This window comes from Actinomycetota bacterium (assembly GCA_005888325.1).
Taxonomy (GTDB): Bacteria; Actinomycetota; Acidimicrobiia; order Acidimicrobiales; family AC-14; genus AC-14.
In genome coordinates this window covers 1-50884 of the sequence record VAWU01000026.1, presented here as the reverse complement: position 1 = coordinate 50884, position 50884 = coordinate 1, and the positions used below count along the sequence as shown (strand labels likewise).

The window sequence follows — 50884 nt, the reverse complement described above, 5'->3', positions numbered from 1 at the left end:
GCCCGACCACGAGCTGCCCGACCACGACGAGCCGCTCCACGAGCTGCCGGACCACGAGCTGCCCGTCCACGAGCTGCCGGACCACGAGGAGCCGGACCACGAGGAGCCGGACCATGAGGAGCCGTTCCAGGTGCCCCCGCTCCAGCTGGAGCCGTTCAGCGCGGCGGGCGCCCAGGTGGCGGGGTTCCAGACCTGGCCGAAGATGTCGCGTTCGCCGGTCAGAGCCTGGCCGGTGGCGGGATCGACCACGTGTACCGCGCCGCGCGCCGTCTCGAGCGAGCCCTGGCCGCTCGAGTAGGGATAGCTCTGGGTCGAGGGCCCCGCCACCGTGGTCATGGCCCGACCCACATCGATGATGCCGGAGCCCTGCAACACGTTGCTGGCCTTGACCTTGAGCGCACTGGCCATGAGCACGGCCTTGACCTGATCGGGGGTGAGGGTGGGCCGCTGCTGGAGCAGCAGAGCCGCCGCGCCCGATGTCACCGCGGCCGCCTGCGAGGTACCGCTGCCCCGGAAGAACCGGGTGCCCACCCGCGCACTCGGGAAGTTCATGTCGACCACGGAGTTGGGGTCGCGCAGGGAGATGAGCGACTTGCCCGGAGCCAGGACGTCGACGTGGCGGTTGCCGTTGCCCCGGGAGGAGAACGAGGCGGGCGCGTCGTCGGCCGGCCCGACGGTTCCCATGGGATCGTCGGCCCCGACGGCAAGCACGAAGGGGTCGATCGCCGGATCGGCCAGGGAGGTGGCGGCCTTGCCGTCGTTGCCACCCGCCACGACCACGACGATGCCTTTGCGCCAGGCGACCTCGGCGGCATAGGCGAGGGGATCGAGCGCATAGCCCTGAGGGGAGTCGGTGCCGAAGGACAGGTTCAGCACCCGCACGTTGAGGCCGTTGTCGCTGCGGTGCTGCACCACCCAGTCGATGGCGGCGATGACCTGGGACACGTCCACCGATCCGTCCGCCGCCCCCACCTTCACGTTGAGGATGCGGGCATCGGGAGCCACCCCGGTGAAGTGGGCGGGGTCGGGCACGGCCGAATCGGCGGTGTCACGCCCGGCGATGAGCCCGGCCATGTGGGTCCCGTGGCCGTAGCCGTCCAGGTAGACGAGGTTGGGGTTCTGGGAGTCGAACGACAGATCCGGCCCGTTGACGACCTTGCCCGGCGAGGTGAGCCCGACGACGGGCGCCACCCCGGAGTCGATGAGGGCCACGTCCACGCCCTTGCCGGTCAGGCCGGCGGCGTACGCGGGGTTGGCGTTGATGATCGAGGCCACGTTGGTGGGCGAGGAGAGATCGGCCGCGGGGTCATAACCGAGCGCGGGGTCGACGCTCAGCATGTGGCCGCGGGCGTCGGCGGTCACTGCCCGCACGCCGTCCGCGCCCGCCAAGCGGCCGACGCTCCCCGCCGGCACCCGAGCGGTGAAACCGTCGATGATGGCCAGACGCCGCCCGACCGAACCGCCCAGACGACCGACGAGGCGTTCGACCGCGGCGACGCGGGCGGATTCTGCCCGCACGATGACGGCCACATCCGGGCCCCGGAGCTGCACGCGGGGGGCTCGCGGTGCGCCCGCGAGCGACGCCAGCAGCATCATTGCCGCCAGGGCCGGCGCGAAGGCCCGCATCGGGTGCACCCGGTAGCGCCCCGGAGACGTCTTGCTGTTGCCGTCCCACTCCACGCCCAGCAGCCGCAGTTCGCTCACGAGTCTCGTCTCTCTCCGAGGGGATCTCACGGAGAGTGAGAGTACGGCCACACACAGTGAGGGACCATGGGCCCCGCGTGCCATTCTGGGACTGCCGTCCGGGCTATGACACGCGTAGCCCGAGGGCGGGCTCAGAGCGAATCAGCGCGTTCGCAACGCCTCGAAGAGCCGTTCGGTGTCGTGGGTGGCCCAGCCGAGCGCGCCGATCGCGACCACGACCACGACGGCGACCAACCAGACGACCTCGACCCGCCGTCGCCGAACCGCGGGCTCGAGCAGCGCCGCCACGCGCTCGGGTACCCCGAGATGACCGAGGTGCATCGCGCCCGCGACCGCGACCTGCCGTTGGAGCAGCGAGAGCTTCGCGAGCGCCGTCTTGGTCAGCGCCCGGGCCGCGATCGTCGGGTGGGTTCGGGCTGCCGCGTCTTCGTCGGCCCACCGCTCCAAGGCGAAAGCCACGTCGTCTCTCACCGACCCCAGCATCGGGTTGATGGCCGCCGCGAGAGCAATGACGACGATGAAGTTCCTGTGGGCATGGGCGAGGTGAGCGTGCTCGTGGGCGAGAGCGGCGGCGCGCTCCTCGTCGTCGAGGGCCTCGAGCAGCGCGGTCGACACGAGCACGCGGCCCCGGCGGGCCGGGGTGGCGGGCACCGCGACGGCGGTGGGCACCGGGTCGTCGACCACGACCACGGAGCCGCCGCCCGCGGATGCGAGCGCCGCATGCATCCGGGAGATCGCCGCGAACTCGGAGTGGAGCCGCCGCACCCGGACGAGCACGAGCGCGCTGACCACGACCAGCCCCAGCGAGGCGGCCACCGAAACGACGATCGGCACGGGGACGCCATGGTTCACCGCTCCCGGCCGCCAGCGGCCGAGGTGAGCGACGACCGAGTCGCGCGCCACCAGCGGCCACGCCAACAGCCCCAGCGCTCCGAACGCCGAGCCGGCCAACACGACCATGGCGGCGGTCATCGACCAAGCGGCCCGACGGGGTGACGTCCTCCGACACACCAGACGGCTCAGCCCGACCAGCACCGCGCTGAGGACGAAGGGCAGGTAGATCACGGCGCGCACGTCAGTGCGCCTGCTCGGGACGGGCCTGGTCGATCTCGGCGAGCATCGCCCGCAGCATGGTCTCGTCCTCGGGTCGCAACCCGTCGATGAGCCCTTGCAGCACCGCGGCCCGGTCGTTGCCGTGGGCCAGGAGGCGGCGGACATGGTCGGCGACGACCTCGGTCTCGGCCACCACCGGAGAGTACGCGAACGCACGACCCACCTTGGTGCGCTCGATGACCCCCTTGTCGTGCAGACGTACGAGGATCGTCATCACCGTCGTGTAGGCGAGGTCGCCCCCGACGGCCGCCTGTACCGCCGCCGGCACCAGCGGCTCGGACGCCGCCCACAGCGCGGCGAGGACCTCACCCTCGAGCTCGCCCGAGCCGCGCCGCGAGGCCGCCCGTCTCGGGCTACGGCGATCGCGACCAGGCATGCCCCCCAAAGTACGACAGCTGTCGGAGTTCAGCTAATCTACGACACACGTAGTAGATGTCGGCGGCGGTGCCGGCGGACCCGAGGAGCGACCGTGATCAGTTACTTCCAGGCCATCGTGATCGGCCTCCTGCAGGGCGTCACCGAGCTGTTCCCCATCTCGAGCCTCGGCCATTCGGTGCTCGTGCCCGCCTGGCTGGGCTGGGACCACCTGGTCACCGCCCAGTCGGCCGATGAGTCCTTCTACCTGGCCTTCGTGGTCGCCCTGCACGTCGCCACCGCGGTCGCCCTGCTCGTCTACTTCCGTGCCGAATGGGTCCGCATCATCGCCGGCTTCGTCCGCACATGGCGCACCCGCCGGATCGAGACCCCCGACGAACGCCTCGCCTGGCTGCTGGTGGTCGCCACCATCCCGGCCGGCATCACCGGCCTCGCCCTCGAGCACGCGTTGCGCACCCTGTTCGCCAAGCCCCTCGCGGCCGCGGTGTTCCTCACCGTCAACGGGCTGATCCTCCTCGCCGGCGAACGGGTGCGGCGCCGAGCCGCGGTTCGCCACCTGGTCGTTGCCCACGCGACCGATCGCGGCCCCGGCGAGGAGGAGGGTCGCGCGCTCGACACGCTCGACTTCAAGGAGGCGGGCGCGGTCGGCATCGCCCAGATCGGCGCCCTGTTCGCCGGCGTCAGCCGCTCCGGCATCACGATGGTCGCCGGGTTGCTGCGCGGCCTCGACCACGAGGACGCGGCGCGGTTCTCCTTCCTGCTCGCCACCCCGATCATCTTCGCGGCCGGCGTCTACAAGGTTCCCGACCTCGCCGGGCACCTGGGCGACGGCATCCGCGGCCAGGCTCTCGTCGGCGCCCTCTTCGCCGGTGTCGCCGCCTTCGTGTCGGTGCGGTTCCTCGTCCGCTTCTTCCAGACCCGCACCCTGCTGCCGTTCGCCGTCTACAGCCTCATCGTCGGCGCCATCAGCATCATCCGCTTCGCCTGACGCATCACACCGGGCTCATGTCGTCACCGCACAGCGGGCGTCGAGCGCGGCCAGGATGTTGCGCAGCCGCTGCGGCTTCATCTTCTGCCAGGCGTGCACCGCGAGCCGGAGCAGGCTGACGATCTCATACGCGTGGACCCGTTCCTCGACCGCTCGGTCCGCGACGCCACCGGCCGACCGGTAGCCGTCGAGGAAGACCGCCTCCAGCGCGTCCCCGAGCGGAGCGAACCGGGGCGCTTCGACACCCGCGGCCTTCACCATCGCGAACCGCAGGTACGCGAGGAAGTGCCCGAGGTCGAGCCCAGGCTCGGCCCGGCACGCGCCGTCGTAGTCGACGAGACCGTACCGATCGCCGGAGAAGAGGATCTGCGTGTAGCTGAAGTCGCCGTGCGCGGTGGCTTCGGCCATCGTCTCCGTGCCTGCCGAACGCGATTCGGCGGACAACATGGCGGGCTCGATCCGCGCCGCCAGCTCGGGCGTGTACGCGCGCACGACATCGATCGCGTCGTGCAGCGGGGCGATCTCGCCGTCGAGCGAACGGCTGGGCCCGAGCGGGAGCTCGACGCGGTGGACCGTTGCCGCGATCCGTCCGCAGCGGGCAACCGCCTCCTCGAGTGCCGGCGAGTCGGGTGGTGTCTCCGTCTCGCGAACGCGCGCCTTCAGCAGCTGGGCCACGCGTGGCGCGCCCGGGATAGCTCCCAGCACGGTCAGGCCGAGCTCGGGGCGGTCGACGAGCACCGGCGGCACGTCGAACTCGGCGCCCGCGTGCAGCAACGCGTCGGTGAGCGCGCGGGTCTGCCCGCCGCTGCCGTCGTTGACGACCTTGCCGTAGGCGACGGCGGAGACGCGGGGGGCGCCCGCCTCGAAGCGCAGGGCACAACGGCGGCGGCGACCGTACTGGGCGGCAGCCACGCGGTACGGGCCGGTCACGGCGGGCAGGGCGCGGTCGAGCAGCGAGGCCGTCTCGTCCGGATCGGTGACGCGCACGAGCGTGGGGAGCTCCCCGTCCACCGGGAACACCGCGACCGCGATCGCCAGCGCCGGCAGGGTGGCGGCCAGCACGGGCACAGGCGGCCGGTGGGGCCGCCCGTCGAGGTCGGCCGCGGGCTGCTCCAGCGCGTCGACCCGGAACGCCTCCGCCGCGCCGGCGTCGCGGAACAGGCGGGCGCCGATGAGCACCTGGTCGCCACGCTCGAGCGTTGCCCGACACCGCACCATGCAGTAGCCGTCGGGCTCGAAGAGCGCCTCGCGCGGCTCGCAGGCGACAACTCCGACACCCAGCGCATCGCCGAGGGCTGACGCCATCGACGGACCGTCGAATGCGGCACGAAGTCCGGGGAAGGCGTCGACGAACGGGTCGCTGTCCCGGAGGTCGAACCCGCCCTCCCGAGTCGCAGGTGTGCTTCCCCTCACGGGGTGAGCATGTCGGCTCCGCGCTGCACGGACAAGTGACGGTTCGCGGTGGCGCTGGTCAGCGGCGTCGGGTCGTGATCTGATCTCGGCATGTCGATCTTCGAGCCGGACTTCGCCGGCGTCATCGGTCGCACGTGGCACGACTCGCAACCCTGGTGGCCGCCCGAGCTCGCTCCACCGGAGGGCGCGCCGAACGTGGTGTTCATCGTGCTCGACGACGTCGGGTTCGCGCAGCTGGGCTGCTTCGGGTCCGACATCGACACCCCGCACATGGATGCGCTCGCCGCGGGCGGCCTCCGCTACAACAACTTCCACACCACCACGCTGTGCTCGCCGACGCGCTCGTGCCTGCTCACCGGTCGCAACCACCATTCGGTGGGGATGGCGTGCATCGCGGAAGCCACCAACGGCTTCCCCAACAACCGGGGGCGCATCACCAAGCGCGCCGCGCTGCTGTCGGAAATGCTCCGCCCGCACGGCTACAGCACGTTCGCGCTCGGCAAGTGGCACCTCGTGTCGGCGGAGGCGCAGAACGGTGCCGGCCCGTACGACGACTGGCCGCTCGGCCGCGGCTTCGACCGCTACTACGGCTTCCTCGGCGCCGACAACAACCAGTGGAACCCCGACCTCGTCTACGACAACCACCGCGTCGAGCAGCCCGCGTCGCCTGACGACGGCTACCACCTCAGCGCCGACCTCGTCGACCGGGCGATCGAGTTCATCCGCGACCAGCAGTCGGCCGCGCCGGGCAAGCCGTTCTTCTGCTACCTCGCCTTCGGCGCCGCGCACGCGCCCCACCACGCGCCCCGCGAGTACATCGAGCGCTACGCGGGTCGTTACGCCAAGGGCTGGGACCAGACGCGGGACGAGTGGCTCGCGCGTCAGAAGGAGCTCGGCATCGCGCCGGCGGGAGCCGGTTTGGCGCCGAGGGACTCTCGGCCGACGAGCGCCGGCTCTACGCCCACATGATGGAGGTCTACGGGGCGTTCCTGACCCACACCGACGACCAGATCGGCCGCCTCGTCGCGTTCCTCCGCGAGATCGACCGTCTCGACGACACCCTGACCGTCCTCATCTCGGACAACGGGGCGAGCGCGGAGGGAGGCGACCACGGGCTCGTCAGCGAGTGGCTCTTCTTCAACCTGATCGAGGCCACGGTCGAGGACAACCTGGCGCGCATCGACGACCTGGGCGGTCCCTCCACCTACAACCACTACCCGATCGGTTGGGCCCAGGCCGGCAACACGCCGTTCCAGTGGTACAAGCGCTGGGTGCACGCGGGCGGGGTGCGCGACCCGCTCATCGTGCACTGGCCGTCGCGCATCCGCGACGGAGGTGCCATCAGGAACCAGTACCACCACGTCGTCGACATCGTGCCCACCGTGCTCGAGGCGATCGGCGTCGAGGCTCCCGACGTCGTCAGCGGCGTGCCCCAACTGCCGATCGAGGGGACCAGCTTCGGCTACACGTTCACCGACGCCGAAGCACCCACCCGCAAGGAAGTGCAGTACTACGAGATGTTCGGCAACCGGGCCGTCTGGGCCGGCGGCTGGAAGGCGGTGGCTGCGCACCAGCGCGACGTCCACTGGGTCTTCCCGCAGCCGTTCGAGGACGATCGCTGGGAGCTGTACCACCTCGACGACGACTTCTCGGAGCTCGACGATCTCGCGGATCGCCATCCCGACAAGGTGCGGGAGCTCATCGAACGATGGTGGTCGGAGGCCGGGAAGCACAACGTGCTCCCGCTCGACGACCGGGGCGTCGGCCGCGCCCTTCGTCCCCAGAAGCAGACGGTGTTCACCTACTACCCGGGCATGTCGGGCCTCCATCCGATCGTGGCCGCGCGCACGGTCGGCCGGAGCCACACCATCACGGCCGAGGTCGACCGCGCCGACGCGTCACAAGAGGGCGTGCTGCTGGCGATCGGCGGCCGCTTCGCGGGGTGGACCCTCTACGTGCAGCACAACCGCCTCGTCTACGAGCACAACTATGTGGGGCTGGAGCGCTACGTGGTCACCTCCGACACCGACGTGCCGACGGGCCCGTGCACGCTCGAGATGCGCTTCGACCGCACCGACCGCCTGGCCGGCGAGGTCACCCTGCTGATCGACGGCGTCGAGGTCGGAAAGGGCGACATCGCGAAGACCTGCCTCATCACCGGCTTCGAGCCCCTGGACTGCGGCCAGGACACCCAGACCCCGGTGAGCCCGGCCTACGAGAGCCCGTTCCGGTTCACCGGAACGTTGAAGCAGGTGGTGCTGGAGGTCCACGGGAGGGGGATCTTCGACGACCGCGCCGCGACGGCCGCCGCGCTCGCCGAGCAGTAGCAGCAGGCCCGGTGGCGCGGTGACTCGACGGGTCTACCGGTGGCGCGCGACCAGCCGGACGATGAGCCCGATGAAGACGGCCACGAGGGCGAGCTTCACGAAGAAGACCACCGTGTGGACGACCCACCCGACCACCGAGAACAAGATGACGACGCCGACCAGCGCCACGATGACGAGGAGCCCGTCGTCGAGCCGGTCGAGCACGGAACGCCTGCGCTCCAGGGAACTCACGGCCACACCGTAGGCCCGTCGCGGCGCGGGCGGAAAGATGACGTCGGTCACGCCTGACGCACTCGACCGCGCCTCGACGGCGAAGAGCTAGTCCGTCAGGTCTGGCAACCTGTTGCGTCGTGGGAATGCAGATGTGGCACATGCGCATGGGCCGCGACACCGAAGCGGTCGCGGGCAAGACGCTCGACCGCGCCGTCATGGGGCGGGTGTGGCGGTTCGCCCGGGCCTACCGGCGCATGCTCTGGCTCTTCCTGGCCACGATCGTGCTGTCGTCGCTGGCGGGCATCCTGCCGCCGCTCGTCTTCAAGCAGATCATCGACGACGCCATCCCTGGGCACGACCTCGGGCAGGTCTACCGGCTGGCCGCGCTGTCCTTCGGCTTGGCCGTCGCCCAGGCAGGCCTCACCGTGGCGGGCCGCTGGTACTCCGCCCGCATCGGCGAGGGACTGATCTTCGACCTCCGCTCCGCGCTGCACGACCACGTGCAGCGGATGCCGCTCGGCTTCTTCACCCGCACCCAGACCGGCGCGCTCATCAGCCGCATGAACAACGACGTGGTGGGCGCGCAGCAGGCGCTCACCGGCACGCTCGGCGGCATCGTGTCCAACATCATGGACCTCACCTTCACCCTCGGGGCCATGGTGTACCTCGAGTGGCGGCTCACGCTGCTGGCGCTCGTCGTCGTGCCCGCCTTCCTCGTCCCCGCCAAGTTCGTGGGTCGCAAGTTGCAGCGCATCACCCGCGAGTCGTTCACGCTCAACGCGGCCATGAACGCCACCATGACCGAGCGGTTCAACGTTTCGGGCGCCTTGCTCGTGAAGCTGTTCGGGCGACCCGAGCAGGAGCGGAGCGAGTTCCGCGACAAGGCGGGCCGGGTGCGCGACATCGGCGTAAGGAGCGCGATGTACACGCGCACGTTCATGGTGGCCCTCGGTCTGGTGGGCGCGGCCGGCACGGCCATCGTCTACGGGCTGGGCGGTCGATTCGTGATCCAGGGCACCTTCAAGCTGGGCACGCTCGTCGCCCTCGCGCTCTACGTCCAGCGGATCTACCAGCCACTGACCGCGCTCACCTCGGCGCGGGTCGACTACATGACCGCGGTCGTCTCGTTCGAGCGGGTGTTCGAGGTGCTCGACGCGCCTCGCGCCATCGACGACCGGCCCGGCGCTTACGACCTGGTGTCCAAGGGAGGCAAGATCGAGGTCGACGACGTGTGGTTCCGTTATCCGGCACCCTCCACGGTGTCGATCGCCTCGCTCGAGGCCGACGCCACAGCGGTGTTGAGCGACGAGCCGTCGGACTGGATCCTCAAGGGCGTGTCGTTCACGGCCGAGCCCGGCCAGATGGTGGCGCTCGTCGGTCCCTCGGGCGCAGGGAAGACCACCTTGTCCCACCTCGTGCCGCGTCTCTACGACGTCACGAGCGGCGCCATACGCGTCGACGGCCACGACGTGCGCGACCTCACGCTGACCAGCCTGGCGGGGACCATCGGGATGGTCACCCAGGACGCCCACCTCTTCCACGACACCATCGCGGCCAACCTGCGCTACGCCCGGCCGGACGCCACCGACGCGGAGCTGGTGGACGCGTGCAAGGCGGCGCGCATCCACGACCTCATCGTGTCGCTCCCCGACGGCTACCTCACCGTCGTCGGCGAGCGCGGGTATCGCGTGTCGGGCGGCGAGAAGCAACGGCTGGCGATCGCGCGCGTCCTGCTGAAGGGCCCCGCCATCGTCATCCTCGACGAGGCGACCGCGCACCTCGACTCGGAGACCGAGGTGCTGATCCAGCAGGCCCTCGCCGAGGCGCTGGCCGGACGCACGTCGCTCGTGATCGCCCACCGTCTCTCGACCATCCAGGCTGCCGACCAGATCCTCGTCGTGGACGAGGGCCGGATCGTCGAGCGGGGCACCCACCTCGAGCTCGTCGGGGCCGGTGGCCTCTACGCCGAGCTCTACGAGACGCAGTACTCGACGTCCGCCGTCACCTGATGCGCCGGAGCGGCTGATGCGCTGGACGGTGCACGGCGAGCGCTCGCTCTACGAGAGTGACTGGGTCAACCTCCGCCTCGTCGACGTGGAGCTGCCCGACGGCGACCGCTTCGAGCACCACGTCGTCCGCACGCCCTACGAGGCGGCCGGCGTGGTGGTCGCCGACGCCACACGGGGGGTGCTGTTGCTGTGGCGCCATCGCTTCATCACCGACACGTGGGGGTGGGAGGTGCCCGCCGGTCACGTGGAGGCCGGCGAGTCGCCCGAGGCGGCGGGGGCGCGCGAGGTGCTGGAGGAGACGGGCTGGCGGCCCGGCCCGCTGCGTCACCTCGTGACCTACAACCCCATGAACGGACTCGCCGACAAGCGCTTCCACCTGTTCGTCGCCGAGGGAGCGACACACGTCGGCGAGCCGGCCGACGTCAACGAGGCCGAGCGGGTCGAGTGGGTGCCGCTCGAGGAGGTGCGCCGGCTGGCGCGGGCGGGCGAGGTGCGCGACGGGCTCTCGCTCACGGCTCTCCTGTACGCGCTCTGTTACTTGTACTGAGTCATTCCTCGTTGCTTGTACTGAGTCATTCCTCGACCGGGGTGCTCACCTCCGTTGCGCCGAACACCGGCGGCCGGCGCGCCTGGAACGCCGCGACCCCTTCGGCGAAGTCGGGCTCACCGACCATGCGCTCCATGATCTCCACCGCGAACTTCACCGAGGGGGCCAGCTCCCCGGTCATGTCGTCCCACAGCTGGCGCTTCATCACGCGGAGCGACGACGGTGAGATGTCGGCCGCCATGCGCCGCGCGTAGTCCAGCGTGAACGGCAGCAGCTCGTCGGGCGGGAACGCCCGGTTGACCAGGCCCAGCTCGACCGCCTCCTCGGCGAGCACGACGCGACTCGAGAAGAGCAGGTCGGCGGCGCGTCCGGGCCCCACGAGCCGGCTCAACAGCCACGAGACCCCGTGCTCGGCGGGCAGGCCCAGGCGGCCGAACGAGGTGGTGAGCTTGGCCCCCGCGGCCGCGAAGCGGATGTCGGCGAAGCAGAGCAGGACGAATCCCACCCCCGCGGCCGGGCCGTTCACCGCCGCGATCACCGGCTTGGAGAGGCGCATCGCCAACGTCGGCGCATGCTCGCCGACCACCTCGGCTTCATCGGCGGGCCGCTCCCCGGCGACGTCGTACGTGCCGGTGTCGCTCATGACGTCGAGCGCCTTGAAGTCGGCGCCGACGCAGAAGCCCCGTCCCGCGCCGGTGAGGACCACCACGCGCACGTCGGGGTCGCGGTCCGCCCGGCGCAGCACCCACGCGTACTCCCGCTCCATGCGGATGGTCCATGCGTTCATGCGGTCCGGCCGGTCGAGCGTGACGAGGCCCACGCCCCGGTCGACCTCGTAGCGGACAACCCGGAGGTCCATCCCGCGGGTCTACACCGTCTAGGGCGTGCGCACGGTCTCCTGCTCGGTGGCGCCCGCGACGGGCTCCGCCTCAGGCGCCGGCGGAGTTCCGAGCCGCTCGCCCAGGTCGACCATGCCGGAGTCGCCACGCAGGCGGTCGCCGGCCGCGACCCGCGCCGCTGCGCCCCGACCGACGTTGGGGTCGGCCGCCCGCTCGACCAGCCGCGTGTGCCAGCGCTCACCCCACGCGCCACCGAGACACGCAGCCACGAGCGCAGTCAGCGCCCACGCGAGCCCGACCAGGGCGGGCAGGTCGCGCCACTCGTCGAACGCGGTGGGGATGCCCAGCGTGCGAAACGCCGTGGGCAGCGCGTCGCCACGCGTCATCTGATCGAGCCCTGCCACCGCGCCGACGAGGAGCACCGCGCCGAGGGCGAAGGTGTAGAAGCCGTGGCTGACGCCCGCCCGTCGCGCCATGCGTCCCGCCACGTAGCCGCCGAAGAGGCAGGCGAGGAACAGGGCCGCGCTCAGGATGGCGGCGTCGGACGCGTCGAGCTTGCGCCACTCCTGGCTCATCAGGTCGGTGTCGAAGTTGGCGGCGCTCGTCGCCGCCGCCGCCGCGCCGATGAGAACCGTGAAGGCGGCGACCGCGGCGGCCACACCTCCGAGCAGGCTCACCACCGAGACCCGTCCGAGCCCGGCGTCGCGTGCCAGTGCCCGCCGGTCCCGCCGAGACTCGCTCACGAGTGCCGCTCCCCGGCTCCGTGCCGTGCTCCGCTTCCGCAACCTCATCGCGGACCTCCTCATTCGTGTGCCACAACGATGGAGCGTCGGTCAGCCCACGTGGTGGATGTCCTCCCCGGCCTCCGACTCGTCGTGCTCCATGAGCTCGGTCTCGAGGCCCTCCCGCTCGAGCACCTCGTCGTCCTTGGCGCGCCGTAGCTCCTCGAGCTCCTCGGGTACGGCGTCATCCGGCTGCCTGGGCGCCATCCAGGAGAGCTACCCGGGGTCTTCGGCAGCGGAAACCTCGCCTCGCCCGTCGGCGCGGAGCAGCAGCGCGCCCAGACCGGCGGCCGCGGCCGACGCCACGAGGACCGCGAGCTTGGCCTCGTCCTGCAGGTCGGGGTCAGCGAACGACAGGTCGACGAAGAACAGCGAGACCGTGAACCCGACGCCGGCGACCGCACCGATTCCGACGACCTGGCGCCAACGGACGCCGGCGGGGAGCGAGCTCAGCCCGAGCCGACACGCGATCCACGTGAACGCAGTGATGCCCAACGCCTTGCCGACCACCTTCCCGAGCAGCACCCCGAGCGCCACCGGTGAACGCGACGTCGTCTCGACCAGGTCGCTCCCGATCACGACACCGACGTTGGCCAGCGCGAACACAGGCACCACCACGTAGCTCGCCCACGGGTGCAGCAGGTGCTCGAGCCACTCGACGACCGAGACCGACTCGCGCGCCAGGCGGGCGGTGTCGCGAGCCGCGTCCACGGTCGACACGTCCCCGAGGCGGGAGCGTACGGTCGCGATCGCGTGCTCGGGAAGAGCCGGCTCAACGGGCGCCAGGAGCCCCATGGCCACACCCGCCAGCGTGGGGTTGACACCCGCTTCATGGAGGGCCAGCCAGATCGCAACGCCCACCCCGACGTAGAGCGGGGTCCACCGAACACCGATCCGCTTCAGCACCACGACGAGGAGGACGAGCGCGACGGCGACGACGAGCGCTCTCATGGAGACACCCGTCGAGTAGGCCGCGACGAGCACGACGAGCGCGCCGAGGTCGTCGGCAACGGCCAGGGTGAGCAGGAAGAGCCGCAACGACGCGGGGACGCATCGACCGAGGAGCGCCACGACACCGAGCGAGAAGGCGATGTCGGTGGCCATGGGGATGCCCCAGCCCCGCGCGCCGCGCCCGCCTGCATTCACGACGAGATAGAGCAGGGCGGGCACGAGCATGCCGCCCGCGGCAGCCAGGACGGGCAGCGCGGCCCGCCGACGATCCCGCAGCTCGCCCGACGCCAGCTCGCGGCGGATCTCCAGCCCGACCACGAGGAAGAAGATCGTCATCAGGCCCTCGTTGACCCAGAGTCGCAGCGCGCCGTCGATCGAGTACCCGCCGACACCGAGCGACAGGTTCGTGGACCAGAGCGTCCGGTAGCTCGCCTGCCAGGGAGAGTTCGCCCACACCAGCGCAACCGCGGCGGCCCCGAGCAGGACGAGCCCGCCACTCGCCTCTGTCGCGAAGAACTCGCGCACGGGCCGGGCGACCGTGCTGGCCCGCGCGGGCGTGGTGGGCGGGCGGTCGGGTCGCGATCTCGACCAACGGGAAGGCGTGACCACGGGAGGCTCCTGGGCGTCGACGACCGGCCGCCGACCAGTCTTCCCGGCACACCCCGGCGGAGAGGGTAGACGACGACGGCCCCGGCTACCCTGCCCGCCGTGGGCCCTCGCATCGCCATCGTCGGCGGCGGCAGTCATCAATGGGCACCGACGCTCGTGACCGACATGGCGGGCCGGCCGTCGTTGCACGATGCGCACATCGTGCTCGACGACATCGACGCCTCCCGGCTCCCGCGCATGGCCGCCTACGTCGAGCACGTCGCCAGCGTTCGGCAGATCCCGATGACGGTGTCGACGACGACCGACCAGCGCGTGGCACTCGAGGGCGCGGACTACGTGGTGGTGAACATCTCCACGGGCGGGTTCGAGAGCATGCGCCACGATCTCGAGATCCCCGCGCGCCACGGCATCCACCAACCCGTCGGCGACACCGTGGGCCCGGGTGGTGTGTCACGGGCGCTGCGCAACATCCCCGTGCTCGTCGGCATCGCGCGTGACATGGAGGAGCTGTGTCCGCACGCCTGGTTGCTCAACTTGACCAACCCCATGACCACGCTGTGCCGCGCGGTAACGCGTGAGACGTCGGTGCGCACCGTCGGCCTGTGCCACGAGATCACCATCACCCGCTTCTACCTGTCCCTCCTCCTCGACACGGACTTCCGCGCCATCGAGCCCGTCATCACCGGCGTCAACCATCTGCCGGTGATCACGGAGCTGCGCATCGACGGCGCGCACGGCGGCGGGACGGTTGACGGCGACGGGCTGGCCCGCCTGGCCGCGCTGACCGCCGACGAACGCCGTCGCGACGACCCGCTGCCGTTCGCCCTCCCCGCCGACCTGGGCCACGAGCCCCGGCCCGACGGAGCCGAGTGGCGCAAGGGCGACCTGCTCGACATCAACCGCGTCAAGCTCGAGCTGTTCCACCGCTTCGGCGCGCTGCCGGGGGCCGGCGACCGCCACGTGGTGGAGTTCTTCCCCGGCTTCGTCACCGAGGAGTCGGCCTGGGGCAAGCGCTGGGGCGTGACGCTCACGACGATCGAGGACCGTGAACGCGACGAGCAGCGCTATGTGCAACGGCTGGAGGAGCGGCTCGCCGCCGACGACGTGCCCGATCTCCCGTCGGGCGAGATGGTCGCGCCGCTCATCGACTCGTTCATCACCGACAAAGCGCGCTCGCTCCCGCTCAACCTCCCCAACGCGGGCCAGTGCCCCGATCTGCCGCCCGACGTCGTGGTCGAGGCCATGTGCGTCGCGGACGGTGACGGTGTGCGTGGCCGCGACCGGGCGTCTGCCCCGCCGTTCCTCGCCGAGCACCTTCGCCGCGTGTCCGCCGCGCAGGAGCTCACCGTCGAGGCCGCGGTCAGCGGCCGTCGCGACGACGTCCTGGCCGCGCTCCTCGCCGACCCGCTGACCGGTCGCATCGACTACGACCACGTCGAGCAGATGACCGACGAGCTGCTCGCGGCCACCCGTCCCTGGCTCCCCCAGTTCGCGTAGGCCGATGTTGTTCCTGCACGAGGTTCATCGTCTGGTCGGCACCCGCTGGCGCGATTTCGAGCGCGCCATGCGCGACGACTACAGGGCCATTCTCGCCAAGGGCGACGACGCACGCCTGCTGTGGTACTTCCACCAGGCCCACGGCACCGGGCTCTCGTACACGGTCGTCACCGTCACCGCCTTCACCGGCGCGCCGGCCTGGCACGACTTCGCCCGACGCGTGCAGCAGGGCGACCTGCAGGGATTCGCGACCGAGCTCGACGAGCTGCGTCACGAGGTACGGGGCAAGCTGCTGCTGCCCACGCCGTGGTCACCCATGCAGAACGTCGACTTCGCCCGCGTCGACGCCGCACCCGCCGAGCACGAGCCGTCGTTGTACATGGAGGACACGGGCTGGCCCTTCGAGGGCAAGCTCGACGACTACGTCCGCGCCCTGGGTGAGTGGTACGAGCCGATGGTGCGCAAGAGCCCGCTCATCGAGCTGCAGGCGTTCCTCCGACCCGCAGCCGGCGCGGGGCCGCGCCGCGAGGTCGTGCTCGTGCAAAAGCTGAAGGACCACAGCCAGCTCCTGCGCCTGTTGACATACGAGGAACCCGAGTCCTATCCGGCGGACAGCTGGATGACGAAGGCCCTGACCCTGCGCGATCAATGGGAGAGCCGGCTGCTGCGCACGGCTCCGTGGTCGCCGCTGTGGTGACGCTCGCCGTCGCCTGACCTCGGCGGCTACGGTCGTCCCGCCGGGGGGAACCAAGGGGGAGACATGGCTCGCATCCGCAGTCGGACGTTGGTGTTGCTGGTCGCGTTGTCGGGGGTCGCCGCCCTGCTGGCCACCCCGGCCCGCGCGGCCGGGAAGGACGCGAGCCCCGAAGGTGACGGTATCCGGATCGTCACGCCCGCCGACAAGACCCAGCTGCCCGTCGCCGGTAACGGAACCGTGCTCGTCGAGCTCCACGACCGCCTGGAGACGAGCTCGCTGCACGTCGTGCTCTCGAACCCGACGGCCGGTCGCATGGTCGATCTCACCGCCCGCCTGGTCAAGGGCGAGCACTCCGCGACCGCGTCGTTCGGGCCCGCCGACCTGGCGCAGGGGATCACACGGGTCACCGCGACGGCGAGCCGCGAGCACGGCCACACGGTCCGCCGCGCGGTAAGCGAGTTCTCGTGGGAGCCCGGCATCGACACCACCGCAGCCGATCGCTGCGAGCTCCTCGGCCAGGACCGTTGCCTGCTCCCGTTCCCCAGCGACCGCTTCACGGTCGCCGACCCGAGCACCGACACGGGACGGCGGGTCAGCTTCAACCTCGAGTCGATGCCGGCCAACATCGCCGGCGTGCACATGGACCCGACCGAGTGGAACCGGAGTGACGGCTTCAGCCCGGGCGCCATGATCATCGCCCACATCCCCGGGCTCGACCTGGGCACCACCGGTGCCGCCCCCGTCACCGACATCGCCCGCTCGCTCGACGACAATGCGCCGATCGTGCTGGTCAACGCCGACACTGGTGAGCACCAACCGTTCTTCGCCGAGCTGGATTCGACCGCGACCAGCGACGTGTCGCGCGCCCTCATCATCCGTCCGGCTCGCAACCTGAACGAGGGCGGGCGCTACATCGTCGCCCTGCGCCGCCTGAAGGACGCCGGCGGCACGACGATCGGGCCCAGTCGTGACTTCCAGGTGTACCGCGACCACATCACGACCTTCATCCCCGCGATCGAGGCGCGCCGACCCCACCTCGAACAGCTCTTCGACGAGCTGGGCAACGCCGACGTCGGGCGATCCGATCTCACTCTTGCGTGGGACTTCACCGTCGCCAGCGAGCGCAGCCTCAGCGAGCGCGTGCTGCACATCCGCGACGACGCGTTCGCGTCGCTCCACGGAGGCGTGCCGTCGTTCACCGTCGACACGGTGGAGCGCGACGTCGACAGCAACATCCTGCGCCGGGTGACCGGCACGTACCAGGTGCCGAATTACCTCACCGGCACGGGCGCGCCCGGCTCGCGGTACAACTACGGCCCCGACGGCCTGCCCGCGCGCAACGGCACGTTCACCGCGAAGTTCCTCTGCATCATCCCCCGCTCGTCCAGGACGCGGGCGGGGACCGCCGTCGTCTACGGGCACGGGCTGCTCGGCAGTCGCAACGAGGTCAACTCGTTCGGCGGCTTGACCAACCTCGGCGACATCACCTTGTGCGGCACCGACATCATCGGGATGGCGAGCGAGGACGTCGGCAACGTCGTGCAGATCCTCCAGGACAACGGCAAGTTCGCCACGCTGGCCGACCGGCTGCAACAGGCCATCCTCAACTACCAGTTCCTCGCCCGGCTGATGAAGGACGGGCGCGGTTTCGCCAGCTCGCCCGCCTTCCAGGTCGGCTCGCCGGCGCACTCCGCCTTCGAGCCCGGCTACGTCGCCTACAACGGCAACAGCCAGGGGGGCATCTTCGGGGGCGCGGTCACCGCGGTCTCCAAGGAGTGGACGCGCGCCGTGCTCGGCGTGCCGGGCATGAACTACAGCACCCTGCTCAACCGGAGCGTCGACTACGACCAGTACGCGGCGATCGGCAACCCCAACTACCCGGACGAGGTCTACCGGCAGGTGCAGATCGGCCTCGTCCAGATGCTGTGGGACCGCGGTGAGGCCGACGGCTACGCGGCGCATCTCACCAACGACCCGCTCCCGGGCACTCCGCGCCACGAGGTGTTGCTGATCGAGGCGTTCGGCGACCATCAGGTGGCGAACATCGCCACCGAGACGGAGGCACGCACCGCCGACATCCCGGTGCACGAGCCGCCACTGCTCCCCGGGCGCAGCACCCACGTCGACCCGTTGTGGGACATCCGCCCGGTCCCGTCCGACCCGTACCATGGCTCGGCCCTGGTGATGTGGGACTACGGCACACCGGCGCCGCCCGACGCCAACCTGCCGAATCGCCTCGGCGAGGACCCGCACGGTGCAGGCGGTCGCGAGATCCGCGTCGGGTTCCAAGCACTCGTGTTCCTCTACGAGCACGGGTTCTTCGTCGACGTCTGCGGAGGCGGGCCGTGCACGTCCGACGTGTTGAAGTGATCGCGTAGGCCGTGCGCGGTCTCCGCCTATCCTCCACGGCGTGGACCGCATCCGGGTTGTGCTCGCGGAGGACAACTACCTGGTGCGCGAAGGAGTGCGCCGGCTCGTCGAGGCGCAGGCGGAGCTCGAGTTGATCGCGGTGTGCGAGGACCTCGACTCGCTCCTCGCCGCGGTCGACGAGCACGAGCCCGACGTCGTCCTCACCGACATCCGCATGCCGCCGACGGGCACCGACGAGGGCATTCGCGCCGCCGAGCACCTGCGCGACAGCCACCCCGACGTCGGTGTCGTCGTGCTCAGCCAGTACGACGAGCCGACCTACGCGATCGCGCTGCTCGAGCGGGGGTCATCGGGCCGCGCCTACCTGTTGAAGGAACGGGTCTCCGACGTCGACCAGCTGCTCGCCGCCATCCGCGAGGTGAAGCGGGGCGGCTCGGTGATCGACCCGAGGGTCGTCGAGGGCCTCGTCAACGCCCGGGCCCGGGCCAGGCAGTCGCCGTTGGCGCGGCTCACGCCGCGGGAGAACGAGATCATGGCGGAGATGGCCCAGGGCAAGAACAACGCCGCCATCGCGGCCACCCTCAGCTTGAGCGAGCGGGCCGTTGAGAAGCACATCAACTCGATCTTCTCCAAGCTCGGTTTGAGCCAGGAGACCGACGCCCACCGCCGCGTCAAGGCGGTGCTGCTGTTCCTGTCCGACCAGGGGGGCTGACCACCCTCCGTCCCCGGGTGGTCGCACCATCGCCCGAGATCACGCAGCAGGAGGAGAATGGACGAGGTGGAAGAAACACCCGTCTCCGTCCTCGTCGTCGACGATCAGGCTCCGTTCCGGCGGGCCGCGTCGACGGTCGTCGCGCTCACCAAAGGGTTCGAGATGGTCGGCGAGGCGCGCTCGGGTGAGGAAGCGGAGACGATGGTGACCGAGCTGTCGCCCCGCCTCGTCCTCATGGACATCAACATGGACGGGATCGACGGCATCGAGGCCACCCGCCGCATCAAGGCCGCGCACCCCGAGGTGGTGGTCGTGCTGCTGTCGACGTACTCGGAGGACGACCTCCCGTCGGGCGCCCGCACGTGCGGAGCGGCCGCCTACCTCAACAAGGAGCGCTTCGGTCCGGCGGCCCTGCAGGAGCTGGCAGGCGAGAACGGCCTCAACTGATCAGAGGAGTGTCACAGGGGGATCGCGCCGAAGATGTGCGTGCCCTTGCCGGGCGCGGACTCGACGCGCAGTGAGCCGCCCATGGCGCCCAGGCGGTCGTTCATGTTGGTGAAGCCGGCGCCCCCGGCGCGCGTCGTGGGATCGAAGCCGGCACCGTCGTCGGCGACCTCGAACCCGAGCTTGCCTTCGTCCTCGTGCACGTGGACCGTCACGTGGGAGCCCTCGCCGGCGTACTTGGCCGCGTTCTGCAGCGCCTCCAGGCAGCAGAAGTAGACAGCCGCCTCGACGTCGGGCGGGTAGCGCGAGGTCGTCTCACCCTCGATCTCCACGTCGAGCGGCGACCGACCGGCCGCGGCGCGGAGGGCGGCGGTGAGGCCCTGGTCCATGAGCAGGGGCGGATAGATGCCGTGGGCCAGCTCGCGCAGCTCCTGCACCGCGTCCTGCAGCTCCCCGCCCAGCTCGTCGAGGATGAGCTTGGCCTGCTCGGGATCGGCGTCGGCGAGCTGGCGGGCCAGGCGGACGTTGACCGCGAGCGCGACGAGGTGCTGCTGGGCCCCGTCGTGCAGGTTGCGCTCGATCTGGCGCCGGGCCTGGTCGGACGCGGCGACGATGCGGGCGCGCGAGGCTTGGAGCTCGCTCGCCTGGCGCCGCACCTCGTCGAGCGAGGCCTGCAGCGCGGAGTCGAGCTGCACGTTGTGCAGGGCGAGCCCGACCTGACGGGCGAGCTCGGTGAGCACGCGGTCGTCCTCGTCGTTGAAGCGCTCGGACCCCGATGCCCGCCGCGCCACGATCAGCCCGAGGAGCTCGCCCGAGTTGGTGATGGGCGCCACCCGCAGGATGGGGTCGTCGCCCTGCGGCAGCAGCGCGGGCAGCCAGACCTCGACCCACGCGGGCCCGGACACGCCGGCGCGCGCCACGACGGGCTCCTCGGACGCGTTCAGGGAGACACGCGCCGCGCCCAGCTCGGGCACCGAGACGGTCCGCTCGAGGAGCCCGTTGGACCCGGTCCACACCTCGGCGGCCTGGAGGGCCAGGGTCTTGCGGAGGGACTCGACCATCTGGAGCAGCAGCTCGTCGAGCGGCACCGCGCGAGAGAGACGGCTGCCGAACGTGCGCAGCACCTCGTCGGGCGCGTGGCGCTCGCCGTAGACGAGGCGATTGGCGAAGCGCTCCAGCCGCTCACGCGCCGGTAGGCAGAGCGCGGCGGCGACTCCCGCCGCGACCATCGACAGGACCAGCAGCGTGCGTTCGTTGGCGGACGGTGTCCGCCCGAGCCCGAGCACGATGACCATGTAAACGGCGACCACCACACCGCTGAGCCCGGCGAGCGAGACACAGTAGGTGAGCACCCGATCGGCGCGACCCACCCAACGACCCGACGCGGTGGCGATGAGCGCGGCAGGCAGGAGCAGGGTTGCGATCGCGATCGTCGGAACGACGTGCTGCGGCCAGCTGACCAGCACGCGCATCGCGGTGACGACGACCGCGACTTCGGCTGCGATCGCGAGCGCGCAACCGAACCACTGCATGCGCTGACGCTCCCGCACGGCCGCCCGCCGGTAACGGCCGTTCGCCATCGGGAACCCGACGGCACCGGCCAGCACGACCTCGAGCGCGATCGGCCACCAGGGCAACGAGGGACGGGCCGCCCAGAGCCCAAGCCCCACGAGGGCGCCGGTCGCGTAGCCCACCAGTACGACCGTGCGGTGCGAACGGGCGGTGAAGGAGCCGTCCGGCAACGTGACGAGCACGTGCAGGCCCGCGAATGGGAGCAGCGCGGCCACCATGCGCGTCACGAGGTCGGCGAACGGGCCCGATTCCACCGTGGACGCCATGCCGATCGACGCGCCCGTGGCGAGCGCGAGGAGCAGGAGGCCCAGGGGCTCGCTCGGGCGGCGCGCGCGCAGCACCCCGCCTGCCACGAGCCATGCCACGACGAGCAGCGACATCGGGAGGAGGCGGAGCGAAGCCGCGTCGTCGACACGCGCCCACGTGACGCCCACGAGCGCCAGCGCCAACGGGACGAGCAGCAGCGGGACGCGCGAGCGCGTCTCGGTGGCGCGCGGGCCGGCACGGGTTTCCCCGGCGAGCACCCGGTCGAGCGCGGTCGCCATTCAGGCGGTGCCGTTCTCGATGCGCCCGTCGCGCATTCGCACCAGGCGGCTGGCTGCGTCCGCGACGGACTGGTCGTGCGTGACGAGCATGATCGCCTGTCCCGCCCCATGGAGCCGGCGGAAGAGCTCGAGGATCTCCTCGCCACCCTCGGAATCGAGCGCGCCGGTGGGCTCGTCGGCCAGCACGAGCGTCGGCTGGTTGGCAAGCGCGCGTGCGATCGCGAGGCGCTGGCGCTGTCCGCCCGAGAGCACGCCCGGCGCGTTCTTCGCCTTGTCCGCCAGGCCGAGCAGGTCGAGCAGGTCGCGCGCGCGTGACTCTGCCTGCTTGCGTGACGAGCCCGCGATGATCGCCGGCAGGGTGACGTTCTCCAGCACGCTCATCCCCTCGAGGAGGTTGAAGAACTGGAAGACGATGCCGATGTGCGCGCGGCGCATGCGCGCGAGCGCGTTCTCGTCCTTGCCCTGCAGAGACTCGCCCGCGACGGCGATCTCGCCGTCGGTCGGGGTGTCGAGGCCTGCGATGAGGTTGAGCAACGTCGACTTGCCACAGCCCGACGGGCCCATGATGGCGACGAACTCCCCGGGCTCGATCGTGAGGTCGACGCCGCGCAGCGCACGCACCGGCACGCCCTCCGACTCGTAGGTCTTGCGCACCCCACGCACGTCGGCGACGGATCCGTTGGCGCCGAGCGCTTCCGTCATGCTGGGTGAATCCGTCATATCGAGCCTCCAGACGAGCGCACGCGGTAGGACAGCACGGGCGTGTGGCGGCCCTTGACCAGGGCCGGTTCGAGGGCCTCCGCGTCGCACGGCACGGTCAGCACCGCGTGCGTCGCGTCGCTCAACACGATCTCGCCCGGCTCCGCCCACTGCTGCAGCCGCTGCGAGAGGTTCACCGTGTCGCCCACGAGCGTGTACTCCAGCCGTTCCTCCGACCCGAGCATGGCAGCCGCGACCTCACCGGTCGTGAGGCCGATGCCGATGCCCCATGGCGCCAGGCCCTGCTCCTGCCAGCGCACGTTGACCTCGGCCTGGCCCCTGTGCATCGCCGCCGCCGCGAGGAACGCACGGTCTGCGTGGTCGGCCCTCGGGATCGGTGCGCCGAAGACGGCCATCGTCCCGTCGCCCACGAACTGCATGACGGTGCCCTCCTCGCCCAGGATGGCCTTGTTCATCTCGGCCCGGTGCTCGTTGAGCTGGCGCGCGAGCACACTGAGGTCAGCGTCCTCCGCGATGGTCGAGTAACCCCGCACGTCGGCCATGAGCACGGTGACGACGAGGTTTTCGGTCTCACCGATGTTGCGTCCCTCGTTGCGCAACTTGTCGGCCACGCCCCCGGGCAGCAGGCGACTCAGCGTCTCGCCCTGCTCCTCGCGGTCGACGATGGCCTGGTGCAGCATGCGCAGGCGGCGCAGCGAGCCGGCCGCGCCGGTCGTGGCCTGCTCGGCCAACCGCAGGAAGAGCTTCTCGACCGCATCGGAAACGTCAGAAGGCGTGGTGTGCTGGGCCACGGCGATGGCCTTGATCGGCCGGCCCTCGGCCACCAGGCGGAGCAGCTCCTCCTCCGTCGCGTTGAGCTCGCCCCCGCCGGTCACGGGCGTCACGAGCGCCTCGACGATCTTGGGGTCGAGCATCGAGCCGCCGGTGGCCACCTCGCGTACCGCCCGGGCCAGCTGGTCGCCCTCCGCCACCCGGTCCTTCAGCAGGTACGCGTAACCCGCCGCGCCTTCGCTCAGGAGCGAGATGGCGTACTCGGGCTCGTCGTACTGGGAGAGCACGACCACGCCGGTGCCCGGGTGGCGCTTCCGAACCTCCTTGGCCGCGTCGATCCCTTCGCGTTGGAACGCAGGTGGCATGCGAATGTCGGTGACGACCACCTGCGGGTGCGCCTCGGTGGCGCCGTCGACGAGCCCGTCGTAGTCCGCGGCGACACCCACGATCTCGATGTCGGCCTCGAGGCCGAGCAGCGCACGCACGCCTTCGCGCACGATGAGGTTGTCGTCGGCGAGGAACACCGTGATCCGCCCGTCGGGCATAGCCCATTTCGGACGCAAATCGGCGAGCGGGTCAAGCGTGCGCCCATCCCCTGCCCGAGGGGTGGCACCCTCACCGGGCCACGTCGTGACCCCACCCTTGGCCGCGCCCTGCCCCCGTCCTACGGTTCGGGTATGCGCATCGAATCATCGGTCATCTCGATCTCGTGGATCCCGTCGGAGGCCATCAAGGGAGCGGGTACGCGGGTGCCCTTCGAGATGGGGATCGCCCACTACGACGCGCCGCTCCCCGAGACCGTCGACGACCTCGACGCGCTGCGCCGGGCCGACGCCTTCCGCTTCGCCAACGAGCTGCGGGCGTGGATCGACGTGGAGGACGGCCGCGTCGTCGGGCACGGACACCTCGGGCAGGGCCACATCGGATCCACGACCTTGCGGTTGGGCCGCCGCGAGGCGACGTTCGAAGCGGTTGCCCTCCCCGACCTGCGCCCCGATCCGGTCGTCACTCCTACGTCCGTGCGCTTCGTCCAGACGGCGGGAGGGCGCACGGGCGTGCCCGCGCCACGCCGCGTGCGACGCAAGCCGTTCGTGCAGTTCCGCGCCCCGCTCGCGTGGACGACGCTCGCGCTGACCGTGCACGCCGACGGTTCGTCCACCCACGAGGTCGTGGGCGCGAGCCCCTTCCCGCGGCACTGGATCTACGACAGCGACGGCAACCTGGCGGCCAAGTCCGGGCTCATCGACTTCTCGACGTGGTACCGCCGCGCGTTCGGCAAGCACTCCCCCTGGGGCGACGAGGACTCCCCCGCGCTCGTCACCGAGGTCGAGACCGCGCTCGAGCGTCAGCTGTCGACCGCGGTCATGCGCGGTGGGAAGAAGCCGCGGCTGCGCAAGCTCGGCGAGGGCGAGACGCTCACCGAGCAGGGGAAGCCGGGCGACGAGCTCTTCCTCCTGCTCGACGGCGTGCTGCGTGTCGAGGTCGACGGCGAGCGCATGGCCGAGCTGGGCCCCGGCGCCATCCTCGGCGAGCGAGCCATCCTCGAGGGCGGGTTGCGCACCTCCACCCTGCGGGCCGTGACCCCCTGCAAGGTGGCAGTGGCGTCGGCCGACGACCTCGACCCCGCCGCGCTCGCGGAGGTGAGCCAGAGCCACCGCCGCGAGGAACACCGTTCGTGACCGTGAAAGCGGTAGTAGACACGCCGACGTGCGCGTGTACATCTGCGGGGTGCGAGGCTCGACGCCCGCCCCCGGGCCCGAGTTCGTCCGTTACGGCGGCAACACGTCGTGTGTCGCGCTCGCGCGCGACGGTGGGCCGCCGACGCTCGTGCTCGACGCGGGCACCGGCCTGCAGCGCCTGACCCAGGTGCTCGACGGCCGGCCGTTCCGGGGCTCGATCCTGCTCGGCCACCTGCACTGGGACCACACCCACGGCCTGCCCTTCTTCCGCGCCGGCGATCATCCCGACGCTCACGTCGACCTGCACATGCCCGCCCAGGGTGACCCGGTCGCGGTGCTGGCGCGCGTGCTGTCGCCGCCGCACTTCCCCATCGGGCCCCTCGACCTGCGCGGCGACTGGGCCTTCCACGCGCTCGAGCCCGGCGACCACACCATCGAGGGCTTCGCGGTGACGGCGCGCGAGATCCCCCACAAGGGCGGACGCACGTTCGGGTACCGGGTATCGACCGGCGGGCTCGCCATCGCCTACCTGTCCGACCACAGCCCGATCACGCTGGGGCCCGGGCCTGACGGGCTGGGCGAGTACCACGACGCCGCGCTCGAGCTGGCCCGCGACGTCGACCTGCTGTTGCACGACGCGCAGTACACCGCCGCGGAGCTGCCCGAGCGGGCGACGTTCGGGCACTCGGCCGCCGAGTACGCGGTCGGTCTGGCCGAGCGAGCCGGAGCCCGCCGGCTGCTCCTGTTCCACCACGACCCACCGCGCACCGACGACGCCGTCGACGAGATCGTGCGGTCCCATCAACGGCCCGACGTCGACGTGCAGGCCGCGGCGGAGGGCATGGTGTTCGACCTGTGAAGGCTCACGCCTCGTGAGCGACGATGTCGACGCGGTCGTCATCGGCTCGGGCCCCAATGGCCTGGTGGCCGCGGCGACCTTGGCGCGGGCGGGGTGGAGCGTCACCGTGCTCGAGCGCAACGCGGTGGCGGGAGGCGCGGTCCGCAGCGACGCGCTGACGCAGCCCGGCTACGTGCACGACACCCATTCCGCGTTCTACGGCCTGCTCCACGCGTCGCCCGTGTTCGCCGACCTCGACCTCGGTCGACGGGTGAACTGGGCGCGGCACGAGGTGCCGGTGAGCGCGGTCGTCGACCCCCACACCGCCGCCCTCTGTCACCGCGACGTCGATCGCACCGCCGCGGGCCTGGCTGCGTTCGACCCGCTCGACGGGCCCGCGTGGCTCGACCTCCAGCACTGGTGGACGCGGGTCGGCACGCGCTTCCTGCGCGTCATGCTCTCGCCGCTGCCCTCGACCGGTCCCGCGTTGCGCCTGCTGCGTACCGCGGGTGTGCGGGGCATGCTCGAGCTGGCCAAGACCCAGCTCGAGCCGGTCGAGACGTTCGTCCGCAACGACTTCCGCTCGGCCGCGGCTCGCGCGCTCGTGGCCGCGGGCATCTCCCACACCGACCTCGGGGTCGACGCCACCGGGAGCACGCCCCCCGCGCTGATCCTCTGCATGCTGGCCCAACAGGTGGGGATGCCCGTTCCGGTCGGCGGCGCGGGCCGGCTGGCAGACGCGCTGGTCGCGTTGGTGGAGGAGGCGGGCGGAAGCGTCCGCGTGAACGCCGAGGTGACGCGCGTCGTCGTCGAACACGGGCGTGCGACCGCCGTCGTCACGGCGGACGGCACGACCGTCCGCGCCGGCCGCGCGGTCCTGGCGGACACCGGCCCCGCGCGCCTGTGCTCCGGCCTCGTGGGCGAGGACCACCTGCCGCCGTCGTACCTCGCGCAGCTGCGCCGCTTCCGCTACGGCACCGGCATCTTCAAGCTCGACCTCGCGCTCGACGGTCAGGTGCCGTGGCAGGCCGAGGGCCTCGACCGGTGCGCCGTAGTGCACGTCGTCGGCGACCTCGACACGATGGCGCGCTCCGCGTTCGAGTCTCGTCGCGGGCTGCTGCCGGCCGAGCCGCTGCTCGTGGTCGGCCAGCAGAGCGTGGCCGACCCGACACGCGCGCCCGCCGGCGGCCACACGCTCTGGGTGGAGACGCACGTGCCCCCCGTGCCGCTGGGCGACGGCGCCGGTCTCATTCCCCCCGGGCCGTGGCCGCAGGTGTGCGACGCGTTCCTCGACCGCGTGCTCGACCGCCTCGACCGGCACGCGCCGGGTCTGCGCGGTCGCATCGTGGGCACCGCCGTGCGCACGCCGCCCGACCTCGAAGCCGAGAACCCCAACCTGGTCGGCGGCGACCTCGGTGCGGGCTCCATCGCCATCGACCAGCAGCTCGTGTTCCGGCCCGTGGCCGGCTGGTTCCGCTACGACACGCCGGTCAAGGGCCTCTATCTGTGCTCGGCCTCGGCCCACCCGGGCGGCGGCGTCCACGGGATGGTCGGGCGCAACTGCGCGTACCGGGTGCTGGCCCGGGCGCGACTGCGCCGCACGTAGCCACTCCCCTTCCGGTTCTCTGAACGATCCGCGGTGCCCCGACCACCCCGATCGTTCAGAGAACGGGACGGTTAGCATGACGCCTTCGTCAGGTCGCCGGCGCGCCAGGGAGGCGGTGGGATGCAAGGAGCCCGGAGCGGCCCGGCCTCGGTGGCGATCCTGCTCCTGGCGGCCGCGTGTGGTGGCGGTGGAGGCCACGGAGGAGACGCGGCGCCTGCGCCCGTGGCCCGGTGCGACTGGCCCATGTGGGGTCACGCCGCGACCCGAACGTTCGCCTACCCGTGCCCCACGGCCATCAGCCCCGCGAGCGCGTCGAAGCTGAAGCTGCGGTGGTTCTTCAAGGCGGGCGACGTCGTCACCGCGACGCCCGCGGTCGTCGGCACAAGCGTGTACGTGGGCGACTGGGCGGGCACCTTCTACGCCCTCCGGCGCGCCGACGGCAGCGTGCGGTGGAAGTACTCGACGAAGGTTCATCCCACGACGTACTCGGGACAGATCGTGTCGTCCGCAGCCGTGGCCGACGTGGCGGGTGAGCAGACCGTGTACTTCGGAGGTGGCAAGACGCTGTACGCGCTGCGCGCGCGTGACGGCAAGCTGCGCTGGAAGCACGAGCTCGGGCGACCCGGTGACGGCAACGACCCGACCGAGATCGAGTCTTCGCCCGTGGTGGTCGCGGGCATGGTCATCGTCGGCTGGGACGTGCACAACAGCCCGACGGGCGAGCCCGCGGGCGTGCTCGCGCTCGACGCGGCGAGCGGCGCGCGGCGATGGGTGTTCGACCCGGAGGAGGGCAAGCCGAACGGCTGCGGCGACGTGTGGTCGTCGCCGGCGGTCGACACCAGAGCCGGCTTGGTCTTCGCCGCGACCGCGAACTGCCCGACGTCACCGAAGGGGTGGCGCCGCTACACCGAGGCCATCTTCGCCCTCGACCTGAGGACGGGGAAGCCGAAGTGGGTGTATCAACCCCATCAGCCGAACAACAACGACTTGGACTTCGCCGGGGCGCCGAACCTCTTCACCGGCTCCGACGGCACCCCTCTCGTCGGGCTCGGCAACAAGGACGGGGTGTACTACGCGGTCTCGCGGGCGACCGGCGCCCTCGTCTGGAAGCGCAAGGTCGCGGAGCCCGGCCTCGCCCGTCCCGGTGGCAACTACTCCACGGGTGGGTTCATCGGTCCCACCGCGCAAGGCAACGGCGTTGTTGTCGGCGGGACGGCGATCGGCGGTGCGCCGTTCCTCCACGCGCTGGACGCCACGTCGGGCACGATCGACTGGCAGCAACCCGCGGCCGCGGCCACCTACGGCGGCGCGGCGATCGCCAACGGCGTGGCCTTCATCGGCGCAACCGACTTCACGTTCCGCGCCCTCGATCTCGAGACGGGCAAGGTGCTCTGGTCGCAGGAGATGAAGGGGGCGGTGTCGGGCGGGTCCGCCATCGTGGACGACGACGTCGTGACCGTGGCCGGCATCCGCGAGCCCGGGCTCGACCAGACCAGCAAGACGAGCGGCGTGTACCTCTTCTCGCTGCGGGGCCGGGCGGTCACGACGACCACCGCGGCGGAGCCCGCACCGGAGCCCGAGCCCACGGGCTCGACGGTGCCGCCGGGACCGCAGAAGTGCGTCGACACCGCGTGCTCGGTGCCGTTCGACCTCATCCAGCCACCCGCCGGCCTCACGCCTTCGATGACCCTGCTCGTCACCCGCGACCCGTGGCGGGTGGAGGTGCACGCGCAGGGCCTGGGCGCGCCCGCGGCATGGCTGCGGCCCGGCAGTCAGGCCGCGACCGAGGGAGCACGCGCCTTCGCCGTCTTCCTCTCGGAGCGCGACGACAACCCCACGGGGGGCCTCCTCTGTGTGCTCGACGCGAACCTGTCGTGCACCAGCAGCGCGATCCCCCGTCGAGGGGCGACATACAGCCGCATCACCGTGCTGGCGGTCAACGACACGTCCCGCCTGCCCAGCATCACCGAGGGCGTCAACCGCCTGGTCGTGACCCAGGCCTTCAACCCGCCACTTCGCCCCCGATGAGCGCATCGCGCGGGTCGAACAGGAGGAGATCGTTCATGGTTCGACGGATGCTCGTCCTGGGCGCGGTGATCGCGCTCGCCGCAACCGCGTGCAGCAGCGGCGGCGACAGCAGCAAGGCCAAGGCCCGCTCGGCGCGAACCAAGTCGTCGGTCGCGTCCGCAAAGCGGGCGCCCGCGATCGTGTTCAACGGTGAGGGCAACAACCTCAACGCGATCAGCACCGTCGCGCCCTTCGCGAAGCAGACCGTCATCCGCAACCACGACGACGATCCCAACGGCCTCGACATCAACGCGCAGATCTGCTTCTTCCCGGACAAGCCCCGCCGGTTCATCGCGGGCGAGGACACCAACCAGCCCAACCCGCCACAGGGCTGGGGCATCTTCGATCTCACAGGCGACACGGTGGGAACGTTCAAGGCCGCCGAGGTCGGCAAGCTCACACCCACGTACCAGCCCTCCGCCAGCAACGCCGAGAACTACGGCTGCGGCTTCCTGCGCGACGGACGCGTCCTCACGACCGACGTGGGCAACCAGGCGGCGGGAACCGGAGACGGCCAGCTGATCGTGTGGTTCCCGCCGTTCGACTCGCGCCAGGTGCGCTACTGCAAGCTCGATGTCAGCATCGCGACCGCGGGGCAGATCTACGTCGACGCGCAGGATCGCATCTACGTCGCTTCGGCGCGACCCGGAAACGCGTCGACGGGTGTGGTGCGGTACACGGGCCCGTTCCCGACCTCTGACGACGCGGCAGGAGGATGCGGCAAGAAGGATGCGACCGGAGCGCCGATGGCCGACTCGGTGTCGCGTCAGACCTTCGTGACCGCCGCCCCTCCAATCCTCACACCGAACGCCATGGTGCCCACCGGTCACGGCGGGTTCTACGTGTCGAGCGTCTTCAACGGCGTCATTGCCGAGGTCGACAACGACGGCAAGTTCGTCCGCAGCGTGCTGACGCCGCCCGCCGGCGAGACGCTCGGCACCAAGACGTACTCGACGGGCACCCCGCTCGGGCTCGGCGTCGACGCCGAGGGCACCCTCTACTACGCGGACATCGGGATCGTCCTCAGCCCCGAGGTCGGGCCCGGCCCCAACGGCAGCGTGCGGCGCATCCGGTTCGTCGACGGCGCGCCGCAAACTCCCGAGGTCCTGGCCGACGGGCTCGCCTACCCCGACGGCATCGGGATCTACCAGCCGACGACGCGAGGCTGACGCGGCACCACCTGCGAGAATCGTGGGTGATGTCCGACCTCTTGCTGACCGGCCGGTTGCTCGTCGCCACCCCTGCCCTGCAGACCCCCGACTTCGACCGCACGGTGGTGCTCGTCCTGGAGCACGGCGACCACGGCGCGCTCGGCGTGGTCCTCAACCGCCCGAGCGAGCTGGCCGTCGCGGAACCGCTGCCGCAGTGGGAGGCGTTCGTCGTCGACCCGCCGGTCGTGTTCGTCGGAGGGCCCGTCGCGCCGAGCGCCGCCATCTGCCTGGCCCGGGCGCGCGGTGAGCCGGAGATCGAGGCGTGGCGTCCGCTCTTCGACGGCCTCGGCACCCTCGACCTCGAGGGTCATCCCGACGACATCCCCGTGCTCGACCGTTTGCGCGTGTTCGCGGGGTACGCGGGTTGGGGCCCCGGACAGCTCGAGGGTGAGATCGACGAGGGCGCGTGGTTCGTCGTCGACTCCGACCCCGACGATGCGCTGTGCGCCGAGCCCGGCGGCCTCTGGCGCACGGTGTTGAGACGACAGGGCGGCGACTACGCGCTCGTGTCGACCTTCCCGCCCGACCCGACGATGAACTAGCCGTCACACAACCCTTCTTGTCGTACGCAGCCGTCGTCAGCACGGCTTCCCACGCCAAGAAGTCGGGGGCGGTGAGCGACGGCCAGCCGGTAGCGTCGTCCGGCGTGGGTGCGCCTCCGCTCATCGAGGGCCGCCGCCTCACGAAGCGCTTCGGGCCGTTCGTGGCGGTCGACGGCATCGACTTCCAGGTCGGACGGGGAGAGGCGTTCGGGTTCCTCGGGCCCAACGGCGCGGGCAAGAGCTCCACGATGCGCATGATCGGGTGCGTGTCGCCGGTGTCGGAGGGCGAGCTGCGCGTGCTCGGGATGGACCCGGCCGTCGACGGCTCCCGAATCCGCGCACGCATCGGCGTCGTGCCCCAGGAGGACAACCTCGACACCGAGCTGACCGTGTGGGACAACCTCCTCATCTACGGGAGGTACTTCGACCTCCCGCGCGCGGTGATCCGCGAACGCGCCGACGAGCTGTTGACGTTCGTGCAGTTGCGCGAGCGTCGCAACGACCGGGTCGACCCGCTGTCGGGCGGCATGAAGCGGCGTCTCATCGTCGCCCGTGCGTTGATCAACCAGCCCGAGCTCCTGCTGCTCGACGAGCCCACCACGGGCCTCGACCCGCAGGCCCGGCACCTGTTGTGGGAACGCCTCTACTCGCTCAAGCGCCAGGGTGTCACCCTCGTCCTCACGACCCACTACATGGACGAGGCGGAGCAGCTCTGCGACCGGCTGGTGATCATGGACGGGGGCCGGATCGTCGCCGAGGGCTCACCGCGGGAGCTGATCCAACGGCATTCGACGCGCGAGGTCGTGGAGCTGCGCTTCGAGACGGCCGAGGCGCCGCAGGCAGCGGTGCCCCGGCTGGCCGCGACGGGCGAGCGGGTCGAGGTGCTCAACGACCGCGTGCTCGTCTACACGGGTGACGGCGACGCGGTCGCGGACGCCCTCGACGGCAACGGCGTGCAACCCGCGTCGGTGCTCGTTCGTCGGAGCACGCTCGAGGACGTGTTCCTCACGCTCACCGGCCGCACGCTGGAGGACTGATGGTCGTCACGCCCGCCCTCCTCCGGGTCGTCGAACGCGAGGCGCGGGTCTTCCGGAGGCTGTGGCGGACCTCGGTGTACTCCAGCTTCTTCACACCGGTCCTGTTCCTCGCCGCCATAGGCCTCGGCCTCGGCGGGCTGGTCGACGAGCGCCACGGTGCCGTCGCCGGGGTCGACTACCTCACGTTCGTCGCGCCCGGGCTCCTCGCCTCCAGTGCCATGCAGACGGCCGCGGCCGAGTCACTGTGGCCGGTGATGGCCGGCACGAAGTGGGTGCGCACGTTCCACGCGATGGTCGCCACGCCGGTCGGCGCGTCCGACGTCTACGGCGGCTTCGTCGTGTGGACGGCCGTGCGCGTGGCCATGTCGGCGTCGGCGTTCCTCGTCGTCGCCGCGCTCCTCGGGGCGGTGGCGTCGCCGTGGGGCGTGCTCGCGATGCCGGCAGCCGTGCTGTGCGCGGCGGCGTTCGCGGCTCCCCTCGCGGCGTTCGCCGCCACCCAGGACACCGACGTGACCTTTCCCCTCATCCTCCGCCTCGCGATCGTGCCGCTGTTCCTGTTCTCCGGCACCTTCTTCCCCGTCGATCAGCTACCCGCCGGGCTGCGGGCCGCATCCGCGGTGTCGCCGCTCTGGCACGGCGTCGAGCTCTGCCGGGCCGCCACCACGGGCTCGGTGGATTGGGCCGCCGCACTCGTCCACGTCGCCGTGTTGGTCGGCTGTGTCGGCGCCGGTTGGTGGTGGGGGACGCGCAGCTTCACGCGGAAGCTGGCCCAGTGACGACGAGGAGGTCGTGCCGGTGATCGTGGCCCGCCGGCCGGTCCGGATCGTCGAGCGCAATGCCCTCGCGTACCGGCGCATCTGGTACGTGTTCCTCACCGGCTTCGCCGAGCCCGTCCTGTACCTGCTGTCGATCGGTGTGGGAGTGGGCCGGCTGGTCGGCGACCTGCCGGGGCCCGCAGGCCATCTGGTTCCCTACCGCACGTTCGTCGCGCCCGGGCTCCTCGCCTCGGCAGCGATGAACGGAGCCATCTTCGACACGACGTTCAACTTCTTCGTGAAGTTCAAGTACATGCACACCTACGACGCCATGCTCGCAACGCCCCTCCGCGTCCGCGAGGTGGCGACCGGTGAGGTCGTGTGGGCGCTGTTGCGGGGGACGATCTACGCGACCGGCTTCCTCGTCACCATGGTCGTGCTCGGTCTGGTGGACTCGGCCTGGGCCGTGCTCGCGGTCCCCGCCGCGGTGCTGATCGGGCTCGGCTTCGCGGGTGCGGGGCTGGCCGCCACCACGTGGATGCGCTCGTTCATCGACTTCGACTACGTGAACCTCGCCATCGTGCCGCTGTTCCTGTTCTCGGCGACGTTCTTCCCGTTGTCGCGGTACCCCCACGCGCTGGCCTGGGTGGTGCGTTGCACGCCGCTCTACCAGGGCGTCGCCCTCGAGCGCGGGCTCATTCTCGGCGACATGCAGTGGACGTTGTTGCTCCACGCCGCGTACCTCGGTGCGATGGGATGGGTCGGGATCCGCGTCGCGGCGGCGCGGCTGGGTCTGCTGCTGCAGCCGTGAGGCGCTCGACGCCTTAGGGTGCACGGATGACGCTTCCCGCACGCGCCCTCGGGCGAACCGGCCTCACCGTCTCCGCCCAGGGGCTCGGGTGCATGGGCATGAGCGAGTTCTACGGCCCCGGCGACGAGGCCGAGTCGATCGCCACCGTCCACCGCGCCCTCGACCTGGGAGTGACGTTCCTCGACACCGCCGACGTCTACGGCCCGTTCGTCAACGAGGAGCTGGTGGGCCGGGCCGTCCGCGACCGGCGCGACGACGTCGTGCTCGCCACCAAGTTCGGCATCGTGCGCGACCCCGACGACCCGCGGCGCCGGGGCCTCCGGGCCGACGCCGCCTACGTCCACGAGTCGTGCGAGGCGTCGCTCCGGCGGCTCGGTGTCGAGCACATCGACCTCTACTACCTGCACCGCGCCGACCCGGCCACGCCGATCGAGGAGACCGTGGGCGCGATGGCCGAGCTGGTGGCCGCGGGCAAGGTCGGCCACCTCGGCTTGTCGGAAGCCGCGCCCGAAACGCTGCGTCGGGCGGTCGCGGTGCACCCCATCGCCGCGCTGCAGAGCGAGTGGTCGCTGTGGAGCCGCGACCTCGAGGTCGACGTCGTGGCGACCGCGCGCGACCTCGGTATCGGCATCGTGCCCTACAGCCCGCTCGGCCGAGGCTTCCTCACCGGACAGCTCACTTCGCCCGACGATTTCGCCGCCGACGACTTCCGCCGCTTCCAGCCGCGGTTCCAGGGCGAGAACTTCGCCCGCAATCTCGAGCTCGTCGATCGGGTGAAGGACATCGCGTCCGAGAAGGGCTGCACCGCGGGCCAGCTCGCGCTCGCGTGGGTGCACGCGCAGGGCGACGACGTGGTTCCGATCCCCGGCACCAAGCGCCGCACGTACCTCGAGGAGAACGTGGCGGCGCTCGACGTGACCCTCGAGCCGGCCGACCTGGCGCGCATCGAAGCGGCGTTTCCCATGCGCGACGTGGCGGGCGACCGCTACCCCGACATGCGGTTCGTGGCGGGCACGACCCCGGAGGCCACGAGCAGAGCAACGGGGAGATGACCGTGGACAGCGTGGGTTACGCGCTCGAAGGCCACATCGCCACCATCACCTACAACCGTCCGGACGCGCTGAACGCGATCAACGCCGACATGCGCGCCGGCCTGAACGATGCATTCGCGCGCTTCCGTGACGACGACGACGCGTGGGTGGCCATCGTCACGGGCGCGGGACGGGCCTTCTGTGTCGGCGCGGACATGAAGGACGGGCAGGGTGCCGCGGGCGACTTCCCCGGCACCTTCTGGGAGAAGCCGACGCTGAACTCGTTCGAGAGCGGATGGGAGATCTTCAAGCCGGTCATCGCCGCGGTCAACGGCTACTGCCTCGGCTACGGGCTCACGCTGGTGAGCTGGTGCGACTTCGTCGTCGCCAGCGAGCACGCGGTCTTCGGCTTTCCGGAGGTGAAGCTCGGTGTGCCCACCATCGTCGGTGCCATACGCCTCCCGGCGCGCCTCGGGTGGCAGCGCGCGATGGAGCTGCTGCTCACGGGCGACCGAATCGACGCGGTGCGTGCCCGCGAGATCGGCCTGGCCGGTTGGGTCGTCCCCCACGACGACCTCATGCCCGAAGCCCGACGCCTGGCCGACCGCCTGGTCGCGGCGGCGCCGCTGGCGGCGCGCGCCACCAAGGAGGTGGCGATGCGCGCGCAGCACCTCCCGCCGTTGGAGGCCATCCGCTTCGGCGAGACGATGCGCAAGGTCGCCGCCGCCACCGACGACGCCGCGGAAGGTGCGCGGGCCGCCCGCGAGGGTCGAGCCCCTCAGTGGCGGGGGCGATGAGCAGCCGTCTCAGCGGCGCTCGTCGACCCGCTGACCGGTGTGACGGCGGAACTCGTAGGTGCCGACGGTGAGGCACGCGGCCGCGAACAGAACCAGCACGCCGAGCGAGGTCAGCACCCCGACTCGCCAGCCGTCGAGCACGAGGATGCGCATGGCTTCGATCGCGTAGGTGAGGGGGTTGAGTCGAGCGACCGCGGCCATCCACGCGGGCATGGCGTCGACCGGCACGAACGCGTTGCTCATGAACACCAGCGGCAGGGTGACGAAGCCGGTGATGGCGAAGAAGGTGCCGTGGGTGGGGACGCGGTAGGCGAGGCCCATGAACACCGCGGTGGACGCCATGCTCAGCACGCCGGCAACGGCGAGTATCGCGATCGCGCCGAGCGGGCCCGCCGCGATGCCCGCTCCGATGATGACCGCCACCACGAACACGAGCACGACCTGCGCGCAGCCCAGCGCGAACTGGAACACGAAGCGGCTCACGATCAGCGAGCTCCGGGCGATCGGCATGCTCAGCAACTTGTCGAGGTAGCCCGTCTCCTTGTCCCAGAGCATCGGCATGGCGCCGCTGACCGCGTTGGTGACGACGGTCAGCGAGATGACGCCGGGCAGCATGAACCCGATGTAGTTCGAGGTGCCGATCACCTTGGCATCGACGGCACGCTCGATCCCGCTGCCGAAGAACACCAACCAGAGCGCGGGTTGACAGACGCTGAAGACCAGGTTGAGACGGTCACGACTCAGCTGGATGAACCAGCGCCGGGCGAGCGCGGCGACCTCCTGCGCCCACGGGCGCGACTCCGTGTCTCGTTCGGTTCCGATCGCCGCGGTCGTCGCCGGCGCGTGGACGGCCTGGTCGACCATCAGGCGCTCACCTCCATCTCCCGCAGCTCCCGCCCGGTGTGGAGCAGGAACACGTCGTCGAGGGTGGGCTGGCTGTACGTCACGCGCTCCAACTCGACGCCGTGGTCGAGCGACACGCGCATGACCGCCGGAAGCGCCACGGACGCGTCGTCGACGTAGACGTGCACGTCACCGGAGTCCGTCACGACAAAGCGCTGCACCCACGCCTCGTCCTCGATCGCGGCCCGCAGCCGATCGGCCGCGCGGGTCGTGACCTGCACGACGTCGGCTCCGATGGCCCGCTTGAGCTCGGCGGGCGAACCCGTCACCACGGTGCGGCCGTCGTCGATGATCGTGAGGCGATTGCAGAGCCGGTCGGCCTCGTCGAGGTAGTTGGTGGCCAGCAGCACGGTCGTCCCCTGATCGCGCAGACCCCGGATGTGGTCCCACATGCGGTGGCGCGACTGCACATCGAGCCCGAGGCTGGGCTCGTCGAGCACGAGCACCTCGGGCCGGTGCAGCAAGCCGCCGGCCAGGTCGAGGCGCTTGCGCATGCCGCCGGAGTACTCCGCGATGAGCCGGTCGGCATGCGGCAGGAGACCGACGAGGTCGAGCACCTCCTCGGCCCGCTCGCGGCAGAGGCGGCGGGGCACGTGGCGCAGGGCCGCCTCGAGCTCCACGTTCTCGCGCCCGGTGAGCAGGTGGTTGGTCTGCAGCGCCACGTTCTGCATCACGTAGCCGATGCGTCGGCGAACCTGACCGGGTTGCCGGGTGACGTCGAAGCCGCAGACGCGGGCCGAGCCGGACGTGGGCGCGAGCAGCGTCGTCAACATCCGGATGGTGGTGGTCTTGCCCGCGCCGTTGGGTCCGAGCAACCCGAAGACGTCGCCCGCCTCGACGTGGAGGTCGAGGGCGTCGACAGCCCGCCGGGCGCCGAACGACCGCGTGAGGGCCTCGGCTTCGATGACGAGGGTCATGGCGCGGCTTCGGGTGTCGCGGCGAAGTGCTCGTCGAACCAGCCGAGCAGGGTGATCCACCCGAACCTTCGTCTCTGGGCGGCGACGTCAGGCGGGAGGCGGTCGAGGCCGCGGTGCTCGAGCGTGACGCGCGTTCCCGCGTCGACGGGTACGAAGCGCACCTCGACCTCCGTCGCGGGCGCGGGTGGTGAGCTCGACAGCAGGTCGGAGAACACGAGACGTTCGCCCGGCTCCCACACCAGCACCCGGCCCCACTCGACGCCCTCACCCGTCGCCGGGTCGTGCACCTCGAGGAAGCGGCCGCCGACGCCGGGCTCGAACCGCACGCCGACCGCCCGCTTCGGGTCCGTGAAGCTGTGGGGCCCGCGCTTGTACCAGGTGTCGATGCCCGCGGTGAAGAGCTCGAAGGCGGTGGTCGGGTCGACGTCGACCTCGACGCTCGCGGTGACCGACGCGCGGTCGCTCACACCGCCCCGCCCCGCGTGCGCTCGGCGTGGGCCTTGAACGAGCCGAGCTGCTCGGCCCAGAACGCCTGCACCTGGTCGAGCCATGCCTGAAGGGCGACGAAGCGCTCGGGACGCAGGCGGTAGACGCGCAGGCGGGCGTCGTCGTCGACCAGCTCGGCCTCGACCAGTCCGCTGGCACGCAGCACGCGGAGGTGACGGCTCATCGCCGGTGCGCTCATCTCGACCGTCGCGGCCAGCTCGCCCGCCCGCCGCGGGCCGGCGCGGAGCAGGTCGACGACCTTGCGACGCGTGGGATCGGCGAGCGCGGAAAGCGTGGAGTCGAGGTCCGGGCCGAGATCGTTCACGTTGTGGTGAATGATTGTCGGAACGGCAACGGGTTGTCAAGGGCGCACGAGCGCGGCCCGGAGCGACTCGACCCGCGCCCGGGCCGGGCACCGGGCGAGGTGGTCGTTCACCACGCCGAGGGACTGCATCGCGGCATACGCGGTCGTCGGCCCCACGAAGCGGAAGCCACGGCGGCGGAGCTCCTTGGACAACTCGGTCGACTCGGGCGTCGACGCCGGGAGGTCAGCGAGCGCCCGTGGAGCGCGGTGCGCCCGGCTTCCGGCGCGGGCGCCGCCCACCTGCGGCTCGTGCCGCCACAGCAGCGCGGCGAGCGACTCCCCGTCCGCGTGCATCTCCCGCACCGCCCGGGCGTTGGCGACGGTGGCCTCGATCTTGCCGCGGTGGCGCACGATGCTCGCGTCCGCCAAGAGCCGCTCGACGTCGCGCGCTCCGAACGCGGCCACGGTCTCCGGGACGAACCCGCGGAACGCGCGGCGGAACGCGTCGCGCTTGCGGAGGATGGTGAGCCAGGACAGCCCGCTCTGGAATCCCTCCAGGCACAGCTTCTCGAGGATGGCGACGTCGTCGACGACCGGCACGCCCCACTCCTCGTCGTGGTAGCGCCGGTTCTCCGGGGGCTCCACCGCCCACGGGCAGATGCCGTCCGTCGTGACCATCAGTCTCGACAACTCCTCGTCATACGCGGGCGAACGTTACCGGTCACGGCACTAACTTGAGCGCGGTGCCGCCCGCCCGCCAGCCTCGACGAAGCCGCAGGGCGGGGCCGTGACACTGCCGCGCCGCAGCTTCTTGATCGGCGCCGGTGCCGCGGCCGCGGGGCTTGCGCTCGGTGGGTGCTCGCCGTCGGCGCCGTCGCCGCCTCCCGCGCGGAACCCGAGCACCGTGCGCCGGCGAGCAGGCGACCGTCCCGACCCCTCGCGGCCCGAGGGCACCGACACGCTGCCGGCCATCGAGCACGTCGTGGTGGTGATGATGGAGAACCACTCCTACGACAACTACCTCGGCATGCTCGGTCGCGGCGAGGGTTTCACGGTGGGATCGGACGGCAAGCCCACCAACGCGTGTCCCGATGCGGGGGGCACGCCGCTGCGTGCCTTCCACATGGCCAACACCTGCCAGCTCGCCAAGGAGCCGAGCCAGGCGTGGAACGCGACGCATGCGCAATGGAACAACGGCGCGATGGACGGCTTCGTGCGCAGCGACAGCGGCCCGGTGGCGATGGGTTACTGGACCGGAGCCGACCTCCCCTTCTACTACGGGTTGGCGAACACGTTCCCGGTCTGCGACCACTGGTTCGGGTCGTGCATGGGCCAGACCTACCCCAACCGCCGCTTCCTCCTCGCGGGCACGGCGCGGGGGAACATCGACACGGACAACGCGACGCTCAACGACTTCCCGCCTCCGAACGGCACCATCATGGAGCTGCTCAGCAGGCACGGGATCACCTGGCGCAACTACTTCACCGACCTGCCGACGACCGCGTTGTTCCCGCCCGTGGCCACCGCCAACGGAGACAAGGTGGTGAACGTCGACCGCTTCTTCGTCGACGCGGCGGCCGGGGCGCTGCCCGCGTTCAGCCTGGTCGACCCCAATTTCGACCACGGCTCCGAAGAGAACAGCTCCGACATCACGGTTGGTGAGTCGTTCGTGGCCAAGGTGGTCGACGCGGTGATGAAGGGCCCGGGGTGGTCGAAGACGGTGCTCGTGTGGACCTACGACGAGCACGGGGGCTACTACGACCACGTCGCGCCCCCGCGGGCGGTGCCCCCCGACGACGTCGGCCCTCGCCTGAAGGCCGGCGACACTCCGGGTGGCTACGACATCTACGGGTTCCGCGTGCCCGCCGTCGTCGTGTCGCCGTACGCGAAGAAGAGCTACGTGTCACGCGTGGTGCACGACCACACGTCGATCCTCAAGCTGCTCGAGACCAAGTACAACCTGCCCGCCCTCACCGACCGCGACGCCGCCGCCGACGCCCTCCTCGACTGCCTCGACATCGGATCGTCACCCGCGTTCGCGACCCCACCGACGCTGCCCGCGCCGAGGAACCCGAGCGTGACGACGCCACTGTGCGACGCGCCCGGTCCCGTCCCCAACCCGGACGGCTGACGTCAGGCGCTCGGCGCGGCGCTCACGGCCGAAAGAACGCGGGACTGGTGGCGCCGGCCGGGATGGAGTCGAGCGGTGTGTCGAGCTCGTCGACCGTCGGCCCCACCCGCGCCGCGATCGGAGCCAGCGCCTCGAGGTCGAACCCGTACACTGCCGCCGCGTTCCCCGCGAGCACCTGTTGGAGCTCGGACGGGTCGGTGCCCGCGAAGGCGCGCCGCAAGCCCTCTCGCGTGTAGGGGTAGGTGCTCTCGTGATGCGGGTAGTCGCTGCCCCACATGTACCGGTCGAGCCCGATGTTGTGTCGTGACGCGGCCTCGACGGGGCTCGGGAAGCTGGCGCCCACCCAGCAGTTGCGAGCGAAGTACTCGCTCGGTGCGAGCGGCAGCACCTCCTCGGGCGTGTACTTCAGCTCGCCGATGCGACCCGTCTTCATCTGCGCGTGGTACCCGTCGAGCTGGGCGAGGAGCGGCGGGATCCACGACGCGCCCTGCTCGGTGACGACGAAGCGAAGACGCGGGAAGCGCTCGAACACGCCGCCGAGGAGCAGGTGGGTGAGCGCGCGCCGGGAGAAGAACGTCGTCTCCGCGATCCACAGCACGCCGGCGACCGGATAGGGGCCGTAATCGGGCGACCCCCCGCCGGAATGGTGGTTCACGACGACATCGAGCTGCTCGCACACGGCCCACAAGGGGTCGAAGTCGGGAGCGTAGAGGGGCTTGATCCAGTCGACGTCGGGCGGGACGGCAGGCAGCAGCACGCCCCCGCGCAGCCCGTGCGCATGGGCGAAGCGGACGTCGGCGATCGCCTCGTCGACGTCGTTGAGGAACAGCTGCGCGATCCCCGCCCGGCGGGCGCCATGCTCGGCGCACCAGGCGGCGAGCCACCGGTTGTGGGCGCGAATGCCCGCCAGGCGCAGCTCGAGCTCCTCCGGTCGGGGCGGCCGGGCCACGAGCGCACCGGTGGGGAAGAAGGGCGGCACGGTGTTCGGGAACACCACCTCGGCCACCACGCCGTCGGACTCCTGCTCGCTGATGCGCCGCTCGTTGTCCCAGTTGCGGGTGCGGCCACCCCGCTGCAGGTCGCGGAACGGGTTGCTGTACGCCCCGCGCCAGCGCTCGAACTCGTCGACGTATGCCGGGTCGAGGTGCTCGCGGTACATCTCCATGTTGCCGCCGGCGTGGCAGTCCGCGGAGATGAGGGTGTAGCGCTCCATCAGCGGTGCTCCTCGAGGAACGCATCGACGGTGTCGCACAGGTAGTCGACGTCGGCATCGTCCATCGCGTGATGACACGGCAGGATCAGCCCCTGCTCCATGACGGCATCCGCATGCGGCAAGCCGTCGGGCGGCGCGCGATGGGGTACTCCCTTGAACGCGGGCTGACGCAGCACGTTGCCTGTCCAGACCATTCTGGTGTCGATGCCGTTGGCCTCCATGTGCTGCTGGAAGCGCGCCCGCCGCACGCCGCTGTCGGACCGGAGCAGGACAGGGAACATGTGCCAACCGGTGTCGAGCCCCTCCTGCGTGCGGGGCAGCACGAACACGTCGGGATACGCGGCGAAGCGCTCGCACAGGCGAGCGAAGTTGCGCTTGCGGCGCGCGAGGAAAACGGGCAGCTTGCGTAACTGCACGAGCGCGAACGCGGCGGAGAGCTCGGAGGGCTCGAAGTTCCACCCCAGCTCGTCGAAGATGAACAGGTTGTCGTACTCGAGGCCGTCGTCGAGCTGCGAGAAGAACCGCTTGTCGCCGCGCTTCGACCCGAAGAGCTGCGCCTCGGACCGCCTCCCCCACCGACGCAACAGCAGGCAACGGTCGGCCCGGTCGTCGTCGTCCACGAGCACCATGCCGCCCGTGCCGGCACCCGTGATGATGTGCGACAACGCGAAGCTCGTCACGCTGATGTCCGACCGCGTGCCCGTCGGCGCGCCCCGCAACCTCGACCCCAGCGCGTCGCAGGAGTCCTCCACGACCTGCAGCCCGTACCGGTCGGCGATCCCGCGGATGCTGTCCCAGTCCGGTGCGTTGCCGATCAGGTTCGGCGCGAGGATCGCCCTGGTCCGGTCGGTGATCATCGCCTCGATCCAGGCGACGTCGATGTTGTAGGTGTCGCGCTCGACGTCGACGAACGCCGGCACCAACCCGGCCCGCACGAGCGGCGCGATGTCGGTCGAGAAGGTCACCGCCGAGGTGATGACCTCGTCGCCCGGCGCCAGTTGCAGGAGCTCGACGGCGAGGTACAGCGCGGACGACCCCGAGTTGCACATGATTCCGCGGCGCTTGCCGAACAGCTCGGCCACCTGCTGCTCGAGCCCTCGCACGCTCCGCCCGATCCGCAACGCCGTGGGCCCGCCGCGCAGCACCTCGACGACCGCGTCGATCTCCGACTCGTCGTGCACGCTGCCGGCGTAGGGGATCGTGCGCACGGTCGTCACCCGTCCAGCTTGAAGACGCGCTGCGCGTTCTCACGCAGGAACTTGGGCCACACGTGGTCGCGGAACGGAACGTCGGGCAGCTCGGCGAAGATGCGATCGAGGCTCAAACCCATCGGGTAGTACCCCGCGTACATGACCTTGTCCGCGCCTCGCGTGTTCGCGTAGTCGATGATCGCCTTCGGGTAGTACCTGGGGGCGAACGCGCTCGTCATGTAGAAGAGCCCGGGCCACTTCAGCATGAGCTTCACTGCCAGCTCCTCCCACGGCTCGGCGCCGTGGCGCATCACGATGCGCAGCTCGGGGAAGTCGTAGCAGACCTGGTCGAAGTGCATCACGTCCTGGCACGACGACGGCAGACGGGGACCGGCGATGCCCGCGTTGGCGATGATCGGGATGTCGAGGTCGATGCAGGTCTGGTACACGGGGTAGTAGCGGCGATCGCTGACGGGCACCTGCGGGTTGCAGCCCGCGGGGAACGTCGTGACCGCCTTGATGCCGTGCTCCCCGTGCGCGCGCCGGATGCGCCCGACGGTCTTGGTGATCGCGTTGGGGTCGACCTCGAGGCTGGCGACGAACCGCTTCGGGTGATCGGCCAACGCTCGCTTGGTGACATCGGCGCCGATCCCGACGAGCCCCATGGCGACTCCGTGCGCGTCCATCGCGGCCAGCGTCACCTCGACCGGGTCCTGGCCCTCCTCCACGTAGTTCGGGACACCCTTGAACATGTACTCGGCCGGGAACTCCATCCCGCGGCTCTCGTCGTCCCGCAGCTGCGTCTTCAGGAAGTCGTAGTGGCGACGGGCCTCGGCGCTCGGAAAGCCGATCATGAGGTCGATCACCCCGATGTCGGTGGGCATCATCTCGCCAGCTTCTCCTTCTCGGTGTCCGGCTTGTTCGTGTCCGCGTCGGCGACGGTGCGGTAGTGGACCGAGCGCAGGTCGTCGACCAGTCGCCCCAGGAGACGCGCGAGCGCGGCGCGGTCGGCCACCGACCAGGCGTCGAGGACGTCCTCCATGTGGCGGTCGCGCACCTCGGCGATCCGGCGGCGGATGGCGCGACCCTTGGGCGTCACCCGCACGACGGTGACGCGGCCGTCGCCGGCGCTGGAACCGCGGGTCACGAGGCCCTCGGCCTCGAGTTGGCGGATCTGGCGGCCGGTCGCGGCGGGGTCCATGTCGGTCACCTTGGCCAGCTCGCCCAGCGATGAGGGTCCCTCCTCCTGGATGCGGCGGAGCAGCACGAACCCGGGTTGTGAGATGACCACCCCGGCGGCGGCCGCCTGGCGGGCGTGCACCTTCCGGCTCGCGTTCAGCCGGAACAGCATCTCCAGGGCCCGTTCGACGGCGTCGAGGTGGTCCATCGCCATCGTCGGGACGCTAGGAAAGTTGTAGGACTCTGTCAATTAGTTCCCCCGGGGAGGTGCGCCACCGGTGCCGTAGAGTGCAGCCGTGCCCGAGCGCCGAGACGACCGTGTGCTGGGTGACGTCGGCAGCCGCGTGGTGTTCGAGGACGAGCATGTCCGTGTGTGGCAGCTGCGGCTGGCGCCCGGCGAGGACAGCGCCATCCACCGCCACGAGCTCGACCATCTGCTCATTCAGGTCGCCGGCGATCGCATCGCGGTGATCCCCGAGCCCGACAGCGAAGGCCCCTTCCGCGACTACCTCGAGGCCGACGTGGTGCCCGGCGCGATCGTGCACGTCGCGCGGGGCGGCGTCGAGACGGCGCGCAACGTCGGACGCGAGCAGTACCTCGAGGTCATCGTCGAGCTGAAGGACTAGACGAGCGGGGCCGCAGCGCCAGGGAGGCCACGACCGCGAGCGCCGCACCCCATGCCAGCTCGCGGCGGAGGTACGCCGGCGCCTCGACCCCTTCCTGCACCGCATGGTGCAGCTGCTGGAGCGCCCGAGGCACCGGGTTGCGGCCGAAGAACAGGAGCGTCGGCTTGTCGACGTCGAGGACGGCGGCCCCGAGCGCACCGGCGACCACCGACAGCACGGACGAACGGCTCCGGCGTCGTGCCGCGACGACTGCGCCGGCGAGGACGCCCAGCCCGATGAGCGCGTCGCCGACCGCGGCCCGCAGGAAGCGGGCGTCGTGCACGGCGTTCCCGGGGTAGCCCCAATGCCGGCAGCAGTCCATCGGCAGATGCGTCGCGAAGCCGACGACGAACGCGAGCGCCGGCCGGTCGGGGCACGCGGCCCCGACCGTGACGCCGGCCAGAACGTGGTTCGTCGCGAACATCCGAAGGAGCTCGGCCTCGGCCTCGCTTCAGCCCTCGATGCCGACGAGCCGCTCCGACAGCTCCCACAACGCAGCTGCACGGGCTGGGTCGAGCGCGTAGGGCCGCACCCCGACGGGGGCTGCGGGATCGTCGGTCGGCTCGGCGATGCCGCAGTTCTCGAGGTACAGCCCACCCCGGCCGTCGAGCTCCGCCGCGGTGGCCGCCCACACCGACGTGGCCGCGCCTTCGGGCACCGACTTCCACTTCATCTCCTGCCCGGGCGGCATCGAGGCGACGAGGGTGGACAGGCTCTCGTCGGTGAGATGGCGGCCCAGCTCGGTTCTGATCGATCCGGGGTGCACGGCAAAGGCACGCACACCGCGATCGGCGAAACGGTGATCGAACTCGACTGCGAACAGGATGTTGGCGGTCTTCGCCCGCCCGTAGCCGAGCCACGGCTCGTACGGCGTGCGTTCGAAGTTGGGGTCGTCGAGGTCCACGTCGCTGAACCGGTGCCCTCGCGAGCTGAGCGACACGACGCGGGCCGGCGCGGCGGCGACGAGCGCGGGTGCGAGCAGGTTCGCGAGCAGGAAGTGCCCGAGGTGGTTGGTGCCGAACTGCAGCTCGAAGCCGTCGGCGGTGGTGCCGAAGGGGCAAGCCATGACACCGGCGTTGTTGACGAGCACGTCGAGACGGTCATGGTCGGCGAGGAAGCCGGCGGCGCATGCCCGAACGCTCGCCAACGAGGCGAGCTCGAGCTCGCGCACCTCGAGGTCGGCAGCCGGCACCGTCGTGCGGATGCGCTCCACCGCCGCCCCACCGCGATCGAGGTCGCGCACCGCCATGGTGACGGCCGCGCCGTGGGAGGCGATGGACCTCGCGGTCTCCTCGCCCAAGCCGGTCGACGCACCGGTGACGAAGACCCGCCGGCCCCGCAGGTCGACACCCTCGAGCACATCGTCGGTCGTGCTGTTCGCTCCGAAGCTCGCCATCGCGGCAGCCTCCCACGAGGGAGGAGAATGTCGCGTGCTTCTTGGTGCGCTGACCCACCACAGCGGTGGTTGGGCGGACCAAGAACGGCTCCGGTGAGTGCGGGATGATGAGGCCCGTGCCCCTCGAGCTCTTCACCCTGAGCATCCCCGAGACCGGCTTCGCGGAGAAGCTCGCTCAACGGGCCGAGGCCGGCGGCTGGGACGGGATCGCGCTCACCGACTCGCAGAACCTGGTGGGCGACCCGTTCGTGGCGATGGCCCTCGGCGCCAAGGTCACCCAGCACCTGAAGTTCATGACCGGGGTGACCAACCCCGCGACCCGCCATCCCGCCGCGCTCGCGACCGCGATCGCCACCGTGCATGAGGTCTCGAACGGACGGGCGGTGCTCGGCATCGGCCGCGGCGACACCGCGCTCTTCCACCTCGGACGTCCTCCGATGAAGGTCGAGGACTTCTTCGCCCGCATCCGCGAGGTCCACGCGTACCTCCGCGGTGAGACGCTCGAGCTGAACGGGCACCCCAGCCGCCTGCGCTGGCTCGACCGGGCGCGCCAACCCGCGGTGCCGATCGACATCGCCGCCTCGGGACCGAAGGTGATCGCCTTCGCGGCGGGCACGGTCGAGCGGGTCACGTTCGCGGTCGGCGCGGATCCCGATCGATTGTCGTGGGCGCTCGAGCTGGCGCGCGCCTCGATGCGCGCCGCGGGACGGTCCGACTCGGATGTCTCGTTCGGGGCCTACGTGAACGTCGGGTGCCATCCGGACGCCGGCGCGGCGCGCGATCTCATTCGCGGCGGCATCGCCGCGTTCGCCCACTTCTCGGCCATGCCGGGCTCGACCGGTGCGGGCCTCGGCGAGCGCGACCGAGAGGTGGTGGCCGAGGTCGGTCGCCGGTACGACAGCAACCGCCACTTGTCGAACGCGGCAGACCATTCGAGTGTGCTCCCCGACGCGTTCGTCGACCGCTTCGCGGTGGTGGGCGGTGCCGACGTCTGTGCCCGGCGGCTGCTCGACCTGGCGGCGCTCGGGCTCGATCGCCTCGTGATCACAGGCCCGACGATCGACGCCGACCCGACCGCCGCGCGCGTGCACCACGGCCTCGTCGGCGAGGAGCTGCTCCCCGCGCTGCGGGGCTAAAAGCGCGTGCGCTATCGACGGATGCCGATCGAGGTCGAGTCGCCGGAGCAGCTGGGTTACGACACCATCACCAACAACCTCTCCGAGAGCTCAGTCGCCGATCGCCGTCTCTCCGACCTCGGCCTCGAGCTCGAGCTGGACGACCTGCTGCTCTGCTACGGCGACCACCTCGGCGACGCCGCGCTGCGCGAGGTGATCGCCTCGGGTGGGGACGGCCTCCGCCCCGACGATGTGCTCGTCACCCCGGGGGCCGCGGCGGCTCTGTTCTGCACCGCCACCTCCCTGCTCGACCCCGGCGACCACGTGGTCGTGGTGCGCACCAACTACGCCACCAACCTCGAGACGCCGCGCGCGATCGGCGCCGAGGTCGACGTCGTCGACCTCGCCTTCGACCACGGCTGGCAGCTCGACGTCGGGCAGCTCGCGGCTCGGGTGCGGCGCGGCACGACCCGGCTGATCAGCGTCACTTGTCCGCACAACCCGACAGGCACGATGCTCGACGTCGAATCGCTGCACGCGCTGGTCGACCTCGCGGAACGGTCGGGTGCCGTGCTGCTCGTCGACGAGACCTACCGCGACCTCACCCATGCGGAACCGCGTCGGCTGCCGATGGCGGCCGACCTGTCGACGCGGGCCGTCAGCGTGTCGTCCATGTCGAAGGCGTACGGGCTGCCCGGCCTGCGCGTCGGTTGGGCCGTGTGCCGCGACCCCGGGCTCGCGGAGACGCTACTGGCCGCCAAGGAGCAGGTGGTGATCTGCGGTCCGACGCTCGACGAGGCCATCGCCGCCCGCGTGCTCGCGGCCCGGCCGCAGATCCTGCCGGCGATCCTCGACGGGGTCCGGGCCCATCTCGCGATCGTGCGCGACTGGCTGGCCGCTCAGGACACGTTCGAGTGGGTCGAGCCCACCGGTGGCGTCGTCGGCCTCGTGCGGGTCCGGCCCGAGATCGAGATCGACACCGCGTGCTTCTACCGGACCCTGCTCGCCGAGCACGGCACGTACGTCGGCCGCGGCCACTGGTTCGAGCTCGACGATCGCCACTTCCGGCTCGGGTTCGGATGGCCGACGACCGCGGAGCTCAGCGCCGGCCTTGTCGCTCTCTCGCGATCCGCGGCGGCCGCCTGCGCGTGACCGGACGGGTCACCCGGCTCAACTCGACGTTGCGGCCGCGCCCGCGTCCTCCAGGAGCTTGCGCGGATGGCGCCCGTCGACGTAGCCGATGAACGGCGGGTAGATGTTGTAACCCAGCAGCTCTTGCAGTCGCGTCGGCAGCGAGCGGGCCGCCTCCGGAGGCACCGCAAGGACATGGTTCTCGACGGGCCGGAGCCAGGCCGCGGCGTAGTGGAGCACGACGCCGAGGCGCGTGCGGTCGGTGCGGTTGGCACCACCGCCGTGCCACACGCTGCCGAGATAGAGCAGCGCGGTGCCGGCGGGCATCTCGATCGATACCGTCGACGTGTCAGCATCGGGTCGCTCGTCGATCCAACGATGACTGCCGGGCACGATTCGGGTCGCACCGTTCGCGTCGGTGAAATCCTCCAACGGCCACATCACGTTGACGACGAGCTCGGCGTGCGGACGCGGCAGCGGGTAGATCGCGTCGTCGGGGTGCAGCGGCTGCGCGGTCTCGCCCGGGCCGATCGCGATGCCTGCCGGCGCGCTGAGCTGGTAGTGCCCGAGCACGCGATCGAGCACCGCGAGCACGACCGGATGGATCGCGAGCGGGTCGAGCGTGCGGGTCTTGGCGAAGAGCGCATAGACCCGCTGCGTGCGCCGACCTTCGAAGTCGTCGCGCCCCGACGGTGTGCGCTCGAGGATCGCCTCGAGGTCGGCCCTGGCCGCCGCGACCTGGTCGGGCTCGAGGGCGCCCGGGACCGTGGCGTAGCCATCCTGAGTGAGTCGGGCGACGATCTCCTCTACCATCACGTCCACCTGCTCCCTCCCTAAGGGAATGTCAAAGGCTAACCCTCCAGAAGGGAATGTCAAGGGGTGAACGTGCGGTGACAGGGCTGAACGCGACCCAGGGCTCGCTGCTGGGCTTCCTCCACGACGGTCCCCGCACCGGGTGGGATCTCCTGCAGGAGGTCGAGGGCGGGCTCTCACGGTTCTGGAACATCACCTCGAGCCACGTCTACCGGGAGCTTCGCGCCCTCGAAGCGCGGCGGCTCATCCGGGCCGGCGCGCCGGGGGCACGCGACCGGCGGCCGTACACGCTCACCGCCGCGGGCAGGCGGGAGTTCAGGGCGTGGATCGCGCAGGCGCCGGGGCCGGAGCAGATTCGGTTCCCGCTCCTCGTCACGTTGTGGTTCGGGCGTCACCTCGACGACGACACGCTGGCGGGCTTCCTCGAGGACAGCCGCCGCGAGCACGAGCAGCGGCTCGACCTCTATCGGGCGGTCGCGGCGCACGTTCCCGCGGCCGATCCCCACACCGCCGCGGTCGTCGCCTTCGGCCTCGCCTACGAGCAGGCCATCCTCGGATGGCTCGACGATCTCCGCGTGCCGGCGGGCGTGCGTCCGTCCGGTGCCCGCCTCGGCCGATCGACCGCGCCACCGGTCGCGGTGGCGGTCCACTTCGTCGAATGTGTCAACCGACGAGACCTGCACGGCATCGCCCGTCTCCTCACGGAGGACCACGAGCTGCGCGTCTTCGACGAGCCGCCGCTCGTCGGGCGCGAGAAGAACATCGAGGCCTGGCGCGGCTACTTCAAGAGCTTTCCCGACTACACGATCCATCCCCACGCGATCAACGAACGTGAAGGTGCCGTCGCCGTGCTCGGCCACACGACCGGCTCCCACCTCGGGCTGCCCGACGAGAAGGAGCGGCGACGCACCCTCATCTGGCTCGCGGTCGCTTCACGCGGCCGCGTGCGGTCGTGGACGCTCATCGAGAACAACCGCCAGAACCGCGACCGGTTCGGGCTGTGATCCCTGGAGCCGCGCTCAGTCGTGCAGGTGAGTGGCGACGAACCACACGATCCCGAACGGGTCGGCGATGCTGACCTCGCGGTCGCCGTAGGGCTGGTCCTGGATGGGGTAAAGCACGCGAGCCCCGGCTGAGGTGGCTTTCGCCAGCACCGCGTCGACGTCCTCGACGTACAGGTGCATGCCCACCGGGGGAAGCCGGTCGAGGTCGAGGTCGTTGCGTTCCGAGTTCTCGCCGATCTCGACCGCCGCGCCACCGATGCGCAACTTCGCATGCACGACTCGCCCGCCATCCTCGTGACGCATCGTCTCGGTGGCACCGAAGACCTCCTTGTAGAAGTCGATCGCCGCGTTCGAGTCCCGAACGATGAGGTACGGCGTCACCGCCGACAGGCCCTCTGGGATGTGGCTCACGCTCGTGGTCATGGCAGTCCTTTCCAGGTCGGATGCGAGATGGGTACGGAAGCTCGCCCGGGCTCCTGCCCGCATTCCTCCGGCATCCCACCTATTCAACTGCCGATCGGGCAAAGGGTTGCGGGACGGCTTCGGCACCGCCCCGGTCCTTGACATGATCGGGAGATGGCGACGACGGCCGACGAGGCGATCCGCGCCGCACACGCGTGGTTCGAGGTGAACAGCGGCTGGGCGCCACCCGACCCGACCACGCTGGACGAGTGGATGGCCGACGGCGTGTGCCGGTGCCCCGACGATTGCCTCGTGGCCCCTGACGCCTGGTGCGAGCACGGGCTGGCCTCGTGGTGGCTGATCCTCGACGCCATCGGCGACGCCGAGTGATCGGAAGCGGGTTCGCCTGACGATCGCGCGACGATGGCGGATGGGCGATATCCCGCCGGTCGTCGACAACGAG

At 71.0% G+C, this 50884-nt stretch carries 49 protein-coding genes and 1 pseudogene; 26 read left to right on the top strand and 24 right to left on the bottom strand.

Annotated features, from left to right (window positions below):
* From E6G06_09900 to E6G06_09890, 3 genes are all read right to left on the bottom strand, one after another.
* Positions 1-1593 (bottom strand): peptidase S8 and S53 subtilisin kexin sedolisin (locus tag E6G06_09900; protein ID TML91471.1); only part of this gene is annotated, 1593 nt, incomplete at its 3' end.
* A 252-nt stretch (positions 1594-1845) separates the two neighbouring features.
* Positions 1846-2922 (bottom strand): M56 family peptidase, encoded by a 1077-nt coding sequence (locus tag E6G06_09895; protein TML91366.1) that lies wholly within the window; start codon positions 2920-2922, stop codon positions 1846-1848.
* Positions 2780-3193 (bottom strand): BlaI/MecI/CopY family transcriptional regulator, encoded by a 414-nt coding sequence (locus E6G06_09890; protein ID TML91365.1) that lies wholly within the window; start codon positions 3191-3193, stop codon positions 2780-2782. Before E6G06_09890 ends, E6G06_09895 begins: the two co-directional genes overlap by 143 nt.
* Positions 3194-3289: 96 nt before the next feature.
* Between E6G06_09890 and E6G06_09885 the strand changes: the two genes are divergently transcribed.
* A complete protein-coding gene (locus E6G06_09885) occupies positions 3290-4180 on the top strand; it encodes an undecaprenyl-diphosphate phosphatase (GenBank protein ID TML91470.1) in 891 nt (296 codons plus the stop codon).
* A 15-nt stretch (positions 4181-4195) separates the two neighbouring features.
* Here the strand turns inward: E6G06_09885 and E6G06_09880 are convergent, their stop codons facing one another.
* A complete protein-coding gene (locus tag E6G06_09880; protein ID TML91364.1) occupies positions 4196-5485 on the bottom strand; it encodes a hypothetical protein in 1290 nt (429 codons plus the stop codon).
* 198 nt (positions 5486-5683) lie between these two features.
* On the opposite strand from E6G06_09880, the pseudogene E6G06_09875 reads away from it, so the two are divergent.
* A pseudogene (locus E6G06_09875) lies at positions 5684-7920 on the top strand (arylsulfatase).
* 33 nt (positions 7921-7953) lie between these two features.
* On the opposite strand, the gene E6G06_09870 reads toward E6G06_09875, so the two are convergent.
* The gene (locus tag E6G06_09870; protein ID TML91363.1) at positions 7954-8151 is read right to left on the bottom strand and encodes a hypothetical protein; all 198 of its coding nucleotides are present in this window, start codon (positions 8149-8151) and stop codon (positions 7954-7956) included.
* Between the two features lie 125 nt (positions 8152-8276).
* Here E6G06_09870 and E6G06_09865 point away from each other — a divergent pair, with 125 nt between their 5' ends.
* Together E6G06_09865 and E6G06_09860 are read left to right on the top strand one after the other, a co-directional pair.
* Entirely contained in the window at positions 8277-10142 is a 1866-nt protein-coding gene (locus E6G06_09865) for an ABC transporter ATP-binding protein (protein ID TML91469.1), read from the top strand.
* A gap of 16 nt (positions 10143-10158) precedes the next feature.
* On the top strand, positions 10159-10689 hold the full coding sequence (locus E6G06_09860; GenBank protein TML91362.1) for an NUDIX hydrolase: 531 nt from the start codon (positions 10159-10161) through the stop codon (positions 10687-10689).
* Positions 10690-10714: 25 nt separating this feature from the next.
* On the opposite strand, the gene E6G06_09855 is transcribed toward E6G06_09860, so the two are convergent.
* From E6G06_09855 to nhaA, 3 genes are all read right to left on the bottom strand, one after another.
* The gene (locus tag E6G06_09855) at positions 10715-11548 is read right to left on the bottom strand and encodes an enoyl-CoA hydratase (GenBank protein TML91361.1); all 834 of its coding nucleotides are present in this window, start codon (positions 11546-11548) and stop codon (positions 10715-10717) included.
* Positions 11549-11566: 18 nt separating this feature from the next.
* Positions 11567-12271, bottom strand: a complete 705-nt coding sequence (locus E6G06_09850) for a hypothetical protein (protein TML91360.1) — start codon at positions 12269-12271, stop codon at positions 11567-11569.
* Positions 12272-12526: 255 nt separating this feature from the next.
* On the bottom strand, positions 12527-14008 hold the full coding sequence (gene nhaA, locus E6G06_09845) for a Na+/H+ antiporter NhaA (protein TML91359.1): 1482 nt from the start codon (positions 14006-14008) through the stop codon (positions 12527-12529).
* Here nhaA and E6G06_09840 point away from each other — a divergent pair.
* The 5 genes from E6G06_09840 (at position 13970) to E6G06_09820 (ending at position 19593) form a co-directional block, all read left to right on the top strand.
* Entirely contained in the window at positions 13970-15367 is a 1398-nt protein-coding gene (locus E6G06_09840) for a hypothetical protein (protein ID TML91358.1), read from the top strand. The two genes, nhaA and E6G06_09840, sit on opposite strands and share 39 nt — an antisense overlap.
* Before the next feature lie 4 nt (positions 15368-15371).
* Entirely contained in the window at positions 15372-16064 is a 693-nt protein-coding gene (locus E6G06_09835; GenBank protein ID TML91357.1) for a hypothetical protein, read from the top strand.
* A gap of 63 nt (positions 16065-16127) precedes the next feature.
* Positions 16128-18434 carry a hypothetical protein gene (locus E6G06_09830; protein ID TML91356.1) on the top strand — a complete coding sequence of 769 codons (2307 nt, stop codon included), beginning with the start codon at positions 16128-16130 and terminating at the stop codon, positions 18432-18434.
* Between the two features lie 49 nt (positions 18435-18483).
* Positions 18484-19146, top strand: a complete 663-nt coding sequence (locus E6G06_09825) for a response regulator transcription factor (protein TML91468.1) — start codon at positions 18484-18486, stop codon at positions 19144-19146.
* A 57-nt stretch (positions 19147-19203) separates the two neighbouring features.
* Positions 19204-19593, top strand: a complete 390-nt coding sequence (locus E6G06_09820; protein ID TML91355.1) for a response regulator transcription factor — start codon at positions 19204-19206, stop codon at positions 19591-19593.
* Between the two features lie 11 nt (positions 19594-19604).
* Here E6G06_09820 and E6G06_09815 read toward each other — a convergent pair whose 3' ends face one another.
* From E6G06_09815 to E6G06_09805, 3 genes are read right to left on the bottom strand one after another with little or no spacing between them, the layout of a single operon-like run.
* Positions 19605-21707 (bottom strand): GAF domain-containing sensor histidine kinase, encoded by a 2103-nt coding sequence (locus tag E6G06_09815; protein ID TML91354.1) that lies wholly within the window; start codon positions 21705-21707, stop codon positions 19605-19607.
* The gene (locus E6G06_09810) at positions 21708-22409 is read right to left on the bottom strand and encodes an ABC transporter ATP-binding protein (GenBank protein TML91353.1); all 702 of its coding nucleotides are present in this window, start codon (positions 22407-22409) and stop codon (positions 21708-21710) included.
* A 14-nt stretch (positions 22410-22423) separates the two neighbouring features.
* On the bottom strand, positions 22424-23743 hold the full coding sequence (locus E6G06_09805; GenBank protein ID TML91352.1) for a response regulator: 1320 nt from the start codon (positions 23741-23743) through the stop codon (positions 22424-22426).
* Between the two features lie 132 nt (positions 23744-23875).
* Between E6G06_09805 and E6G06_09800 the strand changes: the two genes are divergently transcribed.
* The 11 genes from E6G06_09800 (at position 23876) to E6G06_09750 (ending at position 35572) form a co-directional block, all read left to right on the top strand.
* Complete coding sequence (locus tag E6G06_09800) at positions 23876-24877, top strand: cyclic nucleotide-binding domain-containing protein (GenBank protein TML91351.1); 1002 nt, start codon at positions 23876-23878, stop codon at positions 24875-24877.
* Positions 24878-24905: 28 nt separating this feature from the next.
* Positions 24906-25736, top strand: a complete 831-nt coding sequence (locus E6G06_09795; GenBank protein ID TML91350.1) for an MBL fold metallo-hydrolase — start codon at positions 24906-24908, stop codon at positions 25734-25736.
* Between the two features lie 13 nt (positions 25737-25749).
* The gene (locus E6G06_09790) at positions 25750-27321 is read left to right on the top strand and encodes an NAD(P)/FAD-dependent oxidoreductase (protein TML91349.1); all 1572 of its coding nucleotides are present in this window, start codon (positions 25750-25752) and stop codon (positions 27319-27321) included.
* Between the two features lie 120 nt (positions 27322-27441).
* Entirely contained in the window at positions 27442-29349 is a 1908-nt protein-coding gene (locus E6G06_09785; protein ID TML91348.1) for a hypothetical protein, read from the top strand.
* A gap of 35 nt (positions 29350-29384) precedes the next feature.
* The gene (locus E6G06_09780) at positions 29385-30557 is read left to right on the top strand and encodes a hypothetical protein (protein TML91347.1); all 1173 of its coding nucleotides are present in this window, start codon (positions 29385-29387) and stop codon (positions 30555-30557) included.
* 29 nt (positions 30558-30586) lie between these two features.
* Positions 30587-31141 carry a YqgE/AlgH family protein gene (locus E6G06_09775; GenBank protein ID TML91346.1) on the top strand — a complete coding sequence of 185 codons (555 nt, stop codon included), beginning with the start codon at positions 30587-30589 and terminating at the stop codon, positions 31139-31141.
* 104 nt (positions 31142-31245) lie between these two features.
* Positions 31246-32178 (top strand): ABC transporter ATP-binding protein, encoded by a 933-nt coding sequence (locus E6G06_09770; GenBank protein ID TML91345.1) that lies wholly within the window; start codon positions 31246-31248, stop codon positions 32176-32178.
* The gene (locus tag E6G06_09765) at positions 32178-32954 is read left to right on the top strand and encodes an ABC transporter (GenBank protein TML91344.1); all 777 of its coding nucleotides are present in this window, start codon (positions 32178-32180) and stop codon (positions 32952-32954) included. The genes E6G06_09770 and E6G06_09765 overlap by 1 nt, the downstream gene beginning before the upstream one ends.
* A gap of 13 nt (positions 32955-32967) precedes the next feature.
* Positions 32968-33744: an ABC transporter gene (locus E6G06_09760; protein ID TML91343.1), complete on the top strand. Its 777-nt coding sequence runs from the start codon at positions 32968-32970 to the stop codon at positions 33742-33744.
* Between the two features lie 26 nt (positions 33745-33770).
* The gene (locus E6G06_09755; GenBank protein TML91342.1) at positions 33771-34796 is read left to right on the top strand and encodes an aldo/keto reductase; all 1026 of its coding nucleotides are present in this window, start codon (positions 33771-33773) and stop codon (positions 34794-34796) included.
* Positions 34797-34798: 2 nt separating this feature from the next.
* Positions 34799-35572, top strand: coding sequence for an enoyl-CoA hydratase/isomerase family protein (locus E6G06_09750; GenBank protein TML91467.1), 774 nt, complete (start codon positions 34799-34801; stop codon positions 35570-35572).
* Positions 35573-35581: 9 nt separating this feature from the next.
* Here the strand turns inward: E6G06_09750 and E6G06_09745 are convergent, their stop codons facing one another.
* From E6G06_09745 to E6G06_09725, 5 genes are read right to left on the bottom strand one after another with little or no spacing between them, the layout of a single operon-like run.
* Positions 35582-36436, bottom strand: coding sequence for an ABC transporter (locus E6G06_09745; GenBank protein TML91341.1), 855 nt, complete (start codon positions 36434-36436; stop codon positions 35582-35584).
* A complete protein-coding gene (locus tag E6G06_09740; GenBank protein ID TML91340.1) occupies positions 36436-37392 on the bottom strand; it encodes an ATP-binding cassette domain-containing protein in 957 nt (318 codons plus the stop codon). The genes E6G06_09745 and E6G06_09740 overlap by 1 nt, the downstream gene beginning before the upstream one ends.
* On the bottom strand, positions 37389-37943 hold the full coding sequence (locus E6G06_09735) for an activator of HSP90 ATPase (protein TML91339.1): 555 nt from the start codon (positions 37941-37943) through the stop codon (positions 37389-37391). The genes E6G06_09740 and E6G06_09735 overlap by 4 nt, the downstream gene beginning before the upstream one ends.
* On the bottom strand, positions 37856-38203 hold the full coding sequence (locus E6G06_09730) for a winged helix-turn-helix transcriptional regulator (GenBank protein TML91338.1): 348 nt from the start codon (positions 38201-38203) through the stop codon (positions 37856-37858). The genes E6G06_09735 and E6G06_09730 overlap by 88 nt, the downstream gene beginning before the upstream one ends.
* 36 nt (positions 38204-38239) lie before the next feature.
* Complete coding sequence (locus E6G06_09725) at positions 38240-38860, bottom strand: DNA-3-methyladenine glycosylase I (GenBank protein TML91337.1); 621 nt, start codon at positions 38858-38860, stop codon at positions 38240-38242.
* 109 nt (positions 38861-38969) lie between these two features.
* Here E6G06_09725 and E6G06_09720 point away from each other — a divergent pair, with 109 nt between their 5' ends.
* Positions 38970-40313: an alkaline phosphatase family protein gene (locus E6G06_09720; protein TML91336.1), complete on the top strand. Its 1344-nt coding sequence runs from the start codon at positions 38970-38972 to the stop codon at positions 40311-40313.
* A 22-nt stretch (positions 40314-40335) separates the two neighbouring features.
* On the opposite strand, the gene E6G06_09715 is transcribed toward E6G06_09720, so the two are convergent.
* Genes E6G06_09715 through E6G06_09700 form a run of 4 tightly spaced genes read right to left on the bottom strand, consistent with a single transcriptional unit; the run spans position 40336 to position 44109 of the window.
* Positions 40336-41526, bottom strand: coding sequence for an amidohydrolase (locus tag E6G06_09715; protein ID TML91335.1), 1191 nt, complete (start codon positions 41524-41526; stop codon positions 40336-40338).
* Positions 41526-42734, bottom strand: coding sequence for a DegT/DnrJ/EryC1/StrS family aminotransferase (locus E6G06_09710; protein TML91466.1), 1209 nt, complete (start codon positions 42732-42734; stop codon positions 41526-41528). The genes E6G06_09715 and E6G06_09710 overlap by 1 nt, the downstream gene beginning before the upstream one ends.
* Positions 42735-42739: 5 nt before the next feature.
* A complete protein-coding gene (locus E6G06_09705; GenBank protein ID TML91465.1) occupies positions 42740-43570 on the bottom strand; it encodes an amidohydrolase in 831 nt (276 codons plus the stop codon).
* Positions 43571-43599: 29 nt separating this feature from the next.
* On the bottom strand, positions 43600-44109 hold the full coding sequence (locus E6G06_09700) for a MarR family transcriptional regulator (GenBank protein ID TML91334.1): 510 nt from the start codon (positions 44107-44109) through the stop codon (positions 43600-43602).
* 82 nt (positions 44110-44191) lie between these two features.
* Here E6G06_09700 and E6G06_09695 point away from each other — a divergent pair, with 82 nt between their 5' ends.
* Positions 44192-44521 (top strand): hypothetical protein, encoded by a 330-nt coding sequence (locus tag E6G06_09695; protein TML91333.1) that lies wholly within the window; start codon positions 44192-44194, stop codon positions 44519-44521.
* Here E6G06_09695 and E6G06_09690 read toward each other — a convergent pair.
* Both E6G06_09690 and E6G06_09685 read right to left on the bottom strand, forming a co-directional pair.
* Complete coding sequence (locus E6G06_09690) at positions 44499-44984, bottom strand: hypothetical protein (GenBank protein ID TML91332.1); 486 nt, start codon at positions 44982-44984, stop codon at positions 44499-44501. The genes E6G06_09695 and E6G06_09690 overlap by 23 nt on opposite strands.
* A gap of 27 nt (positions 44985-45011) precedes the next feature.
* Entirely contained in the window at positions 45012-45956 is a 945-nt protein-coding gene (locus E6G06_09685; protein ID TML91331.1) for an SDR family NAD(P)-dependent oxidoreductase, read from the bottom strand.
* Positions 45957-46060: 104 nt separating this feature from the next.
* On the opposite strand from E6G06_09685, the gene E6G06_09680 reads away from it, so the two are divergent.
* Positions 46061-47092 (top strand): LLM class flavin-dependent oxidoreductase, encoded by a 1032-nt coding sequence (locus tag E6G06_09680; GenBank protein ID TML91330.1) that lies wholly within the window; start codon positions 46061-46063, stop codon positions 47090-47092.
* 6 nt (positions 47093-47098) lie between these two features.
* Entirely contained in the window at positions 47099-48223 is a 1125-nt protein-coding gene (locus E6G06_09675) for an aminotransferase class I/II-fold pyridoxal phosphate-dependent enzyme (protein TML91329.1), read from the top strand.
* A gap of 18 nt (positions 48224-48241) precedes the next feature.
* On the opposite strand, the gene E6G06_09670 is transcribed toward E6G06_09675, so the two are convergent.
* Positions 48242-49024 carry a phytanoyl-CoA dioxygenase family protein gene (locus tag E6G06_09670; GenBank protein TML91328.1) on the bottom strand — a complete coding sequence of 261 codons (783 nt, stop codon included), beginning with the start codon at positions 49022-49024 and terminating at the stop codon, positions 48242-48244.
* 47 nt (positions 49025-49071) lie between these two features.
* Between E6G06_09670 and E6G06_09665 the strand changes: the two genes are divergently transcribed.
* On the top strand, positions 49072-50019 hold the full coding sequence (locus E6G06_09665; GenBank protein ID TML91327.1) for a hypothetical protein: 948 nt from the start codon (positions 49072-49074) through the stop codon (positions 50017-50019).
* 15 nt (positions 50020-50034) lie between these two features.
* Here E6G06_09665 and E6G06_09660 read toward each other — a convergent pair whose 3' ends face one another.
* On the bottom strand, positions 50035-50442 hold the full coding sequence (locus tag E6G06_09660) for a VOC family protein (GenBank protein TML91326.1): 408 nt from the start codon (positions 50440-50442) through the stop codon (positions 50035-50037).
* Positions 50443-50595: 153 nt separating this feature from the next.
* Between E6G06_09660 and E6G06_09655 the strand changes: the two genes are divergently transcribed.
* A complete protein-coding gene (locus E6G06_09655) occupies positions 50596-50811 on the top strand; it encodes a hypothetical protein (protein TML91325.1) in 216 nt (71 codons plus the stop codon).
* The last annotated feature ends 73 nt before the right edge of the window (positions 50812-50884 follow it).

Bases quoted from the DNA above. Each gene is read 5' to 3' on its own strand.
- E6G06_09895 (TML91366.1), bottom strand. From the start codon at position 2,922: ATGTCCGCCGCCTCCTGGCCCACGGCAACGACCGGGCCGCGGTGCTGC.
- E6G06_09890 (TML91365.1), bottom strand. From the start codon at position 3,193: ATGCCTGGTCGCGATCGCCGTAGCCCGAGACGGGCGGCCTCGCGGCGC.
- E6G06_09880 (TML91364.1), bottom strand. From the start codon at position 5,485: ATGGCGTCAGCCCTCGGCGATGCGCTGGGTGTCGGAGTTGTCGCCTGC.
- E6G06_09865 (TML91469.1), top strand. From the start codon at position 8,277: ATGCAGATGTGGCACATGCGCATGGGCCGCGACACCGAAGCGGTCGCG.
- E6G06_09860 (TML91362.1), top strand. From the start codon at position 10,159: ATGCGCTGGACGGTGCACGGCGAGCGCTCGCTCTACGAGAGTGACTGG.
- E6G06_09855 (TML91361.1), bottom strand. From the start codon at position 11,548: ATGGACCTCCGGGTTGTCCGCTACGAGGTCGACCGGGGCGTGGGCCTC.
- nhaA (TML91359.1), bottom strand. From the start codon at position 14,008: ATGACTGCCGCCGCCGACGATGGCGATGCGAGGGCCCACGGCGGGCAG.
- E6G06_09835 (TML91357.1), top strand. From the start codon at position 15,372: ATGTTGTTCCTGCACGAGGTTCATCGTCTGGTCGGCACCCGCTGGCGC.
- E6G06_09830 (TML91356.1), top strand. From the start codon at position 16,128: ATGGCTCGCATCCGCAGTCGGACGTTGGTGTTGCTGGTCGCGTTGTCG.
- E6G06_09820 (TML91355.1), top strand. From the start codon at position 19,204: ATGGACGAGGTGGAAGAAACACCCGTCTCCGTCCTCGTCGTCGACGAT.
- E6G06_09815 (TML91354.1), bottom strand. From the start codon at position 21,707: ATGGCGACCGCGCTCGACCGGGTGCTCGCCGGGGAAACCCGTGCCGGC.
- E6G06_09810 (TML91353.1), bottom strand. From the start codon at position 22,409: ATGACGGAAGCGCTCGGCGCCAACGGATCCGTCGCCGACGTGCGTGGG.
- E6G06_09805 (TML91352.1), bottom strand. From the start codon at position 23,743: ATGCCCGACGGGCGGATCACGGTGTTCCTCGCCGACGACAACCTCATC.
- E6G06_09800 (TML91351.1), top strand. From the start codon at position 23,876: ATGCGCATCGAATCATCGGTCATCTCGATCTCGTGGATCCCGTCGGAG.
- E6G06_09785 (TML91348.1), top strand. From the start codon at position 27,442: ATGCAAGGAGCCCGGAGCGGCCCGGCCTCGGTGGCGATCCTGCTCCTG.
- E6G06_09780 (TML91347.1), top strand. From the start codon at position 29,385: ATGGTTCGACGGATGCTCGTCCTGGGCGCGGTGATCGCGCTCGCCGCA.
- E6G06_09775 (TML91346.1), top strand. From the start codon at position 30,587: ATGTCCGACCTCTTGCTGACCGGCCGGTTGCTCGTCGCCACCCCTGCC.
- E6G06_09765 (TML91344.1), top strand. From the start codon at position 32,178: ATGGTCGTCACGCCCGCCCTCCTCCGGGTCGTCGAACGCGAGGCGCGG.
- E6G06_09755 (TML91342.1), top strand. From the start codon at position 33,771: ATGACGCTTCCCGCACGCGCCCTCGGGCGAACCGGCCTCACCGTCTCC.
- E6G06_09745 (TML91341.1), bottom strand. From the start codon at position 36,436: ATGGTCGACCAGGCCGTCCACGCGCCGGCGACGACCGCGGCGATCGGA.
- E6G06_09740 (TML91340.1), bottom strand. From the start codon at position 37,392: ATGACCCTCGTCATCGAAGCCGAGGCCCTCACGCGGTCGTTCGGCGCC.
- E6G06_09735 (TML91339.1), bottom strand. From the start codon at position 37,943: ATGGCTCGACCAGGTGCAGGCGTTCTGGGCCGAGCAGCTCGGCTCGTT.
- E6G06_09725 (TML91337.1), bottom strand. From the start codon at position 38,860: ATGGTCACGACGGACGGCATCTGCCCGTGGGCGGTGGAGCCCCCGGAG.
- E6G06_09715 (TML91335.1), bottom strand. From the start codon at position 41,526: ATGGAGCGCTACACCCTCATCTCCGCGGACTGCCACGCCGGCGGCAAC.
- E6G06_09705 (TML91465.1), bottom strand. From the start codon at position 43,570: ATGATCGGCTTTCCGAGCGCCGAGGCCCGTCGCCACTACGACTTCCTG.
- E6G06_09700 (TML91334.1), bottom strand. From the start codon at position 44,109: ATGGCGATGGACCACCTCGACGCCGTCGAACGGGCCCTGGAGATGCTG.
- E6G06_09690 (TML91332.1), bottom strand. From the start codon at position 44,984: ATGTTCGCGACGAACCACGTTCTGGCCGGCGTCACGGTCGGGGCCGCG.
- E6G06_09685 (TML91331.1), bottom strand. From the start codon at position 45,956: ATGGCGAGCTTCGGAGCGAACAGCACGACCGACGATGTGCTCGAGGGT.
- E6G06_09680 (TML91330.1), top strand. From the start codon at position 46,061: ATGATGAGGCCCGTGCCCCTCGAGCTCTTCACCCTGAGCATCCCCGAG.
- E6G06_09665 (TML91327.1), top strand. From the start codon at position 49,072: ATGTCAAGGGGTGAACGTGCGGTGACAGGGCTGAACGCGACCCAGGGC.
- E6G06_09660 (TML91326.1), bottom strand. From the start codon at position 50,442: ATGACCACGAGCGTGAGCCACATCCCAGAGGGCCTGTCGGCGGTGACG.
- E6G06_09655 (TML91325.1), top strand. From the start codon at position 50,596: ATGGCGACGACGGCCGACGAGGCGATCCGCGCCGCACACGCGTGGTTC.